Source organism: Duffyella gerundensis (assembly GCF_001517405.1).
GTDB classification, from domain to species: domain Bacteria; phylum Pseudomonadota; class Gammaproteobacteria; order Enterobacterales; family Enterobacteriaceae; genus Duffyella; species Duffyella gerundensis.
This window is the reverse complement of the sequence record NZ_LN907828.1, coordinates 173,015-229,792: the sequence shown is the minus strand read 5'-3', so window position 1 is coordinate 229,792 and position 56,778 is coordinate 173,015. Positions and strand designations below refer to the sequence as shown.

Annotated in this window: 57 protein-coding genes (2 of these 57 only partly in view); 34 read left to right on the top strand and 23 right to left on the bottom strand. The window is 53.3% G+C overall.

Annotated elements, in window-relative coordinates; all coding sequences use genetic code 11:
• The 14 genes from EM595_RS21195 to EM595_RS18205 form a co-directional block, all read left to right on the top strand.
• Positions 1–2,968, top strand: the 3' end of a protein-coding gene (locus tag EM595_RS21195; RefSeq protein WP_067436161.1) for a hemagglutinin repeat-containing protein. Its footprint begins 7,349 nt before the window's first position; 2,968 of the gene's 10,317 nt are visible here — the last part of the coding sequence; the start codon falls outside the window, past its left edge; it ends in the stop codon at positions 2,966–2,968.
• On the top strand, positions 2,965–3,279 hold the full coding sequence (locus EM595_RS18265) for a hypothetical protein (protein ID WP_067436159.1): 315 nt from the start codon (positions 2,965–2,967) through the stop codon (positions 3,277–3,279). Before EM595_RS21195 ends, EM595_RS18265 begins: the two co-directional genes overlap by 4 nt.
• Positions 3,280–3,662: 383 nt before the next feature.
• Positions 3,663–3,968, top strand: coding sequence for a hypothetical protein (locus tag EM595_RS18260; RefSeq protein ID WP_067436156.1), 306 nt, complete (start codon positions 3,663–3,665; stop codon positions 3,966–3,968).
• A 325-nt stretch (positions 3,969–4,293) separates the two neighbouring features.
• Entirely contained in the window at positions 4,294–4,512 is a 219-nt protein-coding gene (locus EM595_RS18255) for a hypothetical protein (protein ID WP_071852568.1), read from the top strand.
• Between the two features lie 182 nt (positions 4,513–4,694).
• Positions 4,695–4,997, top strand: coding sequence for a hypothetical protein (locus EM595_RS18250; RefSeq protein WP_067437008.1), 303 nt, complete (start codon positions 4,695–4,697; stop codon positions 4,995–4,997).
• Positions 4,998–5,106: 109 nt separating this feature from the next.
• Positions 5,107–5,625 (top strand): hypothetical protein, encoded by a 519-nt coding sequence (locus EM595_RS21395; RefSeq protein WP_231938751.1) that lies wholly within the window; start codon positions 5,107–5,109, stop codon positions 5,623–5,625.
• Entirely contained in the window at positions 5,625–5,960 is a 336-nt protein-coding gene (locus tag EM595_RS18240; RefSeq protein WP_231938754.1) for a hypothetical protein, read from the top strand. Before EM595_RS21395 ends, EM595_RS18240 begins: the two co-directional genes overlap by 1 nt.
• A 135-nt stretch (positions 5,961–6,095) precedes the next feature.
• A complete protein-coding gene (locus tag EM595_RS21390; RefSeq protein ID WP_067436147.1) occupies positions 6,096–6,287 on the top strand; it encodes a hemagglutinin repeat-containing protein in 192 nt (63 codons plus the stop codon).
• A gap of 89 nt (positions 6,288–6,376) precedes the next feature.
• A complete protein-coding gene (locus EM595_RS18230; protein WP_231938750.1) occupies positions 6,377–7,195 on the top strand; it encodes a VENN motif pre-toxin domain-containing protein in 819 nt (272 codons plus the stop codon).
• A 3-nt stretch (positions 7,196–7,198) separates the two neighbouring features.
• Positions 7,199–7,852: a toxin C-terminal domain-containing protein gene (locus tag EM595_RS18225; RefSeq protein WP_067436141.1), complete on the top strand. Its 654-nt coding sequence runs from the start codon at positions 7,199–7,201 to the stop codon at positions 7,850–7,852.
• A gap of 3 nt (positions 7,853–7,855) precedes the next feature.
• Positions 7,856–8,293, top strand: coding sequence for a hypothetical protein (locus EM595_RS18220; protein ID WP_067436139.1), 438 nt, complete (start codon positions 7,856–7,858; stop codon positions 8,291–8,293).
• Positions 8,294–8,697: 404 nt separating this feature from the next.
• The gene (locus EM595_RS18215; RefSeq protein ID WP_067436137.1) at positions 8,698–9,135 is read left to right on the top strand and encodes a VENN motif pre-toxin domain-containing protein; all 438 of its coding nucleotides are present in this window, start codon (positions 8,698–8,700) and stop codon (positions 9,133–9,135) included.
• 155 nt (positions 9,136–9,290) lie between these two features.
• Positions 9,291–9,497, top strand: a complete 207-nt coding sequence (locus tag EM595_RS21250) for a hypothetical protein (RefSeq protein WP_067436134.1) — start codon at positions 9,291–9,293, stop codon at positions 9,495–9,497.
• Positions 9,494–9,814, top strand: a complete 321-nt coding sequence (locus EM595_RS18205) for a hypothetical protein (protein ID WP_067436131.1) — start codon at positions 9,494–9,496, stop codon at positions 9,812–9,814. The genes EM595_RS21250 and EM595_RS18205 overlap by 4 nt, the downstream gene beginning before the upstream one ends.
• Positions 9,815–9,977: 163 nt before the next feature.
• Here the strand turns inward: EM595_RS18205 and EM595_RS20910 are convergent, their stop codons facing one another.
• On the bottom strand, positions 9,978–10,346 hold the full coding sequence (locus EM595_RS20910) for a hypothetical protein (RefSeq protein ID WP_082691700.1): 369 nt from the start codon (positions 10,344–10,346) through the stop codon (positions 9,978–9,980).
• A gap of 113 nt (positions 10,347–10,459) precedes the next feature.
• Here EM595_RS20910 and EM595_RS20775 point away from each other — a divergent pair, with 113 nt between their 5' ends.
• Positions 10,460–10,897, top strand: a complete 438-nt coding sequence (locus tag EM595_RS20775) for an HNH/endonuclease VII fold putative polymorphic toxin (protein ID WP_231938749.1) — start codon at positions 10,460–10,462, stop codon at positions 10,895–10,897.
• Complete coding sequence (locus tag EM595_RS18195) at positions 10,887–11,507, top strand: hypothetical protein (RefSeq protein WP_067436125.1); 621 nt, start codon at positions 10,887–10,889, stop codon at positions 11,505–11,507. Before EM595_RS20775 ends, EM595_RS18195 begins: the two co-directional genes overlap by 11 nt.
• 968 nt (positions 11,508–12,475) lie before the next feature.
• On the opposite strand, the gene EM595_RS18190 is transcribed toward EM595_RS18195, so the two are convergent.
• Entirely contained in the window at positions 12,476–13,096 is a 621-nt protein-coding gene (locus EM595_RS18190) for a LysE family translocator (protein ID WP_067436123.1), read from the bottom strand.
• Positions 13,097–13,604: 508 nt separating this feature from the next.
• On the opposite strand from EM595_RS18190, the gene EM595_RS18185 reads away from it, so the two are divergent.
• Positions 13,605–14,588 (top strand): DUF1852 domain-containing protein, encoded by a 984-nt coding sequence (locus EM595_RS18185; RefSeq protein ID WP_067436120.1) that lies wholly within the window; start codon positions 13,605–13,607, stop codon positions 14,586–14,588.
• A gap of 26 nt (positions 14,589–14,614) precedes the next feature.
• The gene (locus EM595_RS18180; RefSeq protein WP_067436118.1) at positions 14,615–15,646 is read left to right on the top strand and encodes a methionine synthase; all 1,032 of its coding nucleotides are present in this window, start codon (positions 14,615–14,617) and stop codon (positions 15,644–15,646) included.
• Positions 15,647–15,861: 215 nt separating this feature from the next.
• Here the strand turns inward: EM595_RS18180 and EM595_RS18175 are convergent, their stop codons facing one another.
• The 5 genes from EM595_RS18175 to EM595_RS18155 all read right to left on the bottom strand — a co-directional run bounded on the left by EM595_RS18175 (position 15,862) and on the right by EM595_RS18155 (position 19,747).
• Positions 15,862–16,596 (bottom strand): anti-sigma factor family protein, encoded by a 735-nt coding sequence (locus EM595_RS18175; RefSeq protein ID WP_067436115.1) that lies wholly within the window; start codon positions 16,594–16,596, stop codon positions 15,862–15,864.
• The gene (locus tag EM595_RS18170; protein WP_067437001.1) at positions 16,593–17,066 is read right to left on the bottom strand and encodes an RNA polymerase sigma factor; all 474 of its coding nucleotides are present in this window, start codon (positions 17,064–17,066) and stop codon (positions 16,593–16,595) included. Before EM595_RS18170 ends, EM595_RS18175 begins: the two co-directional genes overlap by 4 nt.
• Before the next feature lie 45 nt (positions 17,067–17,111).
• The gene (locus EM595_RS18165; protein WP_067436112.1) at positions 17,112–17,651 is read right to left on the bottom strand and encodes a cytochrome b; all 540 of its coding nucleotides are present in this window, start codon (positions 17,649–17,651) and stop codon (positions 17,112–17,114) included.
• Complete coding sequence (locus tag EM595_RS18160; protein WP_067436109.1) at positions 17,648–18,694, bottom strand: catalase family peroxidase; 1,047 nt, start codon at positions 18,692–18,694, stop codon at positions 17,648–17,650. The genes EM595_RS18165 and EM595_RS18160 overlap by 4 nt, the downstream gene beginning before the upstream one ends.
• A gap of 129 nt (positions 18,695–18,823) precedes the next feature.
• Complete coding sequence (locus EM595_RS18155) at positions 18,824–19,747, bottom strand: DMT family transporter (protein WP_067436106.1); 924 nt, start codon at positions 19,745–19,747, stop codon at positions 18,824–18,826.
• Positions 19,748–19,821: 74 nt separating this feature from the next.
• Between EM595_RS18155 and EM595_RS18150 the strand changes: the two genes are divergently transcribed.
• On the top strand, positions 19,822–20,676 hold the full coding sequence (locus tag EM595_RS18150) for a LysR family transcriptional regulator (protein ID WP_067436103.1): 855 nt from the start codon (positions 19,822–19,824) through the stop codon (positions 20,674–20,676).
• Positions 20,677–20,736: 60 nt separating this feature from the next.
• Here the strand turns inward: EM595_RS18150 and EM595_RS18145 are convergent, their stop codons facing one another.
• The gene (locus EM595_RS18145; protein WP_067436101.1) at positions 20,737–21,648 is read right to left on the bottom strand and encodes a LysR substrate-binding domain-containing protein; all 912 of its coding nucleotides are present in this window, start codon (positions 21,646–21,648) and stop codon (positions 20,737–20,739) included.
• Positions 21,649–21,762: 114 nt separating this feature from the next.
• On the opposite strand from EM595_RS18145, the gene EM595_RS18140 reads away from it, so the two are divergent.
• On the top strand, positions 21,763–22,488 hold the full coding sequence (locus EM595_RS18140) for an SDR family oxidoreductase (RefSeq protein ID WP_067436098.1): 726 nt from the start codon (positions 21,763–21,765) through the stop codon (positions 22,486–22,488).
• A 63-nt stretch (positions 22,489–22,551) separates the two neighbouring features.
• Here EM595_RS18140 and EM595_RS18135 read toward each other — a convergent pair whose 3' ends face one another.
• The 3 genes from EM595_RS18135 to EM595_RS18125 form a co-directional block, all read right to left on the bottom strand.
• Positions 22,552–23,868: a methyl-accepting chemotaxis protein gene (locus EM595_RS18135; protein ID WP_067436999.1), complete on the bottom strand. Its 1,317-nt coding sequence runs from the start codon at positions 23,866–23,868 to the stop codon at positions 22,552–22,554.
• Positions 23,869–24,356: 488 nt separating this feature from the next.
• The gene (locus tag EM595_RS18130) at positions 24,357–25,037 is read right to left on the bottom strand and encodes a cupin domain-containing protein (protein ID WP_067436094.1); all 681 of its coding nucleotides are present in this window, start codon (positions 25,035–25,037) and stop codon (positions 24,357–24,359) included.
• Between the two features lie 87 nt (positions 25,038–25,124).
• A complete protein-coding gene (locus tag EM595_RS18125) occupies positions 25,125–25,406 on the bottom strand; it encodes a hypothetical protein (protein WP_067436091.1) in 282 nt (93 codons plus the stop codon).
• A gap of 257 nt (positions 25,407–25,663) precedes the next feature.
• Between EM595_RS18125 and yajD the strand changes: the two genes are divergently transcribed.
• Positions 25,664–26,011, top strand: coding sequence for an HNH nuclease YajD (yajD, locus tag EM595_RS18120; protein WP_067436088.1), 348 nt, complete (start codon positions 25,664–25,666; stop codon positions 26,009–26,011).
• 692 nt (positions 26,012–26,703) lie between these two features.
• A complete protein-coding gene (locus tag EM595_RS21380) occupies positions 26,704–32,286 on the top strand; it encodes an Ig-like domain-containing protein (RefSeq protein WP_067436086.1) in 5,583 nt (1,860 codons plus the stop codon).
• Between the two features lie 107 nt (positions 32,287–32,393).
• Here EM595_RS21380 and arsC read toward each other — a convergent pair whose 3' ends face one another.
• Positions 32,394–32,822 (bottom strand): glutaredoxin-dependent arsenate reductase, encoded by a 429-nt coding sequence (arsC, locus tag EM595_RS18110; RefSeq protein ID WP_067436084.1) that lies wholly within the window; start codon positions 32,820–32,822, stop codon positions 32,394–32,396.
• A 514-nt stretch (positions 32,823–33,336) separates the two neighbouring features.
• Between arsC and EM595_RS18105 the strand changes: the two genes are divergently transcribed.
• Positions 33,337–34,815, top strand: coding sequence for a SulP family inorganic anion transporter (locus tag EM595_RS18105; RefSeq protein WP_067436082.1), 1,479 nt, complete (start codon positions 33,337–33,339; stop codon positions 34,813–34,815).
• A gap of 36 nt (positions 34,816–34,851) precedes the next feature.
• Here EM595_RS18105 and EM595_RS18100 read toward each other — a convergent pair whose 3' ends face one another.
• The 4 genes from EM595_RS18100 to EM595_RS18085 form a co-directional block, all read right to left on the bottom strand.
• The gene (locus EM595_RS18100) at positions 34,852–35,439 is read right to left on the bottom strand and encodes a hypothetical protein (RefSeq protein WP_067436079.1); all 588 of its coding nucleotides are present in this window, start codon (positions 35,437–35,439) and stop codon (positions 34,852–34,854) included.
• Between the two features lie 56 nt (positions 35,440–35,495).
• Positions 35,496–36,371, bottom strand: a complete 876-nt coding sequence (locus tag EM595_RS18095) for a hypothetical protein (protein ID WP_067436076.1) — start codon at positions 36,369–36,371, stop codon at positions 35,496–35,498.
• Between the two features lie 100 nt (positions 36,372–36,471).
• Positions 36,472–38,322 (bottom strand): M48 family metallopeptidase, encoded by a 1,851-nt coding sequence (locus EM595_RS18090; protein ID WP_067436073.1) that lies wholly within the window; start codon positions 38,320–38,322, stop codon positions 36,472–36,474.
• Positions 38,323–38,693: 371 nt separating this feature from the next.
• Positions 38,694–39,131 carry a DUF2628 domain-containing protein gene (locus EM595_RS18085; protein WP_157883935.1) on the bottom strand — a complete coding sequence of 146 codons (438 nt, stop codon included), beginning with the start codon at positions 39,129–39,131 and terminating at the stop codon, positions 38,694–38,696.
• Between the two features lie 377 nt (positions 39,132–39,508).
• Here EM595_RS18085 and EM595_RS18080 point away from each other — a divergent pair, with 377 nt between their 5' ends.
• Both EM595_RS18080 and EM595_RS18075 read left to right on the top strand, forming a co-directional pair.
• Positions 39,509–39,850 carry a hypothetical protein gene (locus tag EM595_RS18080; RefSeq protein ID WP_067436070.1) on the top strand — a complete coding sequence of 114 codons (342 nt, stop codon included), beginning with the start codon at positions 39,509–39,511 and terminating at the stop codon, positions 39,848–39,850.
• A 72-nt stretch (positions 39,851–39,922) separates the two neighbouring features.
• Positions 39,923–40,480, top strand: a complete 558-nt coding sequence (locus EM595_RS18075; RefSeq protein ID WP_067436067.1) for a DcrB/PsbP domain-containing protein — start codon at positions 39,923–39,925, stop codon at positions 40,478–40,480.
• Positions 40,481–40,599: 119 nt separating this feature from the next.
• Here the strand turns inward: EM595_RS18075 and EM595_RS18070 are convergent, their stop codons facing one another.
• The 4 genes from EM595_RS18070 to EM595_RS18055 form a co-directional block, all read right to left on the bottom strand.
• Entirely contained in the window at positions 40,600–41,766 is a 1,167-nt protein-coding gene (locus EM595_RS18070) for an MFS transporter (protein WP_067436064.1), read from the bottom strand.
• A gap of 110 nt (positions 41,767–41,876) precedes the next feature.
• Positions 41,877–42,875 (bottom strand): ROK family transcriptional regulator, encoded by a 999-nt coding sequence (locus EM595_RS18065; protein WP_067436061.1) that lies wholly within the window; start codon positions 42,873–42,875, stop codon positions 41,877–41,879.
• A 96-nt stretch (positions 42,876–42,971) separates the two neighbouring features.
• Positions 42,972–44,036 carry an alpha/beta hydrolase gene (locus EM595_RS18060; protein ID WP_231938748.1) on the bottom strand — a complete coding sequence of 355 codons (1,065 nt, stop codon included), beginning with the start codon at positions 44,034–44,036 and terminating at the stop codon, positions 42,972–42,974.
• 147 nt (positions 44,037–44,183) lie between these two features.
• Positions 44,184–45,077, bottom strand: a complete 894-nt coding sequence (locus EM595_RS18055; protein ID WP_067436058.1) for a LysR family transcriptional regulator — start codon at positions 45,075–45,077, stop codon at positions 44,184–44,186.
• Between the two features lie 418 nt (positions 45,078–45,495).
• Here EM595_RS18055 and EM595_RS18050 point away from each other — a divergent pair, with 418 nt between their 5' ends.
• From EM595_RS18050 to EM595_RS18035, 4 genes are all read left to right on the top strand, one after another.
• Positions 45,496–45,999 (top strand): cytochrome b, encoded by a 504-nt coding sequence (locus EM595_RS18050; RefSeq protein WP_067436055.1) that lies wholly within the window; start codon positions 45,496–45,498, stop codon positions 45,997–45,999.
• A 471-nt stretch (positions 46,000–46,470) separates the two neighbouring features.
• A complete protein-coding gene (locus EM595_RS18045) occupies positions 46,471–46,959 on the top strand; it encodes an isochorismatase family protein (protein ID WP_067436052.1) in 489 nt (162 codons plus the stop codon).
• 269 nt (positions 46,960–47,228) lie between these two features.
• On the top strand, positions 47,229–48,008 hold the full coding sequence (locus EM595_RS18040; protein ID WP_067436049.1) for an MBL fold metallo-hydrolase: 780 nt from the start codon (positions 47,229–47,231) through the stop codon (positions 48,006–48,008).
• Between the two features lie 71 nt (positions 48,009–48,079).
• Positions 48,080–49,054, top strand: coding sequence for a GlxA family transcriptional regulator (locus EM595_RS18035; protein ID WP_067436046.1), 975 nt, complete (start codon positions 48,080–48,082; stop codon positions 49,052–49,054).
• A gap of 156 nt (positions 49,055–49,210) precedes the next feature.
• On the opposite strand, the gene EM595_RS18030 is transcribed toward EM595_RS18035, so the two are convergent.
• Complete coding sequence (locus tag EM595_RS18030; RefSeq protein WP_067436043.1) at positions 49,211–49,438, bottom strand: hypothetical protein; 228 nt, start codon at positions 49,436–49,438, stop codon at positions 49,211–49,213.
• Positions 49,439–49,801: 363 nt separating this feature from the next.
• Positions 49,802–50,341: a cysteine hydrolase family protein gene (locus EM595_RS18025; RefSeq protein ID WP_067436040.1), complete on the bottom strand. Its 540-nt coding sequence runs from the start codon at positions 50,339–50,341 to the stop codon at positions 49,802–49,804.
• 303 nt (positions 50,342–50,644) lie between these two features.
• Here EM595_RS18025 and EM595_RS18020 point away from each other — a divergent pair, with 303 nt between their 5' ends.
• Complete coding sequence (locus tag EM595_RS18020) at positions 50,645–51,022, top strand: RidA family protein (RefSeq protein WP_067436037.1); 378 nt, start codon at positions 50,645–50,647, stop codon at positions 51,020–51,022.
• A 39-nt stretch (positions 51,023–51,061) separates the two neighbouring features.
• Here the strand turns inward: EM595_RS18020 and EM595_RS18015 are convergent, their stop codons facing one another.
• Positions 51,062–52,306, bottom strand: coding sequence for an aromatic amino acid transporter (locus EM595_RS18015; RefSeq protein ID WP_067436034.1), 1,245 nt, complete (start codon positions 52,304–52,306; stop codon positions 51,062–51,064).
• Between the two features lie 657 nt (positions 52,307–52,963).
• Between EM595_RS18015 and EM595_RS18005 the strand changes: the two genes are divergently transcribed.
• The 4 genes from EM595_RS18005 to EM595_RS17990 all read left to right on the top strand — a co-directional run.
• Positions 52,964–53,161: a hypothetical protein gene (locus EM595_RS18005; protein ID WP_067436030.1), complete on the top strand. Its 198-nt coding sequence runs from the start codon at positions 52,964–52,966 to the stop codon at positions 53,159–53,161.
• A gap of 17 nt (positions 53,162–53,178) precedes the next feature.
• Positions 53,179–53,529, top strand: coding sequence for a hypothetical protein (locus tag EM595_RS18000; RefSeq protein WP_071852566.1), 351 nt, complete (start codon positions 53,179–53,181; stop codon positions 53,527–53,529).
• Positions 53,530–53,602: 73 nt separating this feature from the next.
• Positions 53,603–54,883: an HlyD family secretion protein gene (locus EM595_RS17995; RefSeq protein ID WP_336470222.1), complete on the top strand. Its 1,281-nt coding sequence runs from the start codon at positions 53,603–53,605 to the stop codon at positions 54,881–54,883.
• Positions 54,873–56,778 carry the 5' portion of a peptidase domain-containing ABC transporter gene (locus tag EM595_RS17990; RefSeq protein ID WP_067436027.1) on the top strand. 197 nt of this gene lie beyond the right edge of the window, so 1,906 of the gene's 2,103 nt are visible here — the first part of the coding sequence; it begins with the start codon at positions 54,873–54,875; the stop codon falls past the right edge of the window. The genes EM595_RS17995 and EM595_RS17990 overlap by 11 nt, the downstream gene beginning before the upstream one ends.

Below are 56,778 nucleotides of genomic sequence, written 5' to 3'. Positions count from 1 at the left end.
TCAGCGTGAAGAGAAAAAGTCGGGCCTGATGGGCACCGGCGACATTGGCTTTACCGTTGGCCAGGCGATGCAAAAAAGCAGCACCGATGCCAGCGGGGCGAGCAGCAAGGGCAGCACCGTCGGCAGCAGCGACGGCAACGTTATCCTTAGCGCGGGCGACCAGCTGAACGTCCACGGCAGCGATCTGATTGCCCGGAAAGACCTGACGCTGAGCGGCAGCGACGTGACCCTCAGCGCGGCAGAGAACAGCCATACCGCACTCACCAAAACCGAGCAGAAGCAGAGCGGCTTTACGCTGGCGCTCTCCGGCACCGTGGGCGCAGCCATTAACACGGCGGTTCAGACCGCGAAGACGGCAGATGCGTCCGGCGACAGCCGCATGAAAGCGCTGCAGGGCACCAAAGCGGCGCTGAGTGCGTCCCAGGCCGCTCAGGCCGCGGAGATGGACGGCGTACAGACCGACGCAGCCAACGCCAGGAACGCCGCGGCCGGACTGAAGCCGGGTGACGACGGCTATGAGAAAGGCTCAACCGGCTCCATCGGCGTCAGCCTTTCTTACGGCAGTCAGTCCTCCAAAAGCGAGACGCGCAGCGAAAGCCGCCAGGCGCAGGGCAACACGTTGAGCGCGGGCGGTGATCTGAGCATCACCGCCACCGGTGCGCAGCCGGGCAGCCGCGGCGACATCCGCGTGCAGGGCAGCCAGCTGCAGGCAGGCGGTGACATGGCACTGGCGGCAAAAAATGATATCAGCCTGCTGTCCGCACAGAATAGCGAGCGCACCGACAGCAAAAACAGCAGCAAAGGCGGCAGCGTCGGCGTCGGCCTGACGGCTGGCTCGGGCGGCACCGGCATCAGCGTGTCGGCCAGCGTCAACGCCGCCAAAGGCAGCGAAAACGGCAACGGCCTGACCCATACTGAAACCACCCTTGAGGCGGGGCATGGGCTGAGCCTGAGCGCCGGACGCGACACCACGCTGCAGGGCGCGCAGGTCCGGGGCGAGAGCGTAACGGTCGATACCGGCCGCAACCTGACCCTGACCTCCGAGCAGGACAGCGACCGCTACGACAGCAAACAGCAGAGCGCCAGCGCCGGCGGCAGCTTTACCTTCGGCTCCATGACCGGTTCAGCAAGCGTCAACCTGAGCCGCGACAAGATCCACAGCAACTGGCAGAGCGTGAATGAACAGACCGGCATCTTCGCGGGCAGGGGCGGGTTTGACGTCACTGTGGGCGAACACACGCAGCTCAACGGCGCAGTGATCGGCTCCACGGGCGCGGCGGATAAAAACCGACTTGAGACCGGCACGCTGGGCTTCAGCAACATTGAGAACCACGCGGATTACAAGGCAGAACACCAGAGCGTGGGCATGAGCACCGGCGGTAGCATCGGCAGCCAGTTCGCCGGCAACATGGCCAACGGGCTGCTGGCGGGGATGAACAGCAGCGGCAGCGCATCGTCCACCACGAAGGCGGCGGTCAGTGAAGGTACCCTTGTTATCCGCGACGGGGCGAACCAGACGCAAAACGTGGCGGACCTGAGCCGCGACGCGGCAGGTGCGAATCCGGGGCTGGATAAAATCTTCGACAGGGAGAAAGAGCAGCGGCGAATGGAAACGGTGCAGCAGCTGGCGGAAATCGGCTCGCAGGTGGCGGATATTGCCCGGACGCAGGGGGAGATTGCGGCGACGAAAGCCGCCACGGGTAAGATGAAGGAGATCTCGCCGAAGCAGAAGCAGGTCGCAGAGGCCGAGTGGCGCAAGGCGAATCCGGGCAGGGAGCCAACGCAGGCCGACATCACCGGTCAGGTTTATCAGACGCTGTACAATCGGGCGATGCTGGACAGCAAAATGGGCACCGGCGGCCCGGTTCAGCAGGGCATTCAGGCGGCGACGGCGGCGGTGCAGGGGCTGGCGGGGGGCAACATGGCCCAGGCGCTGACCGGCGCGGCGGCACCGTACCTGGCAGAAATCATCCATCAGCAGACCATAACCTACGGCCCGGACGGCAAAGAGGTGGTCAACGTTGAGGCTAACCTGATCGCGCACGCGGTGGTGGGCGCGGTGACGTCATACGCGGCGGGCAACCCCGCGCTGGCCGGTGCATCCGGCGCGGCGATGGGCGAGTTCATTGCGCAGCAGATGTATCCGGGAGTTAAGCGCGAAGACCTGAGCGAAGAGCAGCGGCAGACCATCAGCGCACTGGGCACGCTGGCAGCGGGCCTTGCGGGCGGCGTGGCCGGAGACAGCGCGGGCAGCGCGGTGGCGGGCGCGCAGGCAGGGAAAAATGCGGTTGAGAATAATGCGCTGGGCGATGGGTGGAACAATATACTGCCATCAGGCGCAATAGACTATGGCCAGTCGGTGCAGTCTTACGCGCAATATGCACAGGATAAAAACCTGCCGCCAGAACAGGTACAGGCCGATCTGGCGCGGATGGTGAAAGGCGATCTGCCGGAAAGTGCCAACATTATTAAAGCGATCCTGGAAAATAACCCCGGTTCAGATACGGTAATGGCGGTACTGACAGCGAAAGAAGCGAAGGATTATGCGCTTGCGTTGCTGACTTCTATTCCGGCAGAAAAAGCGCTTTCACTTGTCGGAAAAGCTGCGAAGGTTATTGATAACAAAATTCTGATTAGTGCGGCAGAGAAAATATCGACGGCCAAGCCGGGTAAACAATCAGCAGTACCAAGGGATTTGAATGAACAAATAGTTTTGAAGCAGGTGCAGGAAAATCCGGCAGCAGGTGAAAAGCTGATTGGTATGAATAATGACCCTCGTTTTCCTGCAAGTGCAGGATTTCAAAAAATGCAGGTAGTCCAGAAAAATGCTAAGGGAGAATCAATCACCGTTCATTATCAGTATAACTTTACTACTGGCAAAGCCTATGATATGAAAATTGATACTCCCCAAAGGGTTAGCTCTAACCCGGCAGATGTGATCGAGAATATTAAAGGGCAGGTTAAATGAAAATAAAAGAATCAGATGGGACTATCATAAATGTTTTTGCTATTTATTGGTTTGGTGATGAGACCTATTTTTATGGGCTTCCCAAAAACTATGGTGGTTTGCTTGCATATAGAGCAAGCCAGGTATCTATAGTTGATCCAGAAATAAGCTTCAGTGCAATATATTTTGAAAATAATGCGAAGAGCATCCAGCACTGGGCTTTGATGAAAGAAAAATTACTGGATGATATATTAGAGCGGGATGATGTTGCCTATAACCGCTTCCTTCATATCATAAAGTCGGAAGGGTTAGTCGAATCAGATTTTTATTGATCTTGCCTCTGCCCTCAACAGGCGGTTTTTTTTGCTCCGCAATACTATTCGGCAATATCTGAATCCATCCCAGCAGGCTATTTAACGATAGCCTGTTTCTCACCTCAAAATCCCCACACCCCACGCAAAACGAACTTTTTGCTGATTGGTATTTAAAATCAGTGCATTAGCTTTTTTGTTGAGAATAACTGGCTGAGCGTTCAGGAAGCGGAAAGAAAAGCGGTACTGGAATGTAAGGACAAAGCCGGAATCATAACGCCGGACGAAACGAATGAGCTGGCGACCATCAGCCAGACAGACAAGGTCCGGGCAGGGAAAATGCGCTGGAAAATAATAATATTATACAGCTAAGGCCTGTGCAGGTACCGGTTCCGGGATTACCAATGAGTCCGGGTGATAAGGTAGTTCAGAATGCGAATAACAAAATTGCATCGGAACTGGATACGGCCCTGAAAGGGTCAGGAACGGAGGCGGATACCCTGCCGATTACTGATGGTCGTGCAATCGTTGAAGCGCGTGATGAGGCTGCCAAATCGCGCGACCCGAATGTGGCGAAGGATCTGACGGATGCTCAGAAAGAAGAGCTGGGGGCGCAGGATCTGGATCTCCGGGTGGCTGGGAACCTCAGGATGAGGAGAAAGCACGGAATAGTGAGGCAGGTCAAAAAACAAATACGAGAGAGCAAATAAGTAAATGGTCTATTGATGAACTCTCTGATGGTGCGAAGCATACAGACCCGGCGTCTAAAAAAGGTGATTTAACTCTTGCCGGACGAGCTCTTCAGAAACACGGGAGTCGTGAGGGTAGTGTTTTTCCGTCAGCTAAAGGCAATCCATCAGCAATAAATTAACAGGGTCAGACAATTGTAGATAGAATTTTGAATGATCCTAATAAATCAGTCATTAAAAGTAATACAGGTCGTTATGGACAAGTTACTGACGTAATCTCTTCAAGTGGACGTGGATTGCGTTATGATGCACAAGGTAAACTAATAGGGTTTCTGGAGCCACCAAAATGACAAGTAAATTAACAGCAAATGTTGCCAGCCTTCCGGATAGAGAAAATGTCGTGTATGAGATTTTCTGTGGAAGTAATCAGGTTGCAGAAATTTCAAATGAACCTGAAGTTGGTTTGCGAATTGAGATTTTCAACTGCCCTGAGAAAATATCCTGGAATTTTAGCTTTTATGAATTTAATTCTCTTATTGAGCAAGCAGTGAAAAATATTACATAAAGTATCGATCTTATCCTATCCCCGGCATCTTTTCAGAAGCTCATATAAAAAACGGCCTCTGCTACGCTTCAAATTTGGTCTATTTCAAGTGAATGATATCATGTTGAAGTAAGACGAGATCGTGCTGACGACTATGGCCGGGGCGAAGCTAACAACGGATGGAGTTAAAGATATCGGTAGATATGGGCAAGGAAACCGTTGCAATTACCAACGAGCAACTTGCTAATATGTCACCAGCTCTATGGCAGCTCTTAAGGCTTTTGTTCTTAAGTGTGATTTATTTGGTTTCCTGTTGTTTTTTCTTTATAGCTAGTGCTGTCATTGACTTCATTTTTGACGGTAAAGTCAGTTTAACGAGAGAAGATATTATAGATATAAGCGTTATAAGCACTATCGCAGGGGTTGCGGGAGGATTAGGTTCCTGGGTTTTGGCTAAAATAGACGAACGCAAAGCCAATATATCCTCGCCCTCAGATCCTGATTAACAGAAGACTTGGACGCGGCCTGACGGGCGAATAAAAGCGGTGTAATGATAAAGTGTTAGCAACCCAGTAACATAACAGCGGCGCAGGCATTAAAACGTAAACTGTGTCGGTGAATGATGATCTGACCGGCGGAAAGCGGATTAATCCTTTTCATGATGAAAATAAAGGAATGTCACTGGTTACGCCGGATCGATCTGGTGAGCAGGCATTAGACAATACCGGTAATACGGATGGTCTGCCGGACACGGGAGGCAATACCACGGTTACGCCAATTCCCGCTCAGAATAAGGATGATTTTGCTTATCTGGCTGAGGATTTTGGGCCAAATAAAAATTCTGCAGGTAAAATGGGTGAACTCCTAAAACAACATGGTTTTGGTAATACCGTTAAGGGTAATACTCAAAAAACTGATCAGCAGTGTCAGGGACAAAGCATCTGTAAGGCTACGGACAATATTGGGGATTATATTAAAAAAGAAGATCAGTTCTATCTGGGGGGGGGGTTACACAAGGATCATATCGAAATTTTTGATAAACGAGGAAACTTCAGGGCTGTTCTGAATTTGGATGGTTCTGTAAATGAAAGAAAAACTCAACAAGCTGAAGCTGAAGGTCGAAAAATAAAATGATGTCATCTTTGAATAAACTTAAATACAGCCTACTCAATCTTGTTGCTGATCAAAAAATAGAATCCGAAATCAATATTGAATCGGAGGTTGTTGAAAACTACGAAGACTATGCTGCCGATTTTCTTAATGCAACGGAATTGCTTGAAAAAACAATAAAAGCTAAAGATAAAATAGCTATTAGATGCGCATTAACGCGAGTGAGAATGGCATCGTTAAACATGTCAAATCTTTATCAAGATATCGTAGATGACGTGATAATGATAAATCAGCAGGACACCTGGCCTGAAATACCTGAAGGATACAAATTACCAGATTATTACAATAAGCCTCAATGAAATAAGTAACAAAAACAGCCCGCCGGCCGGGATTTTTACTTTATAGCTAGTCAGTTACCTGATAAACGCAGTAACTCAATTAACCTTATCATCACCGCCACCGGCGCACAGCCGGGCAGCGCGGGCGACATCCTCATGCAGGGCAGCCAGCTTCAGGCGGGCGGCGACCTCGGGCTGACGGCGAAAAACGACATCAGCCTGCTTTCAGCGCAGAACACCGAGCGCACCGACAGCACTAACAGCAGCAAGGGCGGCAGCTTGGGTATCGGCCTGACCGCCGGGTCGGGTGGCTACGGCATCAGCGTTTCAGCCTGCTGGCGGGGATGAACAGCAGCGGCAGCGCATCGTCCACCACGAAGGCGGCGGTCAGTGAAGGCACCCTTGTTATCCGCGACGGGGCGAACCAGACACAAAACGTGGCGGACCTGAGCCGCGACGCTGCAGGTGCGAATCCGGGGCTTGATAAAATCTTCGACAGGGAGAAAGAGCAGCGGCGAATGGAAACGGCGCAGCAGCTGGCGGAAATCGGCTCGCAGGTGGCGGATATTGCCCGGACGCAGGGGGAGATTGCGGCGACGAAAGCCGCCACGGGTAAGATGAAAGAGATCTCGCCGAAGCAGAAGCGGGACGCTGAGGCGGAGTGGCGCAAGGCGAATCCAGGTCTGGAGCCGACCGTCGCCGACATCACCGGTCAGGTTTATCAGACGCTGTACAACCGGGCGATGCTGGACAGCAAAATGGGCACCGGCGGCCCGGTTCAGCAGGGTATTCAGGCGGCGACGGCGGCGGTTCAGGGCCTGGCGGGCAGTAACCTGGCCCAGGCGCTGACCGCCGTGGCGGCACCGTACCTGGCAGAAATCATCCATCAGCAGACCATAACCAACGGCCCGGACGGCAAAGAGGTGGTCAACGTTGAGGCCAACCTGATCGCACACGCGGTGGTGGGCGCGGTGACGGCATACGCGGCGGGCAACCCCGCGCTGGCCGGTGCATCCGGGGCGGCGATGGGCGAGTTCATTGCGCAGCAGATGTATCCGGGAGTTAAGCGCGAAGACCTGAGCGAAGAGCAGCGGCAGACCATCAGCACGCTGGGCACGCTGGCGGCGGGCCTTGCGGGCGGCGTGGCCGGAGACAGCACGGGCGGTGCGGTAGCGGGCGCGCAGGCAGGGAAAAATGCATTGGAAAATAATAATCTTCTCTTGCCAAGGCCTGTGCTGGTACCCGTTCCAGGATGACCAATGAGTCCGGGTGACAAGGTAGTTCAGAATGCGAATAACAAAATTGCATCGGAGCTGGATAAGACTCTGAAAGGGTCAGGAACGGAGGCGGATACGCCGCCGATCACTGACGGTCGTGCAATCGTTGAAGCGCATGATGAGGCTGCAAAATCGCGCGACACGAATGTGGCACAGAATCAGCAGCATCAGGATGGCGCTGGTAACAGAACTGAAACGGTGCCTGTTAATGATGACCTGACGGGTGGTAAGTTGGTCAATCCAGTGCAGGATGAGAATAAAGGAACTTCGCTGATCACGCCGGATCAGTCTGGTGAGCAGGGATCCAGCAATACCGGAAGTACGGATGGTATGCCGGATACGGGCGGGAATACCACGGTTACACCGATTCCTGAGCAGAATAAAGATGATTTGGCTTATCTGGCCCTTAAAGGAAAAGAGGCTCAAGAAGCTGCTGGGCATTTAGGTTTTGACCGAAGAATTCCGGCACCTAAGGCTCCATTCAATTCTCATGGTCAACCTGTATTTTTTGATGGTAAAGCATATATTACGCCTGATGTCGACAGCCATAATGTTACCAATGGTTGGAAAATGTTTGACCGTAGAGGGAAACGTATGGGCACTTATGATAGCGATCTAAACAGGATTAAGGATTGACATATGTTTGGTATCTTCCCAGAAGATAAACCAGTGGATATTGAGGGCGAATGCGTCTTACCAGCATTGATAATTGTTGATGAATTTTCAGAAATGATGAATATACCTCTATCTTACTGGAATATAAATGACTACAAAGATAACTGGCGAGGTTCTCTTGAAGAAGGCTTGGCAAATAAAAAGCATGCTACTTTAGCTGTTTCTATGTATGAGCCTGCCAATACAAATTTTATATTTACTTGGGTATTGTATTTTTCTGGTGATGTTGTTTTCGTTCAAAATAGCATTTTATTTTTAGATGAATGTCCAGGGTTCACTCCTGAAACTATAAATAGTTTTACTGAACCGCGAACAACGTATAATGAAGATGGCATGAAAATATCGGAATGGAATACCGATTTAAAAAGTGTTATTAGTTTTTATCATAGCCTTAAAGACTAAAAAAGATCCTGGCCACCAGGCCTAATGCTGGTCAGTTAAGGAAATGAGGCCCGATAATTCGGGCCTTCAATGAAGTCAAGTAGGGTTGAAACCCTGATTCTTTCGTTTTCCTTCTAAGCAAGACTGTTGAGAATAATGCACTGGGTGATGGGTGGAATAATATACTGCCATCAGAAGCGATTGATTACGGTCAGTCGGTCACCTCTTATGTGCAATATGCCCAAGATAAGAAACTGCCACCGGAACAGGTCCAGGCCGATCTGGCGCTGATGGTGAAAGGTGACTTACCGGAAAGTGCCAATATTATTTAAGCGATCCTGGAAAATAACCCCGGTTCAGATACGGTAATCCTGGCGGAGCAGATACATACGCTGACGACAACGAAAGGCCCGGACGGCAAAGAGGTGGTGAACGTTGAGGCCAACCTGATCGCGCACGCGGTGGCGGGCGCGCAGGCAGGGAAAAATGTGGTTGAGAATAACTGGCTGAGTGATAGTGACATCACGTCATTCGTTGAGAAATATGCAAATGCAAAGACTGATGAGGAGAGAGACCAGTATGTAACAGATCTGAAAAAGCTGGATGCAGAGAAGCAAGATAAGGCGCTTGCAACAGCAATTTCGATTAGAGACCAGAAAACAGAGCTTAAGAAGCTGAAAGTACTACAAGCATTTCTGGACTGTAATAAAAAATGTCAACAACTGATTGCCTACTCAATCTCCGAGCTTGAACCGGTGGCTAACAATACGGAACTGCATAGAAACAACATTGGTAAGGCAGTATTGGCAGGTGTCATATTTGGATTAACTGTTGAAAAACCGGCAGCAAATAATCCAATCTAGCGGCTTACTAAGGAACAGCAGGAGTTAATTAACAGAGCTGAATTCACAACGACAGCCAAAGGGATACAGAATCCTTTTCCACGTGATCTTAATGAAAAATTAGTTGGAATCAGATTCGGGCTAATCCAAGCTCTGCTGGAGTACCGCTTAAAGGAATGAATAAGGATCCACGCTTTCCAAAATATGCAGGCTTTCAGAAAATAGAAGTAAAGAAAAAACTCTCTAATGATTCAACAATAACAGTACATTACCAATATAATTCCATGACAAACAAAGCTTATGATATGAAGATTACCACGCCTCAAAGGGATGTTAGTGACCCTGCTAAAGTGATTGATTCAATTAAGGACACCATTAAATGAGGATAAAAGAAAAGGATGGGGCATTAATAGATGTCTATGCAGTTTACTGGATAAATGGGAAACTCTATTTTTATGGGTTAATTAAAGATTATGGTTTGTCTGCTTTTGATGTAGATGAAGTTAAAGTAGTTGATTCATCCATGTCAGGTGAATTTATTTTTTTTGAAGATGGTGTGTTTTTTAAACCACTGATAGCAGAAGGATTACTGGATGATTTAATTGAGGAGGACTTGGAAAGTTACAGGCGCTTTATTGAGATTCTGAAAGAGAAAGAGAAAGAGAAAGAGAAAGAGAAGATAGATCCAGATTTCTACTAAGCCTCAAAATCCCTGCATGAATGGCCGGGATTGTTTTACCCTATCTTATCCAAAAGCGGTGCAGTGCTTAAATTTCGACGCAGGCTCCGGCGCTAAATAATGCGGAAATCATAAGAAATGTGCAATTACATTGGGTAAATATTACTAGCGGTAGTTTCGGATGCTAGGTTGAAGGTAATCGTACGGGCAGAATTATCGCCTGAGCACAACAATTATGACGAAGAGTAGGACAGTCGGAGCGCGCGCGGGCTGCGCCGTGGCGGGTGCGCAGGCGTGGTAAAATGAGGTAGAGAATAACCTTGCCGTGTTGAGTCAAGGAATAAGGCTTGTCGCACAAGGATGCACTCAAGTCGCAGCCTGTCATAATGTGCTGATAAAAGAAGGTTTGGGAAATCTGCTGGGAATTGGTACCGCAGTCACCGAGCTTGATAAGCTTTCTGATACTGATAAAGAGTATGTATTGGGCGTTGCCGCAACGGGCCGTGCCGATTTGATAGAAAAACTGACTCCAGAACAGCGTGAAGTTTACCATTACATGGTAGCTCAGGATCCAAAAGGGCTAATCCTGTCTTTCCTCAGCCAGATAGGGATGAGACAAGTGGCAGGCTGGTTAATCCGGCGCAGGGTGAAAACAAGGGAACGTCGTTGGTCACGCCGGACCGGTCTGGTGAGCAGGAAGCCCGCAATACGGGAAATAATGATGGTGTGCCTGATACGGGCGAAAACACCACGGTAACGCCGATCGCGCAGCAGAATAAGGATGATCTGGTTTATCTGGCTAAAGGAGATAAAGCTGCAAGTCTTTCACCTGTGGGAGCTGGTCGCTCAGGGGCCTTTAAAGAGGCGAAGAGGCAGTCTGGTATACCAGTGTCAAAACACCCGGATAGAGTGACCCCTAATTATGATCGCCGTGGTAAGTTACAACCTGGTAAAAATTATGAGTTTGATATAAGAGATGCGAATGGAAAAATCAAAACTCTAATTATTAGGGATGATGCAAAAGGTCATTTTTTTGGTGAGAATGACCCGCAAAATAGAGGCCCACATTTCAATGACGAGTTAGATAATCATTATGAATATTAGATACAAGATAAGAAGTACAGAAACCATTAAGAAGGATAATGATGTCATCTGTTTTGATTACATCAATGAATTAACGTCTGACTACAAAGCTACGAGTTTTGAATTATATAGCAATAACAGGAATGAAGGCTACTTTCTGATATTCAATGACATGTTGAAATGGCTGGGTTATCCAGCAGAGAATAAATCACTATTTTTCTATGGTGAATTAGCACCATGGTTGGATGATACCAAAATAAATCGTCATAAAGGATTTTGGGGTTTAAAACCTTATAGTTGTAAAGATTACAGTTTTCTTAAGGAAAAAAATTGCGTTTTTTCGATAAAAGATAAAAAAATAAAGCTGCACGGGTTTGCTAAGTTGGGGCTTGAAAATTTACATGACATGATTATGACAACATCATACAAAGATAAAAGCTTTTATTTTTTTATGGATAATTGTTGCTTTGATAAGGATGGTTTTATTTCGGTCATACAAAAAAACTCCTTTGGAAAAGTTTTGGACTATATCTTGTTGCAAGGTGCTGTGGTATTTGTTTTATTAGGTGATGAGGATTTTAAGTCTTCCGAGATTGTTATGATTGGTAACTTTAATGAAATTAGAAAATAAAATACGAGGAGGTGCGATCTTATTTTTATTAAATTCATGACTTGTTATTTCATTTCTAGTAAAATAAAAATGCAGGGATGAATTTCCTTTTAGAAATGCCATTGGTACAAAAAAGGACGGCAGCGAAAAATAAAACCCCTTAAGTAAGATGCTTTAAAAGCAGGATTGCAGCATATTGTTAAGCAATATGTAATGCAATTTTAAAAAATAGAACCATCAAAAGTTCGTATTGCTGAAATGGTAATTTAATCTGTCAGTGTTGGTGGAATGGTTGACTATAAAATGCTGGGCTTGGTATGCCAATCTATTCAGCCATGATAAATTGTAAGACATGTAATATCGACATACCCATAGTAAAAACGGATGTTTGTGGGAGAGAAATTGCGATGTTCCGTAAAAATGAAACTATATCTCTGGAATTGAAAAATTAGCCACTGATGAATGAGCTAAACGATATAATGACATACTCAGTGCAAATGAAATTTCCTCATCTTATTTTAAAAACCGAAAAGACGAAAAGCTGTTTGTTGATGATGTATATAAGTTGGCTTATCGCCTTCAAGCAGAACTTTGAATGATATATTAAATTACATATCATTCTGATTTCTAAGTAATAAGATACCAGCCAGACGTTTTACCAACAAGCCCTAAATCCATTGGCTTACGGGAGCAAAAACCAGAGAAGTAATGTCCGGCTATTCATCACTTTTAATACAGAATAATAACGAAACCGGTCAGCCTATCGTCACCGATAATCACTTTACTGTTATCCGCTGCTCAGTCCGCGCCCACACCCTGCTACTGTTACCTGCCTCGCTCAACGGACATGTTAACTAGACGCTGTATAACCGGGCGATGATCGCCAGCAAAATGGGCACCGGCGGCCCGGTTCAGCAGGGTATTCAGGCGGCGGCGACGGCGGCGGTTCAGGGCCTGGCGGGCATTAACCTGGCCCGGACGCTGAGAAATTAACGCCTGCTGATTGCCAGCCGTGCTGCAAATAAAAGAAAAACCAGACCGGTGGTGCGATCCAGCCAGCGAATCACTTTCTCTTTTCGTAACAGAGAGGCCAGCGGGCGCGTCGCGCCAATGAGCATCAACGACCAGACAATACCCATTGTTATATGAATAGTCACCAGCCCAAAAGTCCAGATAACGGGAGAGTGCCCCTGAGGAATAAACTGGGGCAAAAAAGAGACATAAAAGATGCCTACTTTAGGGTTGAGGGCATTGCCGAGAACGCCTTTCAGAAACCAGTTTGAAGCCGTCTTGTTGGAAGCATCAGCCACGATTAATTGCTTCCTGGGGCGCACCAGCATACAAATGCCCAGCCAACCCAGATAGGCTGCGCCACAATATTTCAGGATGTCATAAGCAAGCTCTGAAACTGCTACAACGCTTCCTAACCCAAAAGCAACCGCCACGCCCCACAGTAAACAGCCGGTATTAATGCCCAGCGCCGCCTGAATAGCCTGGTTTTTTCCTTCTGTTGTGGCCGTTCTCAATATCAGTGCAGTATCCAGCCCCGGTGTTAAGGTCAACAGCACAGCGGCCAAACTAAATGTCAGAAGTGAATCCATGATGGACATAGCGTTCTCTCCAAAGCCATTTAAGTAATCAACTCAGGCTGGATAACGATCCCAGCAGCCTCAGGTTCAGGGTAATCGCATAAAGCCCCTCTCATCCGCTTGCGCCTTATCCTCCAATAAACCCGAAGATAGAGCATCCGTAATAGACAAAAACGGAATGCCTACACAACATGATGTGTCAGCATGTTGGCGCGCGCAACACAGGCCGTGCCTGCCATCCTCATTATTCTTCATCATCCGCTCATCACCTTAATCCGCGCTAACCCCCTGATCTCGGAAGTGAATCCCTGTGTAAGCGTGCGACTCTATCCTTGCTGGCACTGATACTCTGCTTGAACATGAATAAAGTTCATGTTGAATGAAATTAAATCACTTTTTTTCACGCGAGGAGTCAGGCATAAAATATGCACAGTTATTAAATATTTATCGCGAACACATTGAATAAGAAAGCCTGAAAAATGTGTTATTCAATCAGGCTTTTTATCAGAAATCAGGATGCCAGATAACAATGAATAAAAACTTTGCATTTACTCTCAAGCGCATTCGTTTCGACGAAAATTATAATCCTTCTGATAAAACGCGCATCACCACCAACTTTGCGAATTTAGCCCGGGGTGAAAAGCGTCAGGAAAACCTGCACAACGCATTGGTAATGATCGACAACCGTTTCAATTCGCTGGCGCAATGGGATAACCCGAAAAGCGATCGTTATGCGGTTGAGCTGGAGATTATTACTGCCGAGCTTAACGTTGATCTCGAAGGCAAGGGCGGCGCTTTTCCGGTCATTGAAATCTTAAAAACTACCGTCGTCGATAAACAGAGCGGTCAGCGCATTGAAGGTATCGTGGGCAATAACTTCTCCTCCTACGTGCGGGATTACGATTTCAGCGTGGTGCTGCCAGCACACAATAAAAATCGCAATGAATTCAGCATGCCTGCTAACTTCGGTGATTTGCATGGCAACATTTTCAAAAACTTCATTAACTCGGACGCATATAACACGCACTTCAGTAAGCCGCCGGTGATCTGCCTGAGCGTATCGAGCAAAAACACTTATTACCGCACGGGCAATGTGCATCCTGTTCTGGGCATTGAATATCAGCAGGACGAGGCATCGCTGACCGATTACTATTTCGCCAAAATGGGATTAACCGCGCGCTATTTCATGCCAGCAGGCAGCGTTGCGCCTTTGGCCTTTTATTTCCAGGGTGATTTGGTTAACGACTACACCAACCTGGAATTGATCAGCACTATCAGCACGATGGAAACCTTCCAGAAGATTTATCGGCCTGAAATTTACAACGCGAATTCTGCGGCAGGGAACGTCTATCAGCCAAGCCTGAGTCATCAGGATTATTCGTTCACGCGGATTGTTTATGATCGAGAAGAACGTAGCCAGCTGGCTGTTGAGCAGGGCAAGTTTACTGAAGAGACATTCATTAAACCTTACCAGGCTGTTCTTGAGCAGTGGTCTGCTAATTCCGTTCTTTGATTAATCGAACTACAAGGTTATCCATTATGAAAAAGTTATTACCTACCTCAACGTCGGGCAGCTTACCAAAACCTTCATGGCTTGCTCAGCCTGAAACGCTGTGGTCGCCGTGGAAGCTGCAAGGCGAAGAGCTGGCTGAGGGCAAACTCGATGCGCTGCGTGTTTGCTTGCAGGATCAGATTGAAGCAGGCATTGATATCGTCAGTGATGGTGAGCAAACCCGCCAGCACTTCGTGACCACCTTCATTGAACACCTCAGCGGCGTTGATTTTGAAAAGCGTGAAATTGTTCGCATCCGCAATCGTTATGACGCGAGTGTACCGACCGTTATCGGTGAAGTGGTTCGTCAGAAGCCAGTTTTTGTTGAAGACGCTAAAATTTTACGTCAGCACACCACGCAACCGATCAAATGGGCGCTGCCGGGCCCGATGACCATGATCGACACGCTGTATGATGGCCACTATAAAAGCCGCGAAAAGCTTGCCTGGGAATTTGCCAAAATCCTTAACCAGGAAGCGCGGGAATTAGAGGCTGCAGGCGTGGATATTATTCAGTTTGATGAGCCAGCGTTTAACGTCTTCTTCGACGAAGTGAACGACTGGGGAATTGCGGCGCTGGAAAGAGCGGTCGAAGGGCTGAAATGCGAAACCGCGGTGCATATTTGCTACGGCTATGGCATCAAAGCGAATACCGAATGGAAAAAAACGCTGGGAACAGAGTGGCGTCAGTATGAGGAAATTTTTCCTAAGCTGCAGAAATCCAATATCGATATCATCTCACTGGAATGCCAGAACTCGCGGGTGCCAATGGAGCTGATTGAACTGATTCGCGGTAAGAAAGTGATGGTCGGCGCCATCGATGTGGCGACCAACACCATCGAGACGCCGGAGCAGGTTGCCGATACGCTGCGTAAAGCGCTGCAGTTTGTTGATGCTGACAAACTCTATCCATGCACCAACTGCGGCATGACACCGTTATCGCGTCACGTCGCACAAGGTAAACTGCATGCGCTGAGCGCCGGTGCTGAGATCGTGCGTCGGGAACTGCTGGCGAAATAATCGCGGCCACTCCTCAGGAAAACGATGTGAAGGTGCCGCCATCTTCACATCGTTCCCGGATGGCGCCGCGGCGCTGCGAGCACCATCAATTCATGGCGTTCTGATTAGAACGGCAACCGGCAGGGCGTTAACGTTAAGCCGGTTGCGCGTGGTTTCTTCAACCAACCTCTCCCCACCATAAACCCATCAGCTTTTTTTTCCTCTGCCGTGTAACTTCAACTTATTGTGGGTGACAACGCTTTGCGCACGACGCCCGCCTGTGGCGCACCCAGCGGCGTAACCAGCGCATAGTTGTAATGCGCATCACTCCAGTATTGCGCCATGACATCTTCTGCCTGACGTTCTCCGTGGGACATCTTGATCGGGCTGAGTGGGCGAATATACCAGGCGAGGCGCGTACCGTGCGGATCTTCATACATCACCAGCGCAGCGGGCCCTTGCGCCGTTGCCATCAGACGGGCGCCAAGCGGTTTAAAGCCATACTGCTCAAGGTTGGGCGGCAAATCGCCATGAATAAAATAGCGGGTTACCCAGCGCGTCAGATCCGCTTGTTGAGCGGCGCTGACATCAAGCGGCAACTGGCTTTCATCGCCGAACAGCCGGAACGCCTGAACAGCATCTTCCATGGGCAGATGCGCATTCATCTGTGCGTTGATTTGCCAGCCGGTAATGCCGCCGATACCGACTGACAACACCAGCACGCAGGCCAGCGCCAGTTTCCTGAACCTCTGCTGGCGTAAACGTCGATGAAAATAGTGCGCATCAACGTTGGTGGCATACGGCGGTTGCCGATGCATCGCCTGCCGTAAAAGCTGCTTATCCTGACGCAACGCCGCCATTTCGGCGGCGATCTGCGGGTTCTCCGCCAGATAACGTTCTATCTTTTCGGCGCGGGCATCGTCAACTTCGCCATCCATCCACGCATGCAGTTCCTGTTCACCGGGCGTCATTTTAGCCTCCTCAATGGCAGTGGTGCGGCCTGACCTTCCAGTTTTTCATGCAGCAGTTTACGCGCCCGTGAGAGGCGAGACATCACCGTGCCCAGCGGGATATTTAATGCCATAGCAGCCTCTTTGTAACTCAACTCTTCCACGCTCACCAGCAACAGTATCGCCCGATAATCGGTGGGCAGCGTGGCGAAGAGCGCCAGCGTGTCGTCGGCAATCGCCATTGATTCCACCGACGGGCCTGAGCGCTCTTCACCAGTAAAAAATGCCAGGATAGCCCGATAACGCTTACCTCGCCGTTCGCCATCAATAAACTGTCGATAAAGAATAGAGAACAACCATGCCCGCAGGCTGTGTTCAGGTTTACGCTGTGCGCTGTGCGTCAGCGCTTTAAACAGACAGCTCTGCACCAGATCCTCAGCGCTGTGTGGATTTCGAGTCAGCCACAGGGCAAAACGTTGCAAATGCGGCATAACATCGCGAATTTCTTCATCAGTAAGATGTGACACAGAGGACCCTCAGCGTTTGCGCTTTCCCGCCATACTGGCAAACACGCCGTCCCGCAGGATCAAGACATGCAGCAGTGCCGCCGCCAGATGCACCATAATGGTCAGGAACAGCAGCAACGCAACGATCGAATGCAGAGAACGCAACAGCGCATAACTGCCGTTATTGATTGGCACAATCGGCGGTAATACCAGGCCACCTCCCAGCGTCACCGGATAGCCCGCTGCTGAAAGCATAGCCCAGCCAATTAGCGGCTGCGCCAGCATCATGGCATACAGCGCCCAGTGTGAAAGATGCGCCATGGCACGTTGCCAGCCCGGAATCGAGTGAGGCAACGCCGGAACAGCGGTACAGAACCGTAACCACAGGCGTGCCAGCACCAGCACCAGGATCATCAGGCCCAGCGGCTTGTGAATTGATACCAGCAAAGCATGTAACGAAGAAACGGTAGAGACCATGGCCACGCCGATCAACAGCATGAACAGAATCAGCGCGGCCATTAGCCAGTGCACCACGCGTAGCGCAGGGTGAAAATGGGTAACCTGTTTCATAGTGAATGCCCTGACTGCTCGCGGGTGCGAAGGTTATAGGATTTGGCGTAGGCCGCGGAACGCGCATTTAGCAAAGGATCGTCAGATGCGGCGATGCCATCGGGCAGAATCAGCGGGTCATAATTAATGTCATTACATTTCCCTTCCCGCTGAGGCACTGCACGGTTGATCACCAGCGTGCCGGCATTAACGGTCTGACGATCGGCGGGCCACGCGCGCGACGCATCGTTTCCTGCATCGCCCGCGCCCGCCAGGGTAATGATCAAATCCCACTTTAGTGGCCCCGTCGCCAGGCGCTGCTGTAGATCCTTTTGCAGAAAATCGTTGTCGCCTTGTTCTGTTGTGGTCATCGGTTGCCGTGGCGTATGGGGCACCATGCTCCAGCGAACCAGATGTTGATGATGGGAAGCGTCGTCAAACAGAAAGGCGTTCAGGCTGTTGTATCGCTCGCTGCTCCAGCTTGAAGCGGGAACGGCCTGTTTTACCCAGCGGATAAAATGGGCGATTTCCGGATGTTTATGCACCAGCGCTTGCATGCTGGCCGGGTTGGGCTTGCCGGTTGCGGGATCGGGCCGTGACGCCTCTTGCTGATCGTAAAACCCCTGAACGGTCGCGACCGGAAAAAACGGTATCGCATTCATGCCGGTACGCCACTGTTCCCCGTTCGCCTGCTGGAATAACAGCGCCATACTGCGAACCGGAACGGCGTAATCGGGTGCCGCGGGATTACCGCCCGCAATCGCTAAGCGTCCTGTTACCGGCGTGCTGCCCGGTGCAAACAGCGCCGCACGGGAAAGGCTGCTGGCCTGGCCGTTGGCGATAAAATCACCCAGGATACAGATGCCTTTTGCATGATTGCGGCGATAACCGGGGTGTTTTCCGCCGGTTTGCTCGAGCGCGACAATCATTTTATCGGCGGACAGCCGTTGAGGCGTCAGCCAACCGCCTGCCCATAAAAACAGTAAAATCAACGCCAGCGGAACAGCGGCTACCAGCAAAAGCCGGGTCAGCTTTTGGCGATTGGAAAGTGAAGGTTGTGTCATATCATGCGCTCGTCGGTTATCTGAGAGCAGATAAGACGAACCACCGGAAAGCTTATTCCCGCGAAAAGAAAATTTTCTTGCTGGCGGCGGCCGGGATCTGAACAGCAATAAATCAGATGCCCGGTTGGCTCAGCGGCGCTCGGCGCGCATCACCAGCGCGATGCCGATGGCGGAAATCATCATTCCCAACGCCATCTGCCAGGAGAGCGGCTCACCGAACATCATCCACGCCCAGAGCAGCGTAATGGGCGGACTGAGATAGAGCACGCTGGCCACGCGGGTTGCCGAACTGCGGCGCAGGCAAATCCAGTACAGCCCGTAGCCGCCGAAGGTTGACAGCCCCACCGTCCATAACACGCTCAGCGCGAAGCCCGTTGAGGGAATCGGTGCCAGACTGCCCTGGCTACCCTGAATGAGGGCGAAGGCGAAACTCGACACAAAACACTGTAACCAGAGGTTAGGCAGCAGGCCCATTGTCGAGGCGTCGCTGGCGCGCTTTTGCCACAGGGTGGCGACCGCCAGCGATAACATGCCTGCCAGCGGCAAACCGTAGGCCCACAGCGGCGCGTCGCCCAGCCCGAGCACGCTGTGAGTAACGGTAAGCACGCCAACCAGCCCGAGGATCAGCCCCAGCCAGATTTTCGGTGCCAGTCGCTCGCCAAGACAGGCCGCCGCCAACAGCGCCATGCCCAGCGGCAGCAGATCGGCGCAGAGCGCGGCCAGACCCGCCGGTACGCCGAGCGCAATGCCTTGTGTGACGCCGGTCATGTAGCCCGCCATCGCCAGCAAGCCGATGGCGGCGTTTTTCAGCAGTACGCGAAACGAGGTTTGCCGCAACGGCCGCAGCACAAAGGGCAGCAGTAACAGAGAAACCACCACGCAGCGCCAGAAGACCACCAGCAACGCCGGGGCGTAATCGATAGAAAAACGGGTGCCGATAAACCCTGAACTCCAGGCGATTACCAGCCCGGCTTCCAGCAGTGGCAGCGGCAGAGTGTGCAGCCAGTGGCCACGTAGTGCAGGGTTAAGTTGGAGCGGGAATGTTTTGTTCATTCCTCAAGGCTAGGCAACTGGGGTAATCTGGTAAATCAAAATATTGTGCATCAGTCGTTCACAAAGGTTAAATCATGAATGCGACTCTCGACATCGATCTATTACGCACCTTTCATGCCGTGGTGCGCATCGGGAAATTCAGCGCGGCCGCTGAACAGCTGCACAAAAGTCCGGCGGCGGTGAGCGTGCACATTCAGCGTCTTGAGGCGGTGGCAGGCGGACGGCTATTGAATCGCGATAACCAATCCGTTTCCCTGACCGCGCTCGGCAAGCGTTTGTTGGCCTCCACCGCCGAACTGTTACACGCGCACGATCGGGTGCTGGCCGATCTGCACGGCACCGATCTGGTCGGGCGTATTACCCTGGGCGTGCCCGATGAATATGCGCTGCACGTTATTCGCGACATCCTGCCGATTTTTACCGCCGCCTGGCCCAATGTGGTGTTGGAGCTGAAGACCGGGCCAAGTTATCTGCTCAGAGAATGGGTGCAGCGTGACAACGTGCAAACGGCGGTGGTAACGCAGCTGAAAGGGTATGCTGGCTCGCACAGCCAGTTATTGACGTCGACCACGCCGGTTTGGGTCGGGCCTATTGGCAGCGATCTGCTGCGCCGCGATCCTTTGCCTTTGGCGGTGCACGCCGTGCAATGCCCTTACCGCGAGGCGATGATCGAAGCGTTAAACGCATCTGGTCACCGTGTACGCATTGTGCTCGAAAGCCACTCCAATCAGGCGGTTAAAGCCTGTGTGGAAGCGGGCCTGGCTCTCAGCCTGATTGACCGCGGCAAAGTCACCGAACGCATGCAGATACTCGATGGCATGCCGCCGATTGCTGACCATGACATCGTGTTTATGCGCAGCGCCGCCTCTGTGGGCGATGAGGCCGTCACGTTACTGGCAGAGGCGATGCAGCAGCGGTTTCGGTTATAGAGGTCGCACCGTGGCATAATCCGCAACCGGCCTGGCGAATCACCGGCTGAGCATCGCGCGTTATGCCTCTTGTTCGCGCAGAAAATCGACAAACGCCCGCAGTGGAGCAGTCATAAAGCGGCTGGAGAAATAGAGCCACGGCCCCTCAAACGACGACCACCATTCCGGTAAAACCGGCAAGAGATCGCCCGCGTCGAAATGCGGCTGTAGCCAGTTTTCAAACGTCGCGATGATGCCGTTGCCGTTGCGCGCAAAGTCGATGGCTGCCGATGCGCCATCGACCCCAATGATCAGCCGTCCTGGCGGATCCACGCGCAGCATCTGTCCGTTACGACTGAAATCCCACGGCACCAGCGCGCCGCTGGAAAATTTCAGCCGTATGCAGTTATGTTCAGGTAAATCAGTTGGATGAGTAATGCGGTCGCGCGACGCGAGATAGGCGGGCGAGGCGGCCAGCGCCAGGCGCTGGATACGCGGCCCAATGGGCACCGCGATGGCATCCTTCGCCAGATGTTCGCCGTAACGAATGCCCGCATCGCAGCCCGCCAGCGTGGCGTCCACCAGCCGATCATCGACCATCAGCTCCACACGAATCTGCGCATGCTGTGAGAGAAAGCGATCCAGCAGCGGCGGTAAGATGTCCACCATGACGGCGCCGGTTACGTTCAGTTTGAGCGTACCGCGCAAATCCTGCTGCAGCGTAGTCACATCATTGAGCGCGGCGCGCACCTCCGTAAGCAGCGGAGCGATGCGCTCGGCCAGCGCCTGACCCGCTTCGGTCGCCCTGACGCTGCGTGTGGTGCGGGTAAACAGGCGTGCGCCAAGGCTGCGCTCAAGCGCCGAAACTTTCTCGCTGACCGTGGAGGGCGACAGGCCAAGCTGGATCGCCGCCGTGCGAAAGCTCTTCTCGTTAAACACCGTCAGAAAAACCGCCAGGTTCTCCATTCCGCTCGCATCGCTATTGTTCGCCATACCGATCAGCCTGTTCTTATTGTGCCCGTTTATCAAAACTATCAGGCGGGCTATAAATTCAGAACACAAAAAACGCCTGTTAAGCAGAAAGGCATTTATCTTCAGGAAACCCACATGAACAGCAAGAGCGTACTTATCACGGGCGGCAACAAAAGCATCGGTTTTGAGACGGCCAGGCAATTAGGTCAGCGGGGCTATACGATTTGGCTGGGTTGCCGCGACGAACAACGTGGCGAGGTGGCCGTTGCCAGGCTGGCTGCGGAAGGCATCAACGTGCGGTTAATCATCATGGATGTCACCAGCCTGCCGGGCATTCAGGCCGCGGCGCAGCGGGTACAGGAAGAAGAGGGCAAGCTGGATCTGCTGATCAATAATGCCGGGATTTCAGGGGCGCAGCCGGTTGCTCCCAGCGCACAAAGCCTCAGTGACATCATGGCCGTTTATGAAACCAACGTGTTTGGCGTCATCAGGGTGACTCAAGCGTTTCTTCCGCTGCTTAAATCCGCGCCGCATGCCCGCATTATCATGGTCAGCAGCGGGCTGGGTTCGCTGGAATGGGTCGCCGATCTGAGCCATCCCTATTCTCAGGTTGAGGCGATGGGCTACACCAGTTCGAAGTCAGCGCTTAATGCCGTTACGGTGGCGTTCGCCAAAGAGCTGATCAAAGACAACATCAGCGTCAATGCGGTTGATCCGGGTTATACCGCCACCGATTTTAACGGCCACACCGGCTACCGAACGGTTGAGCAGGCGGCGGCCGGTATCGTCTGGCTGGCGGAACAGGAGAGGGCGGAGATGACGGCGGGCTTCTGGTTTGATCAACAGCGGGCGCCCTGGTAATCGCCGCACCCCGTCGGCACCGGCGCCGACGATTCAATGCCGATCGTTCTTCGCGGTGTGCTGTTATTCCGCTTCAACCGAACGAGCAACTTCTCTGACGGCGCTCTCCACGCGTTCAGAATTGCGCTGAATGCTGGCGATCACCTCGCTGGCTTCGCGCATCAGCGTGACGCCTTGCCCGGTATTGTCCAGGCTGATTTCGATGCCTTTCAGCACGTCTCTGGTCAGCTGATTGTTGCCGGATACCACCTTTTCAATCGCTTCGGTAGCGCCGCTGACGTTGGCGGCCAGGCTACGCACTTCGGCGGCGACAACGGCAAAGCTGCGGCCCGAGGCGCCTGCTTTGGCAGCCTCGATCGCCGCGTTAAGCGCAATCAGTCGCGTTTGCAGGGCAAAGCCACGTATGGTTTCCACCATGCCATCAATGCTGTCAGACTGCTTGTTAAGACGGACGATATCGGTCGAGACCGCGTTCATATCCTGGGCGATTTTATCGATCATGCGTATGCTGTTTTCGATCACGTCGGCTCCGGCTTGCGCGCTGCCGCGTGTCTGTATCGCCATTTCCCACGCATGCACCGCCGCATTTTGCTCTTTCTGATTGCGCAAAACCTGTTCCGTCACGTCAGACGCAAACTTCACGATTTTGTACAGCTGGCCTTTGCTGTTAAACACCGGATTATAGGTTGCCCGCAGCCACAGCGGCTCACCGCGACGGTTAAGGCGGGGAAACTGACCGGAGAAAAACTCACCCTGATTAAGCCTTTCCCAGAACTGCCGGTATTCATCGCTGCGGCAGAGCTTTTCTGAGCAGAACAGACGGTGATGCTGACCCAGCACCTGATCCCGCGTGTAACCAGTGGCCTGCAGAAAGTTTTCGTTTACATCAAGCACGATACCGGCGGGACTGAAGGCGATCACCGCCATTGAGCGGCCGATCGCATTAATCACCGATTCCTGTTCCAGCGCGGATTCCATGCGTGCCGAGATGTCAGCGGCGATTTTAATGATTTTAAACACCTTGCCGCGACGGTCGGCGATCGGGATATAGCTGGCTTCCAGCCAGACCGGGCGGTTGCCGCTGGCCAGACGCAGATATTTATTGCTGAAGTTTTCTCCCGCCGCGAGACGCTGCCAGAAGCGGCTATATTCAGGTGAATTAACCAGCTCCGGCGGGCAGAACATGCTGTGATGGCGACCAATGATTTCATCAGCCCGGTATCCCATCGCCGTCAGAAACAGCGGGCTGGCTTTCTGAATGATGCCAGCAGGGCTGAATTCGATCACCGGCATCGCCTGGCTTAAAGCGTTAAATGACGCGGATGAACGCTGGCCGCGGCGAGGGTTCAGCAGGGCAATAAGATTTTTCACTACATTCAGTTGCATCAGAGATACCGGATGAAATGGGGACTAGCTGGGTTATCGGCACATCCGGCGTTCACATCACACATCGCTGTGATAGTTTCTGCTGATTATTATGTAAAAGCGTTACAGAAGTCATGAGGATGACACAACCTCGGGTCTTCAGGCTGCGGGCAGCGCAATGTTATGGGGTAAGAGGGCGGTTTAGCTGGCTGAAGGTCAACGTTATTCCCCCTGATTGTCAGGCTAACGCAGGTACTGTTTTAAACCCTCATAAACGCTGGCTGGCTGGCTGGCGCCGCGCAACGCGCGTTTGTCTGGGTATTGCCTTAGCCAATGACCTGTTTATTACCGCCGCTTTTAGTGGAATAACGCTTTTCCGTGCCGGCAGCCTGAGCTTTATCGCTATTCAGCTCACCGGCTGTGCTTATTTACTCTATATCGGCCAACTTTTTATGCGCCCCGCGTGCTGTTGCGATTCACCGCTGCCGCGCTACGAATTGCCTTCAGGATGATGCGCCGACCAGAGTGATGGGGTGGAGATGACCGGTTTTCATATAGACCAGCGTGTCTGCGGCGGAGGCGTGCAGGGCGGGATAAGCGTCCGGTGCAAAGCGCAGCCAGCTCCCGGTTGGATAAAGGGTTGCCGCCGAGGTTAATTCACCGGACAGGATCAACACTTCTGCTCCGCTCGCGGCGTGGTCCTGCACCAGCGGCTCGCCGTCCGCCAGCTTTTGCAGCAGCACCGTTTCACTCTGGCTACTGTACAGTGGGCAGAACTGCCTGCGCGGCTCGCCCTGCCAGAGCGTGCGATCGTGGGTATTGGTGCGCACCCAGGCGCGGTCATCGGCAGACATCTGACGAAGCTTAACAAACAGCGTAGCGCCTTCGCGACTTGATGGCTGATGGGACGATCCATCCGGGCTGCGCAGATAGCAGCCTGCGGGATAGTCGATACCGTTTTCGCTGAAGACGCCACTCAGCACCAGGATCTCTTCGCCACTCGGATGACTGTGTTCAGGAAAATCAGAGCCAGGCGCATATCTGACCAGGCTGGTGGCCCGCGCCTTTTCAGCGCCGATACGATCGAGCATGACGCGCTCGACGCCTGCCTGTGGCGAACTGATCCAGTGATGATCGTCAGGCGCCACCACAACGTTTTGTGAAAAATCAGCATTAATTAACATGGTTCTCTCTTTTTACGCGCTATCCGCAGATAGTTGCTGCCTTACAGCGCCAGAACAGGGCGGGTGTATCACGGGTACCGCTGGCGTTTACTTTCGTCCTGCTTTTTTCTTTAGCAGAAACATTGCAAAGGCGGTCAACACCCCGATCAATGGAAAAGTGGCGGCACCTGCGAGGAAATTGTGCTGATCGGTGCGCTTATCACGGCGAATATCGGCAAAACGGCGCAGCGCACGTTCTGCATTCAGGGCGTTCACTTCTTCAAACTGCTTTTCATATCCCTGTTGCAACAGGGGTTCCGCACCCGTCGCGTCCGAGCTCGCCAGCACAACCACGTGCCTGGCTTTTTTATAGAAACAGTAGTGGGGCATGGCTGGATTCCTGTTGAGAGAAGCGAGTAAATAGCCCGTTTGCCTGCATACGGGTTGTTGGCCGTTGACTGAAGGCTGTAACGCATCACTTACGATAACAACATTGGCGACCCACGCGATAGCAGTGTGTGCTCATCCTCGTCTGCGGTCAGACGAAAACAGGGCGCACCGCCTTTAGCCTGTCTTCTTCTGTGTCGATATGGGATATATTGATAACACTTCTCTAAATCCGCCTTTTATCACAGGTAATATCGGCAATGGCTCTGATACCAAAAAACTATACGCGTCTGGAAAGCGGCTATCGTGAGAAAGCCCTGAAACTGTTTCCCTGGGTATGTGGTCGCTGCTCGCGGGAGTTTGTTTACTCTAATTTGCGTGAGTTAACCGTTCACCATATCGATCACGATCACACCAACAATCCGCCAGATGGCAGCAACTGGGAGCTGTTGTGCCTTTACTGTCATGATCACGAGCACTCGAAATATACCGAAGCAGACCAGTACGGTACCTCAGTAGTGGCGGGCGAGGATGCGCAAAACGATGTTGAGGCAGCAACCTATAATCCCTTTGCTGATTTGCAGGCGATGCTCAACAAGAAGAAATAACCCGACTCTCCCTGCTGACGGCTTCAACAGATGAGCAGGCGCAATCTCACGGCGGCTGTTCGAAGCCGTCAGCGCCTGTCTTACGCCCTTTCCCCTGACTTTTAGCCCCTCATGAGAGACTGCCGCCTTTTTTAGAGCGGCCCGCCGCTGCCGTAAAAACCGCTTTTCTCACCGTGCCTGAATTGCATTAGCCTGCAACACTTAAATTTAAATAATAACTTCCCGGCGTGGAATAAATTGGGCCTGGCCTCGCTGGCACTATCATCGGGTTTGGTGATGTAAGCGACATTAATAAAAATCATTTGGCTTAGGGCTGATTTTCCAGATTTTGGCCAGTAGTAAAGCGGGTTGGCGCAGACTAATTTATGGCTATCCAGCGTCGACCGTTAACCTCTTTAAAGGCGATAAGTCTTTGAGGTTAAGGGAAGTAAATTGAGCTGACGCGCGGGCTCTCACAAAAAATGGTACTGTTTTATCTTGCCGACAGACAATATCTGCGTTCTGCATTGAACATTTTATTTGGCTGTAATGTTAACCATTTCCCTTGTTGTGGATTGCCTTTCATCCCTGGAGCACCGGTTCAGGCTCAGCGCCTTTTTGGCCGTTGGCCGCTGTATGCCTGCGAAAAGTAAAGATTTTCTTTACCTTTCTGGCGTCGCTTAAATCATTAACCGGTGTATAAGAGGAAAATCATGGCGTATTCAGGCACAGGCCGCGTTACTGTCGTATCGCTGGCCAGCGGTCAACCACTGCCGCCGTTCAGTGAAGGTGATTCCCGATCCATTCTTAACGAGCCTGCAATTATCACGCTGCAAGGCCCGCCTGCCCAGGTTGCGGCTTATCAGCAGCAGGGCGACGATCTGATCCTGCGTTTTAAGGACAGTGATACCGTTCGCTATCAGCAGTTTTTTAGCCAAATCGACGGCAGGCACAGCGAGCTACGTTTTCAGCATGACAATGCTGTTCATCAGGTGCAGTTTGCAGACACCGCCGCGGGCGACTCTGCAACCCTTACCACGCTGCTGCCGGTGTTGAGTGCGCCTGACCTCAGCAACTCAGCGTCACCGGAAACCCACAGCACTGCGGCCGCCTCTATCGCCCCTAACCATAACGATGCAGCTGTCACGGCTTTGAACAGCGACGCGCCGCCCGTTTCAACCCTGACCGCCGCACCATCAACCATGCCATCAACGCTGGCTGCTGCCGCGAATGAACCCGGGGCGGATGCGTTACCGGTGCTGCATCTCGATCCGATCGCTGATGATAATGCGGTGAACTATCAGGAAGGTGTCTACGGCGTTCTGTTTGCCGGCACCACAGAAAATCTGCCCACCGGTTCCATTGTCACGGTCACACTGAATGGCAAACGCTGGGAAAGCGGCGTCAATGAAAATCAGTGGCACATACAGATTAACGACAGCGAGCTCAGGGATATTAAAGATGGCAACTACCGTGCCACGGTGAGCGTTGTTGATAAACAGGGAAACAGCACCAGCCTCAGCCGGGATCTGCTGCTGATTACTCACTACAACAGCGGTAAACCTACCGTCACCGTTAACGACGTCACGCTGGCGGATGCGGTAGAGCACGACGGTCAAACCTGGTACCGGCTCAGCGGCACCCTGGAGGCGCCGCTGCCGATAAAATCGTTCGCCGTACAGAGCGATTACCTGATGAACTGGCACGATGGCGTGCTCCACGCCGACGGCAGCTGGAGCGTGGAAGTCAGCGCCAGTGACCTCAGCGAAGGCAACAATAGCCTGACATTCGGCGTGCAGGACGGCGCCGGAAACTGGCTTGAGCAGGGGCTCTATGTGTCGGCCGATCTGACCACGCCCGCTGAACCGCACGATCCGGGCGAGGTGCCGCTGCCGGGCGACAATCCTGGCGATACGCCGCCGGTGGATGGCGGTGAAACCACGCCGCCGCCGGTCAGCGGCCCGCCGTCATTAACCATCCACAGTTTTACCGGCGATGCGGTGCTGAGCGCCGATGAAAAATTCACGGCGCAAACGCTGAGCGGCACCACGCAGAATCTGGCGCCGGGAAGTACGCTGACCGTTCAACTGAATGGTGAGAGCTACACCACCACGCTGGCCGCCGACGGCAGCTGGAGCCTGGCTATTCCGGCGGCCGATCTGCAAACGCTGCCGGTGGGTAGCAGCCGCATCAGCGTCAGTTTTGACAACAGCGTTGGCGGTACCACCACGTTGAGCAAAGCGATCACCGTGGAAGCCTCCGTGCCGCCGGATGGCGCACCGGTGCCACAGCCCACCATTGAAACGCCGTTTGGCGACGGGTTGATGAGCTCCACTGAGAGTTATCACGCCCAGATGATCACCGGCACCACCGGCGTGACCGGCGCCGGACAGAAAATCGCGCTGACCATTGACGGCATCAGCTATGCGGGCACCGTGGATGCCGAAGGTCGCTGGAGCGTGCCGGTGGGCTCTGATCCTAATTACGGTGCGCCTTCATCCAACGGCAAGCATGAGATTGTGTTGACCGCTACCGACGTGTGGGGGCAAACCGGCACTGCCGTGACCCACTACATTGCTGATATTGAAGCACCTCGCGTCAGTGTTGATGTGCTGGCAGGGGACGGCCTGATCGACCTCACCGAAATTAACTCGCCGCTGCTGATCTCGGGCAGCGGTGAAAGCGGCTGCGCCATTGAGGTGACATTTGGTAGCACGGTCTGGAAAGGCACTATCGATTCATACGGTGAGTGGCAGTTTACGGTACCGGCGGAAACGCTGCAGAGCATGGGTGAAGGCCGCTTTGGTGCGGTGGCCCGTGTTACGGATGCGGCAGGTAACAGCAGCTTTGATGTTGGCGGCGTAGATATTTATGCCTCTGAGGTGCTGCCGCAGCTGACCCTCGATCCGGTCACCGGCGACAATGCGGTCAGCTATCAGGAAGGCATCTACGGCATTATGTTCACCGGCAGCGCAGCGCATCTGCCGAGCGGCACGCTGATTGATCTGACGCTGAACGGCAAAACCTTTTACGGCAGCGTAAACGAGAATGAGTGGCGGGTGCAGATTTCTGACAATGACGTGAAGTCGATAAAAGATGGCAACTATGCCATCACGGTCAGCGCCACGGATCCAAATGGCAATAGCACCAGCCTCAGTCAGGATCTGCTACTGATTACCCATTACAAAAGCAGTAATCCGACATTTACCGTTAACACGCTGACGTTGGCAGATGCGGTAGAGCACGACGGACAGACCTGGTACCGGCTCAGCGGCACCATGGAAACGCCGCTACCCATTAAGTCGTTCGCAGTACAGAGTGATTATTTGCTGAACTGGCACGATGGCGTGATGCACGCTGACGGTAGCTGGAGCGTGGAAATTAGCGCGGATGATCTCAGCCAATACACCACCACGCTGACGTTTGGCGTGCTGGACGGCGCCAGCAACTGGTTCGAGCAGAGCGTCACCATTCCGGTCGACTTCACGACGCCCGCTGACCCGCACGATCCCGGCGAGGTACCGGTGCCGGGTGATAATCCTGGCGATACACCGCCGGTGGATGGCGGTGACACCACGCCGCCACCGGTCAGCGGCCCGCCAGCGCTGACTATTCACAGTTTCACCGGCGATGCGGTGCTCAGCGCTGAAGAGAAGCAGTCGGCACAAACCCTGAGCGGTATGACTATGAACCTGGCGCCGGAAAGCACGCTGACCGTGAAGCTGAACGGCGAAAGCTACACCACCACGCTGGCCGCCGACGGCAGCTGGAGCGTCACTATTCCGGCGGCCGATTTGCAAGTGCTGCCGGTGGGCGCAAACCGCATCAGCGTCAGCTTTGACAACAGCGTAGGCGGCGTCACCACGGCGGTCAAAAATATCACCGTAGAAGCCTCGGTGCCGCCTGATGATGCGCCAACGCCACAGCCCACCATTGAAACGCCGTTCGGCGACGGGCTTATGAATTTAGAGGAGAGTTCGCATCCCGTTACGCTCACCGGCACCACCGGCGTGATCGGTGCCGGACAGAAAATCGCGCTGACTATCGACGGCATCAATTATGCAGGGACCGTGGACAGCGAAGGTCGCTGGAGCGTGCCGCTCTCGTCGGATCAGATGCGCGAAGCCAATTTCCGTAATGGCGAGCACCAGATTGAGCTAATCGCTACCGATGTCTGGGGGCAGACCGGCACGGCGACGACCCGCTTCACGATCGATACTGTTGGTCCGGCGATTGACATAAACTGGCTGTCAGATGACGGCATAATCGACTTCACGGAAATCACTTCGCCGCTGCTGATTTCAGGTAGCGGTGAGGCGGGCAGCACCATTGAGGTGACCTTTGGCAGCATCGTCTGGAACAGCACTATCGATTCAAGCGGCCACTGGCAGTTCACCGTGCCAGCAGAAACGTTGCAGAGCATGGGCGAGGGCCGCTTTATGGCGGAGGTTCATGCCACCGACGCAGCGGGAAATAGCCAAGTCAGATCAACGGAAGTGGAGATATATCCCACAGAGAAACTGCCGCAGCTGACCCTTGATCCGGTCACCGGTGACAACGCGGTCAACTATCAGGAAGGCCTTTACGGCATTATGTTCACCGGCAGTGCGGCTTACCTGCCGTACTATACGCGGGTTGAACTGACACTGGACGGCAAAACCTTTGTGGGTAACGTGGCCGGGGATGAGTGGCGGGTGGAGATCTCTGACGCTGATGTGAGATCGATTAAAGACGGCAACTACACCATCACGGTCAGCGCCACGGATGCAAAAGGCAACAGCGCCAGCCTTAGCCAGGATCTGCTGCTGATCACCCATTACAACAGCAGCTTCCCAACACTCACCTTTAATACCATCACGCTGGCGGATGCGGTAGAGCACAACGGACAGACCTGGTATCGGCTGACCGGCACCATAGAGGCACCGCTGCCGATAAAATCGTTCTCGGTGCAGAGTAGTTACCTGGAGAACCATGAACAGGCTGTCATTCAGGCGGACGGCAGCTGGAGCGTGGAGATCCCCGCGCAGGACATCAGCCACTACACCAATACCATGACGTTTGGGGTGTTTGATGGTGCTGGCAACTGGTACGAGAAGGATATGGTTGTGCCGGTTGACCTGACCCCGCCGGTTGATGGCGGCGGCCCGATCCTGCTGCCAGCGCCCACCATCGATACGCCATTCGACGATGGCTGGTTGAACCGCAGCGAGAAACAGCATAGCGAGACACTGACCGGTACCACCGGTATCAGCGGTAGCGGCCAGGCGGTTAAGGTGATCATCGGCGGTAAAACGTACGCGGCCACGGTCACCGACGACGGTAAATGGAGCCTGACCCTGACGCCAGAGATGATGAAAACCGGTTTTGGTAACGGTAAGCACGGCATTATTGTGACCGCAACCGATGCGTCAGCGCATTCAGCAACCATCAATGCCAGTTACACCGTCGATGCCTGTCCGCCAAAAATCAGCTTTTCGCATCTGGCGGACGGTCAGAAGATCAATCTCAATGAAGGGCTGCTGATCGCAGGCAAAGGTGAAGCGGGCGATGCGGTTATCGTGACGCTTGGCGAACACCACTGGCAAACCAACGTGACCAATGCGGGAAGCTGGAGCGTGCAGCTGGATGCCGCCGAGGCGCATACCCTGGCGTCGGGCGACTATGCGCTTACCGCCAGTATTCAGGATGCCGCAGGCAATATCGGGCACGCGGCGCTAAACGTTGCGCTCTATAACGAGGTAGCACAGCCGCAGTTGGCCGTCGCGCCGAACGACGTGTTGGCGGCGGCCACCGATGAGAAGCCGATCGAGGTAGCGGATCACAGCGCGGTGGAAAATCCGGGCGTTAATCCGGATGTGCTCAGCGCGGCGGGCCTGGGAAGTCACGACGCCTTCTCGCTGCTGTTTTTGCACACGCTCACCAGCCCGGACGGCAGTGCCGATCATGACATGCTGCGGATGACGGGCTCACACGAGGTGCTGGATTTCGCCACGCTGGGCCTGAAAATCAGCGGCGTTGAGGCGATCGATTTGGGAAGCGCGGGCAGCAACAGCGTGACGCTGGGGCAGAAGGATCTGTTGCAGCTTTCCGATAACGCCAGCGACTCGCTGACCATTAAAGGTGCAGAGGGCAATGCGGTCACGTTGAGTACGAAAGAGGGCGGCGTCTGGCAGGAGGATGGCCAGCGGCTGGTTGACGGCCAGCAGTACGATCTCTATCACACCACGGCTGTCGGCCACGAAGGCTCTCTGGCGGATGTGCTGATCCAGCATAATTTGCAGGTTCAAATCGTCTGATCGCGTTGGCCGGAGCGGGATCGATTCTCCGGCCATTTTTCAATATAAACAGCGCGCTGTGTTTATTGGTGACAGATAAACGCGCGCGCTGTTTTGCGTAGTGTCACTCAGCGGTTGATGCGCCTGCCGTTTTCATCAATCACCGCTTCACCATCCTCTTTTGTCAACGCGCCCCGCTGCGGATCCGGCAAAATATCCAGCACTTGTTCCGACGGTCGACACAATCTGGTGCCGAGCGGTGTCACCACAATCGGCCGATTGATCAGGATCGGATGAGCCAGCATCGCATCAAGCAGTTCGTCATCGCTGAAGCGATCGTCTTCCAGGCCCAATTGCGCATACGGCTCCGTATTTTTACGCAGCAGGCCCCGCACGCCAGTCGCCATATCAGCAATCAGCTTCTTCAGATCATCGCGCGTCGGCGGCGTCTCCAGATAATGAATCACGGTGGGCTCAACGCCGCTGTTGCGAATCAGCGCCAGCGTATTGCGGGACGTCCCGCAGGCCGGATTGTGGTAAATAGTGATGTCAGTCATACACGATTCTCCATGAGGGTATTGCAGGTCATCAGGCCACGCATCGCGCTGAATTCAGGCGGCAATGATAGCCGATAATAGTGATGTCCATTCTGTTTACGCAGGCGTCAATCCGCCGCGCAGCAGCAGTAAATGACCTCTTCTTCTCCGTTGCGTTTGCGCCATTCTATCGACGCTGAGCGTTTTTCATCAAGGGTATCTGTGGTGGGCTGCGCGTTGATCCAACAAAAAAATCGTGTAAAGTAAAAGCGCTTTTTGCCGTAGCCGATGGCTGACCAGGCAAAGGCTATGACCGGTCCACACCGGTTTTCTGCTGACCCGCGCTGCTTAAGCCAGCCGTGAAGGAGTAATAAACATCGCTATGCGTCTTACGCCACCCTGAGTTGTTCCCCTCTCTGTCGCACTGAATAAACTTCAGCGCGCACGCAAAAACATCCCGTCTGCGGATGTGCTTTTTCGTCTGTAAATTTTTTGCCCCTACGGGCTCATTCACACCAAAAACTGAGAAATAACTATGTTGCTGTCCTCGACACGAAAGGACTGGCTGGGTAACGTCCGTGGTGACGTGCTCGCCGGTATTGTGGTCGCGCTCGCGCTGATTCCTGAAGCGATCGCTTTTTCCATCATCGCCGGGGTGGATCCGCAGGTTGGGCTCTATTCCGCGTTCTGTATTCCGCTGGTGATGGCGTTTTTAGGCGGGCGTCCGGCGATGATTTCGTCGGCTACCGGCGCCATGGCTCTGCTGATGATCACGCTGGTGAAAGAGCACGGTCTGCACTATTTGTTGGCTGCGTCGGTGCTGACTGGCGTGCTGCAACTGGCGGCGGGTTATCTGAAGCTCGGTGGGCTGATGCGCTACGTCTCGCGATCGGTCGTCACCGGCTTTGTGAACGCGCTGGCCATTCTGATTTTCATGGCGCAGCTGCCGGAACTTACCGATGTAACCTGGCAAGTCTATGCCCTGACCGCTGCGGGTCTGGCCATTATTTATCTGTTTCCTTATCTCAATAAAACGCTTCCCTCGCCGCTGGTCTGCATTGTTGTGCTGACCGCTGTTTCCCTGTGGTTGCATCTGGACGTGCGCACCGTCGGCGACATGGGCAAGCTGCCGGACAGCCTGCCGGTATTCCTGATTCCCGACATTCCCTTTAATCTCGCTACGCTAATGATTATTCTGCCCTATTCAGCGGGCCTGGCCGTGGTTGGGCTACTGGAAACCATGATGACCGCCACCATTGTCGATGACCTGACCGAGACGCCGAGCGATAAAAATCGCGAGTGCAAGGCGCAAGGCGTAGCCAATATATGCACCGCGTTTATCGGCGGTATGGCGGGTTGCGCGATGATTGGGCAATCGGTGATTAACGTGAAGTCAGGCGGTCGCGGGCGTCTCTCTACGCTCACCGCGGGTGTAGTGCTGCTGTTGATGGTGGTGTTCCTGCGCGACTGGGTCTCGCGTATTCCGATGGCGGCGCTGGTGGCCGTAATGATCATGGTGTCCATCGGCACCTTCTCCTGGCGCTCGATCGTTAATCTGCGGCGCCATCCACTCTCCAGCAGCATGGTCATGCTGGCGACCGTCGCGGTAGTGGTCACCACCCACAATCTGGCGTTTGGCGTGCTGACCGGCGTGTTGATCGCCTCGCTAAACTTCGCCACTAAAGTTGCCCGTTTTATGGCGATCGCCTCGACGCTGAACGAGGGTGTGCGCACCTATCAGATCAGTGGACAGCTCTTTTTTGCCTCCGCCGATCGCTTTATGCGCTATTTCGATTTTCAGGAGAGGGTTGAACGCGTGGTGATTGACGTGACGCACGCGCATTTCTGGGACATTACCGCAGTCAGTGCCCTCGACAAGGCGGTGATCGCGTTTCGTCGTGAAGGCGTCGATGTGGACGTACGCGGCATGAATGAAGCCACCCGCACTCTGGTCGATCGATTTGGCGTACACGACAAACCGGAAGAAGTGAAAAAACTGATGAGCGGACACTGAGGCACAGGCGACAGTGCAGGCCGCTGCTTCAGCGCTTCACCAGCCAAGGCTTTTGCAGGCGCTGAATTTTTTCTTCGGCACCACTTGCTGCATGTGGTTCTGAGTCATGCATTGAGCGAAAGTGTCCTGTTGAAAGCCGTTGATCTTCAGGCCGAGCAGGGTGTTGGCGCGGTCCTGAGGCGTTCGTTTAACGAACGCCGCACAGTCTTCTTTAAATCCTTCCATGCTGTCATCGTTGGTCACTGACCAGCGCATTTGGGCTTCGATGTTGTCCGCGGGCGCTTTCGCAGCGCCTGGGCTGGCTGTCAGCAGGTTGGCGTAGAGCGGATTGTGCCGCAACTTTTCGGCAAACAGGCGATTGGCACCGGTGATCTGTCCGGTGGTGCAGAGCTGAAGATAGGTATCGGTGAGCCGCTGTTGGGCGACGGCTGCCTGCTGCGTGCAGTTAGCGACAATCTGCTTGCTGGCTTTTTCAGACAGCGGTTCGGTGGGTTGCCAGTAGCTGTTTTTGTAGTCCGATATCTCGCCTTCCGTGCTGCCAAACAGGCAGAGCGCATGGGCGGCGGGAAGAGAAAAGCAGGTGATGGCCGCGATAAGCAGCACGGCAATATTGTCAGACTTCATTTTTTCGCTCCGATCATGATCATCTCTTCTTCGGTGAGTGCGGCCTGCAAGGCGGGTTATTCCGCCTGTGTCGCGGGTTTATCCAGCGCGCCAATCGTCGGATCACGGTAATGTTCATCAATAGTCACGCCGATGTCCCTCATCCTCGCCTCATTCTCAGTGCGGGTCTGCGCCATTTGCTTCAGCAGCGCGGGCAGCAGCGACTTCCAGCGCGGCCGATCGTCAGCAGCAAAGTAGGACTGATACTGCTGCGCTTCGGTTTTGAAGGTCAGCATAAAGAGATAGGTTCCGCGTTCGTTGGGCGCACTGTCGCTGTTTTCACGCTGCACGATGATCGACAGATATTCATCGTCACGGTAGAAATACCACTGGGAAATTAACGGCAGACTGCGCCACTGCGCCAGGTTCAGCGGCACTGCCGGATCGTTAAAAGGAAGATTAAGTGACGCCTGCGGCAGCGCCTGTTCGATGCGGGCAGTGTGGTTAAATTCAGCACCGGGCAGGCGTGCGCTGTCCTGCATAATAAAGCGCTGCCAACCCGCCGCGCCGAGTTGCGCTAACAGCTGATAAAACGCCGTTCTGGCTTCGCTATGCAGGCTGTTGGTGGGCGGGCTGGCGGGCATGAGGGTGATTTCCGCAATTCGATAGCGATCCTCTTCATAGCCCACCGCCGTGAGTGAAAACACACCGTTAAGGCGAAAAGGCTTAGCGCCGCCCAACTGCACCCGCAACACGTTGCCGCTGGCCGAGGGCTGAGTGAAATTCAGCGTGCAGGTGCCCTGAAAACAGTCCTTGTCCACGTCATCACCCAGCGGCGTCTGCAAGTGAGCAAGGGGATCCTGCAGCCAAATTGTGACGTCGCGGACCCGCGGGCCGTCGCTGTTGTCACAGCCTGCCAGTAGCAGCGTCAGAGCCAGCACCAGCTGCTTCACTCTCTTGCATTCCTGCAGATGGCATCGCCTTTATCGCGCCTTTTCGACAGCAGAAACTGCCGGTCGGACAGCCGACGACGGCAGGCAAAGGCGTTAGCTATCATGCGTTCTGCACCGCTGGCTCCGCTAACTGGGCGCGTACCGTTTGATGACGATGGCGGTAATAGCCGAGCGTATTTTTGAAGGCGTCGATCTCTTTTTTCAGGCCTGGCAGACGGATTTCACTGCGTTTTTTGCCCTGAGCGTTCGGCTGTACGTGCTGCACATAAAGAATATCGCGGCCGAAGTTGCGAATAACGTTGATGTTTTTCACATTGTCCCACTCCAGCAATTCACCGGTTTTGGGGTGAATGATACCTCGCCAGCTGATTTCAATTTTTGAGCCATCTTTGAGCGTGAAGGGCGCGTTGGGAAAATACTTCTCCACCAGCGCGGTCTCTTCTTCGCCAACCGGCTGATAGCGCCAGGCCAGGCTCTGCTCATGTTCAGACGCGAAAGCGAGCTCATATTTTTGCCACAGCTGCTGTTCAATCTCATCGGCCACCGGCATCAGATCGACCCAGCTGTCAGCGGGGGATTCGCTGGCAACGCCCGCATAGTGCGCTTCCTCTACGTTGTAGCCCACGTTGCGCATTCTCTCGGCCAGCGGTGGGTGCGAATCAAACGGATGCGGTACATTCTGTTCGCGCATGATGCAGATAAAGTCGGGTGAACTCACGTGCTGCGGCAGTCCGGCGGCGATCGCCCTGGCAATGCCCAACTCACTATCATGTAACGTGCTGTTTTCAAACAGGGTGCGTTCCACGTCATTACGGTAGCTGGCGTAGGCGGAAACCTTAATTAGCGATTCAATGATGGCCGCCGGTGAGACCAGCGTTGAGGCGTTGCGATCGGCAACAAATTCACGTTCACGACTGTTGCGCTGCCACGCCAGCTCAAACAGCATGCGATAGAGATAGAGCGGGTAGAACACGATCAGCGTGGCGAGATTCTGTCCCATCAGGTGCAGATAGAGATCGAAGCGGTGCAGTTTCGGCCCCAGTAACGCGCCGGAGGCGGTGTCGCCTTCATGCAGATGCGTCAGCTCATGCACCATCACGCCATCCGCCTGCGCGGTGGTTAACTGGCGCAGAAGCGGAATGCTGACATAGAGCTTACGACCAGTCAGCGCCTGCTCATTAACGCTGAGCGGCGCTTCGGTGACGTAGAAGTTAGTATCAATACCGGCAACGATGTGGTCTGGCGGCGTAGTGCCGACTTTCGCTGCCAACGCATCAATACGCGACCACAGCGCAGGTGCCGCTTCACGCGTGACCACTTCACCTTCAATACTCTCTTCCGGCGGCAGCTTTCTGAAGATGCCTTTGATCATGTAGTACATGCCAGCCAGCACCAGCAGGCCCACCGCCATCACCAGTTTGGGATAGTAGGTTTGGGTGAAAAACGCGGTGCTCCAGAATGAGAGCCAGACCAGCATGCCACCCTGAACCAGCACTTCGAGTGAACAGGCGAGCATCAGAAAACGACGTGCCAGCGTCAGGCTGAGCAGCTGTCCCTGGCGGCTTTTGAAGGCCAGCGCACTGCACAACAACACCAAAAGCAGTATCACGCCGCTGGCGATCAGCGTCCAGAAGGCGACCTTGTCCATCATGTAGAACTGCCACAGTTCAGACTGCGGGGCGCAAACGGCATTTTTGTAGTCGATCAGGTCATCAGCAACCGGGCCGCAGACGCTGGAAGGCGGGTGCTGTTGCAGAAAATCAGTGAGTTCACCAACATCCTGCTGTTGCCCGCGGGCATCATCAATAAACAGCTGGGTATATTGCTGATTGAGTTGGTTATTGCCGTATTCAGCAAATACCAGCGTGATGGCAGGAATCAGGAATAGCGTGATCAGCAGCCAGAAGAAAACTTTTGCATAGCTTTTTTTCAATGCCGTTAAGGTGCCCATAATAATAAACTCGCTAACTGTCGATGATGGGGACAAGCTGTTTTTATCAGGCAATACCGAAAGCGATTTCCCGGCGTAAGGTCATGGCGCGAGATCCGTCTCTGCATGCTTCAGCTATACATTTTAAATCGTAAAGAAAGCGCATTATAAGAGCGCTTTCAGGCAATTCCGACAAGTGAAAAAATAGGTTTTAGGATTAATTACCTGGCGAAAAGCATTATATCGGCATTTTTTGGATTCTTCAGGCCAATTAATTTGAGTTAATACTTCTTGTACAAGTTTATGGTGCCAATAAATTTGTGCATACACCCTTTCTTATTAAGGTGAATCAACTAAAGGGCGATGCTCCATTAGCTAGTTTAATCATCTTGTTACCAGCGCATGCCTTTAAATGGGTTCCATCCCTGTTCGCCTTTTTTCTCTTTCAGGTAATAACCGTAGTTGGTGGAAACGCCATAAAGCGCATTAAAGCCAAATCCTACACCGGCATCAAGATGACGTGGATAGTCGATGCCCATCATAGCGAAAGCCAGTTCCAGCGCGGTGAATACAACGATCATCAACAAAATAAGGATGATATTTCTTTTCCACAATCCGAGGACAAACAGGTAAATCGGACCAAAAAAGAAAGCGATAATATTGACGTTGAATTTCACCTTTTGCTGAAACGGCAGCTGCTTCAATGCGGTTTTAAAGCCCGGTGAATTCGGCGCGCCATGTAGATCAAAAAAGTCAAAACGCGCCTGCCATTTGGCGCTGTACACCTTGCCAGACTGGCCGCTGTGCGGCAGGTTATGCTGTTCCATCATACTGGCCTCAATAGATAAGTGATTAATAGAGAAAGTGTAAAGCCCATGTAGATCTAAAATGTTTGGCTTATAACGCAGTCATCATGTTGTCAGCAAAAAGCGTGATTAAAAGCCAGCCGGTGCAGGCACGTCCGTTGCTTAGGGGCGCTAATAATCCCGCAACGATATTACCCACTGGAAGGATAAACATGTTCACCGTGGCATTTATGCCTGTTTTTCATTTTTAAACAGTGCAGCAGTAATAGCGGAATAGGTAAAATCTTAATGCTGCTATTTCAGGCTATCAGTATTAAAGAAATTCTCGCCTTATAGAAATAAATACGTTAATTTTGCTGAAAAGTCTGCCTGGCAGGACATAAATTTCAAGGATAACGAAAATGCTGGTCTGGAGCGGAGTCGGTTTTTTTATCGCCGTGTTAATTTCTTTGGCTTATGTTTTTTGCAAATGGCTGATCGATACACTTTGGCTGGACGGTTATTTTGCCGCCCATCTGTGGCCGACCGGCGCAACTTTTATCCTTTCTGCTATCCTTTGTGCGGTTTTTGTTTTTGTCCTCAGGCAGGAAAAACTGCTGGATTATCTGGCAAAGACCACCCAGAGCCAACCGATGATGGCACCGGAAAAAACCCACAAGTTCTTTTTTATCCCTGTGCTTTATTGGCCGATCATTCTGTTTCTGAGTGGCGCAGGAATATGTATTTACGATCTGACGAAGTAATCTCTCCCTCTGTTATGGACAGTGCCGCTGCGCCAGCGCAAAAGGGAAATCAATAACATGAAGGAGCTAACAATGAAGTTAAGAAAATCATTAACCATGATGGGTGCATTATGTCTGGCAACGGCGCTTAGCGGCACGGCGATGATGGCATCTGCAGCCGAAGTGCAAACCAAAACTGAAGCAGCCGCGCCTGCGCAGAAGCTGGATCTGATCGGTGGCAAGCTGGCCTTTACTCTGAAAGGTTATGAAGCTCAGCCGGTTCCGGGCGGCGCACCGGGCACCATGTACGTGAATAAGCAGGAAAAACGCGTAATGATCGTCGGCGAAGAGCCGATCCCGGCGATAGCACGCGCCAGCAGCGATGCTGATTTCCTCAACGGCATGAAGACGATCAAGGATAAGCAGAAACAGGCATCGCCGGACTATACCGTGACAAGTGAAAAAACCGAGAAGGTTAACGGCCTCGACGTTTATCACATCGAAGCCACCGATAGCATGGGCGGCAAGAATGTTCAGCAGGCCACACTTCTGGCCGTCGCCAACAAGAAATTCACCGTAATTCAGGTGATTTCAGGCAGCAAGGACAAAGCAGGACATGAAAAAGCGGTCAATAACATTCTGGGTAAATAAAACCTGAGATCGCGCGTTACCTTGTTGAAATCATCACGAGCCTGAAGCGGGCTCGTGATTTTTTTTTGCAGCTGTTATGACCGTCAGCTGATGCAGTAACAGCAATCATAGCAAACAGGTTAGTAACGTAATCGCGCAGCGCCGAGCGCTATCAGTAGAAAGCCCGCCGCCAGCAGAGAGAAGGCGAAAAACAGCGTGGAATAATGCGCTATCCAGCCCAACAGCGCCGGGCCACCGAGAATACCCAGATAGCCCAACGAAGTGACGAACGCCACCGACATGCTCACCGGCATCGCCTTTGACTGCCCGGCCAGCGTAATCAGCACCGGCACGATATTGGCAGCACCAATGCCGACCAGGGCGAAGCCGATGAGGCTGGCCGTCCAGCCCGGTACAAGTATCACCACCAGATAACCGACCATCGCAAGCAGACTACCGGCTACCAGCATCATCCTGCGGCCCATGCGGTTGACCAGGCGATCGCCGGTCATGCGCATCAACGACATCGCCAGCGAAAACAGGGCAAATCCCCATCCAGCATGCTCCAGCGGCATCCCTCGTTCCAGGTTCAGGAAGGTGCCGCTCCAGTCGATGATTGCGCCTTCCGCCATAAAGCAGAGCATCGTCATGATGGCCATCATCAGCAGATACGCATCTGGCCTCAGGCGACGTGAACGCGGTTGTTCCGTTTTCTTATCATCACTGCCGCCTGGCAACAGTCCGCGAAACACCGCTAGTAACACCCCTGCCGTGATGGCAATGGCACAGAAGGTGCTGGTCAGCGGGGCCGCACCATTGCCAAACAGCAGTGCACCACCGGCTGCGCCCGCGATGCCACCGACGCTCCACAGGCAATGAAAGCCGGACATCAGCGCTCGGCCCGCCGCCTGTTCCACCAGCGTGCCCTGCACATTCATCGCCACATCGGTCAGACCGATGCCCATGCCGAAAACAAACAGCGCCACCCCCAGCAGCTCGAGGCTGTCCAGCGTCGCCAGCAGCGGTAACACCGCACACCACAACGCGGCGGAAAGCACCATCACCGCGCGACAGCCAACGCGTTTAATGAGAATGCCGGAGAATGACATAGAGAGCAGCGAACCGGCACCGAGGCACAACAAAAGCATGCCCAGTTGATTAGCCTCGGCACCGGTTCTGTTCTGTACATAGGGAACCAGCGCCGCCCACAGGCCCATCGCCATGCCGGTAGTGAAGAAGACGGCACGGGTGGCAAAGCGCGTAGCACGATTGTCTGGCGATAACGAGAGCGGGGCGGTGGCCGACATTGAATCATCCTTAAGTGGCGTGATTAAACAGACTTATTAAAAGTGTTTTAATAAGTGCAGGCTATCGCCATTTTTAGAAGGGGTCAACAGGGAGAACAGCGAAAAAACGATCAGTCGTGAAAGATGTCGTGATGCAGATAAGCCTGCGCCAGTTGTTCCGTGATGCCCAGCAGATAATCGGCACGTCGGCTGGTGCGAAAGAGGATTTCAGGCCGGTGCCGCTGTGGGATCCGCCGGGCACAGATCGCCTCCGCTTCAGCAATAAGTGGCGCACTGAGCTGCGGGCCGCACACCGCCACTCTGGCCGGATTCACAATCGCGGTGAGTGAGGTCAACATCAGCGCCACTTCCTCTGCCAGTTTCAGCGCCGGTTGATGCGGATCGATCAGGTGCGAGACTTCTCCGGCAAAATGCGACGCGCCGCGCACCACATCACCATTGATCACCATGCCACAGCCCGCGCAGGCGACCCCGGGAAAATAGAGATAAGCCACCGGCGCGTCGATTTGCGCGGCCTGGCTACGGTAAAATCCCCAGACGGTATAGTTCATGTCGTTATCGGCATGAACAAAAAGGCCGTGCTGGCGATGCAGGTGCGCGATAATATCGATATGTTCAAACAGCGTCACATCGCAGGTCAGCACGGTGCCTTCGGCCACCACGCCAGGCATGCCAATGCCCGCCGCCCTGATCGCCGGATAGGCCGCCAGCAGAGCGGCGATCTGCCGATCGAAGGTCTCCAGCGTCAGCGGCAGAAAATCGCCTTCGCCTTCTGCCAGCTTGCTGCCCACCGCAGAGTTTACCGACCAGACGATGCGGGCCGCCTCATCTGAACCTTCGACGTAGAGCGCAAGCTGGGCGTAATAATCGGGATTACAGGCGTAACGCTGCGCCGGTCTGCCGCCGCTGGACGCATCACGCTGAAGCTCCTGCACCTGATGACGTTCACACAACCTGTTCAACACCGCGCCGCAGGTCGCCACGCTCAGGCCGGTGTGCTGCGCCAGCTGCGCTTTCGTCGCCATGCCCAATGATTTCAGCGCTTCAACAATACGCACGATATTGTTTTTCTTCATTTCATGCGTATTTCGGGTGAAGGGAACCTGCATAGCGACGTCCTGAACAGTAAGGTAGAAGGCTAATTTACCACAGGCGAGCCGATTAGCATGAAATCGCCGTTGTATTGATTGCCTTTTTTCATCGGTTTAGCCGTGCATCAAATGCGTGTGGAAGAACGGCGCGAGCGTGTCGGCTGCCCGCGTTGCTCCTTCGCCATCGTACAGATCCATGTGCGTGGCATCAGGCATGATCACCAGCGTTTTGTCCCTCGACGCGGCGCTGTCGTTCAGCTGCTGACTGTGCCACAACGAACCCGCTTTGCTGCCCGCGATGATCAGCAGTGGTTGGGTCAGGAACGTGTCGGCACCCTCAAAGCCGGTAAACGAGGCGAGCGTGCTGATGCTGGTCATCAACATTTGATTGGTGGAGGCAGGATGACGGCCGCGCGCGGTGAGATAGTAGTCGGCGGCTTGCTGCAAATCGAACGGCGCCGAGCGATCGCTGAGGGCGGGCACATAATTCACCCAGACCGGCGCGCCACCTGCCGCTTCGATGTCACGTTGTTTCGCCACCGCTTCCAGCACCGGAATCAGTTCGGATTGCGGTGTGGTACCTTCCCAGCCTTTGCGAGTAGCGGCACCGACATCCACCGCGCTGACCGTCGCCAGCGCCTTGATGCGGCGCTCGGTCATCGCCGCTTTCACCGTAATACCGCTGCCGGCACAGACGCCGAGCGCACCCATCCGCCCGCTATCAACATAAGGCAAGGCGCTGAGGTAATCGACCGCGCTGTAAACATCACCGACGCGCTTCATTGGGTCATCCACGAAACGCGGCATCCCGCCGCTGGCGCCTTGATGGGAAGCATCGAACGCCAGCGTGATAAAGCCTTCTGCTGCCAGTTTTAACACATAGAGGCCCGCCGTCTGCTCTTTAACACCGCCGCCGGGATGCACCACGACGATGGCCGCATACTGGCGGCTTTTGCTGAAGCCCCGCGGCAGATAAAGATTCCCGGACATCAGGATATCGTGATTTTTAAACGTGATGCCCTGAATCGTGACATCCCCGACACGCACAATTTTTCCTGCGGCTTGTGGCGCAGGCGGCAGCGCAGCGGTGGCACGGGTGGCCATCAACAGCCCTGCGGAGGCGAATGAACCGGCGAGAAGTAACTGTCGGCGACTAAGTCCGCCTGTAAGGGTCGTCATGATAAAACTCCTGCAAAAGCTGATGAGTGAGCGGCTGCTGATGGCGTGCCGTTGTTGTGAATCATCATACGTTCTGCAGGATTGGGTGATTAGACGCTTAATCACGCATGTACTTAGAAGGCTGGTTTCTTAATGGTTCGCCATCGTCTATCGGCGGTAACGCAGCGCCTCAAGTACCAGCATAAAGGCCGGGGAATGCTGGCGACGGCTGGGATAGTAAAGATGGTAAGCGGGGCGGGGCGGGCACCAGTCAGCCAGCACCTGAACCAGATGGCCGTCATTCAGCATGGGCTCCACCTCGTTTAACGGTAAATAGGCCAGTCCCAACCCGTCGAGTGCCGCCTGACGCATCATACGCAGAGTGTTAAACGTGGCCCGACCTTCCACGCGCACGCTGATTTCGTTGCCATGCTGATAAAATTGCCAGGAATAGACGCCGCCGTGCGTTGGCAGTCGCAAACGAATGCAGCTGTGCGCGCTCAGATCATGAGGCGTTAGCGGCCGGTTTTTATCAGTAAAGTAGGCAGGCGCGCCGACAACTGCAAAGTGCGAATCCGCCGCCAGCGGCATCGATATCATGTCTTTATCAACCTGTTCACCCAGCCTGACGCCCGCATCAAAACGCTCGGCCACAATATCTTTTCGCCCGTAATCGCTGAGGATTTCAATGTTGATATCGGGATAGTTGCGCAGCAGCGGTGCCAGCTTTGGCCAGAGCAGCGTTTCAGCCGCGTGTTCAACCGCAGTAATACGCACCAGGCCCGCCGGTTTATCGCGCAGGCCGCTAATGGCGGCGATTTCCTGTTCGATGCCATCAAAATGCGGGCCAATGCGCATCAGCAGCCGCTCTCCGGCTTCGGTTACCGCGACGCTGCGCGTGGTACGTGTCAGCAGCCGCAGCCCCAGGTGCGCCTCCAGCGTACGAACGGTATAGCTCAGCGCGGACTGTGATACCCCAAGCTGTGCCGCCGCTTTGGTAAAGCTTTGTTCGCGCGCCACGGCAATAAACGCCTGATAATCGCTGATATTCTTGCGACGCATGTCAGATCCCTCTCGATTTACTGCGACTAAAGATAGTACTTGAACATTTCATGTCAGCAAGCTGATTGCTTTCAAAATAAAAATGATGGCCAGGAGAGGTTGCTGCTGCTTTCGCTGTTTTATCAGGCGGTACGCCCTATCAGGCCAACGGGTTGAGCTGCATGTTTCATCATGCTCATCACTTATTTTTTCTGAAGATTTGAGAACGGTCTCAAAGCGTGAGGTGATTTTTATTCTTATGATTTATCTCTATTTCGATGTAATAGACAACCCTTTTATTTTGACGTGGTGCCGTTAAGGTTTTACTGAAAAAATAAAATTTAACTTAATGTGGCTATCACTAATTTTAATTTTAGTGACGCTGATTACTCTATGTTTTTCTAATGCTTCTGGCATGTCATAAATATTGAGATAAAATATGAAATACAGTACGCATCAAATATTCCTTCACTGGCTGTCAGCCGTAATTATTATTTGGGCTACGGTGAGTGGTTTTTATGTGGCGATGTTCCAGCCATCTCCCGAGACAAAGCAGTGGGTCTCTTTTTTTAATGTGTCGTTAACCACAGTCTTCATTCCATTTTTTATTGCAAGGATTGGGTATGCCTTTGCTCATGGCAAACCTGAAGACACGACATTGACAGCCAGGCAGGAGAAAATGGCGCACCTCGGCCATCTGGCGCTGTATGCCAATATTTGTGTGGTATTGATCACCGGCGTGCTGATGATGGATAAAAACATTAACGTGTTTAACCTGTTTTTTATTCCTCATCCCCTTGAAGACGTGCAGTTGTTGGCGTTTTTTAAACGCGTGCATGTATTTTTTTGTCTGTCTTTATCTTTACTGGTTACAGGCCATGTTTTGGCAATAGTTAAACACAGACTTGCAGGACATAATGTATTAAAAAGAATGCTGACATGAAATTAACCTTTCGGAGTGTAGCAGAGTGGTGATGGCTGAAAAATCTCTGAAGGCTATCAGTGTCGCGCGCGGATGAATCTTGAAAAAAGTGATTTCTTTATTTTTCTCTGATCGGTGAGTGCCAGCAATACATTAATGCGTCTTTAATCGTCCCAATTAAAAGTGCATCTGCGCCAGGAGATATAGCCGATTTCCGACTCTGCGCACCCTGGCAACGTTGGTGCAGTCGTCTTGCGGCAGACTGGCCCGTTTACATCGAAAAAGTGCCTTGGGCTGTCTCACCGCTATACCATGCATTGCTTATCATGGGCTGCCATCATCTGATTGATGGCGGCAGATAGCTCTCGCAGCGCCGTGAATGCTGCTAAGGTTAGCCTGACATTCGTGACGACGCGATGAACCTAAGTTTGCCTACCTCAGGTTGGACGCAGCCACTTTCGTCCAACCCCTGGCGCCAAAAAAGGACGCAGTATGAAAAATGCACTGATTGTGATCGACATACAGAATGACTATTTTCCTGGCGGCGCATTCCCGCTTGAGGGCGCTGAAGCCGCCTGTGAAGCAGCAGTAGAAGCGATTGCCCGTGCCCGCGAAAACGGCTGGCTAGTGGTCGGCGTTCAGCACATTGCCACCGCCGATGCGCCGTTTTTCCGTCCCGACACCGAGGGCGCTGCGTTTCACCCGCATATCGCCGCCGCGCTGGAAAATGCACCCGTTGTGGTCAAAGCCCAGGCGGACAGCTTCTTTGAGACCAACCTCGAATCACTGCTGAGCGAGCATGGCATCACGGAGATCTATCTGATCGGTATGATGACCCAGCATTGTGTCACCCATACCGCGCTGTCGCCGCAAAATCCTGGCATGAAAGTACACATTATTGCCGCAGGCTGCGCGGCACCGACCCACGCGCTGAGCGATCTTGCGCTCTCCGGCCTTGGCGCTCGCTGCACCATCGAATAACATCGTCATGTGGGCAGGATGTCTACCGGGATCCTGCCTCCTCTTATCCGTTTATTTTCAACCGTTTTGCCTCTTCTGTCTCCATCTTCACGTCCGCCTAACTTCATTGTCTGACAGGGTAAATCAGAGTTGACCCGATTTCATCGATCATTGTCCTTTGAGCCTGTCACCACTTTCTCGTTCCTGTCGTAAAGTCAGTCATCGCACGGCGACGGCGGCCTTATGCGCTGCGCTGAACCTGAAAATGAACATGTTAGAAGGAGCACCTGATGAAACTGACTCAAATTCGTAATGCCACACTGTTACTGGAATACGCAGGCAAAAAATTTCTTATCGACCCAATGCTGGCTGACAAAGAGGCCTGGGACGGCTTTGCCGGTAATGCGCGTCCGCACTTGCGTAACCCGATGGTTGATTTGCCGGTGAGCGTGGAAAGCCTGCTGGCGGTTGATGCCGTGATTCTGACCCACACACATACCGATCACTGGGACGAGGCGGCGCAACAGGCGATTCCAAAAGAGATGCTGATCTATACGCAAGACAGCAACGATGCGGCGCTGGTGCGTTCCCAGGGCTTTCAGCATGTTCGTGTCTTGCAGGAAGAAAACGCCTTTGTTGATGGCCTGACCATTTTCAAAACCGACGGGCAGCACGGCAGCAATGCACTTTATGCCGATCCGGTGTTGGCCGAGCTGCTCGGTGACGCCTGTGGCCTGGTGTTTACTCATCCGCATGAAAAAACGCTCTATATCGCCGGTGATACCGTTTGGGTGAAACCTTATGTCAGAAGCCTGCAGCGCTTTCGTCCTGATGTGGTTGTGCTCAACACCGGTAACGCTACAAACGATCTCTACGGCCCGATTATCATGAGCAAAGAAGACACGCTGCGCACGCTGCAGCTGTTGCCTGAGACCACGGTGGTGGCTTCGCACATGGAATCGATCAACCATTGTCTGCTCACTCGCGCCGAACTGCGTGAGTACACGCGTGAAAAGGGCATCGCGGACAAGGTGCTTATTCCGGCAGATGGTGAAACAATGGTGTTTTAAGCCGCTGCGGCGAAGACCAGAACGCGGCGTCCGACAGGGCGCCGCGTACCGCGAATGAGGAGGAGAAATCGATGTCAGCATTGACGGTTGCCGTGGTGATCACGCCGGGATTCAGCCCGTTTCATTTTTCGGTGCCCTGCATCCTGTTTGGCAACGCGATGCCGGATCCGCAGCTGTTCAACGTGGAAATCTGCGCGGAACAGGCGGGCACGGTGCTATCAGATATTGGCCTGTCGATGAACGTGGAGCACGGTCTTGAACGGCTCGCGGTTGCTGACATTGTTATCGTGCCTTTCTGGCACAATCCTGACGAGCGGCCCGCCCAAGCACTGCTGGATGCGCTGACCCACGCCTGGCAACGCGGTGCGGAGGTGGTGGGTTTATGCCTCGGCACCTACGTGCTGGCGTACGCGGGCCTGCTCGATCATCATCGTGCCGCCACGCACTGGGAATATGAACGTGACTTTAGCGCGCGGTTTCCTGCCGTTCATCTCGACAGTAACTCCCTCTACACCTGCGACGAGCGCCTGATCACCTCCGCTGGTACCGCAGCCGGCATCGACTGCTGCCTGAACATCATTCGCCAGCATTACGGTGCGGCGGTAGCTAATCGGGTGGCGCGCAGAATGGTGGTTCCGCCTTATCGCGAAGGTGGGCAGGCGCAGTTTATTGAGCGTCCGCTGCCGGAGAATACCCGCGATGCCAAAATCAATGCGCTGATGGATTATCTGCGGCGCAATCTTGACCAGCCCCACGATCTCGATTCGCTGGCGCGCTTCGTCAACATGAGCCGCCGGACGCTAACGCGGCATTTTCTCAAGGCCACCGGCACCTCGCTGGGTGAATGGCTGAATGCCGAGCGGTTGCAGCGCAGTCAGGAGCTGCTGGAAACCACCGATAACAGCATTGAAAGCGTGGCAGCAATGGCAGGGTTCCAGTCGCCGATCTCATTTCGTCAGAGTTTTAAAGCCCGCTTTGGCGTCAGTCCCAGCGAATGGCGCCGCACGTTTCGCGGGCCTGCGCAGGTGGCGCTGGAGCACGCCTGACACCTTTTCGAGGCAGAGTCGTGCCTGAATCGTCAACATGGCTGCCACCGCGTTTTCAGCGCAGACAAGCAGCGTAAGGCTTGGGTTTCGGGGATGATTTTCGGCGGGCGAATGCAAACGGATGAAGGGCCAGCGTTTGTGGCCCTTCAGTAACCATTACTTGCCTTGATTCTGCTGTTGCTGCTTATCGGCTTCTTTCTGCTTTTTGTTCGCCATGTGATGACCGACGACACAGCCTGCCGCCGCGCCAGCGACGCCATGATGTGCCATGTGGCCGCCAACACCGCCGACCGCGGCGCCTTTAAGACAGCCTTTCGCCTGTACCTGAACCGATGCCGACATCAGCAACGCCAGCGTGGCCACTAACAATGAAATCTTACGCATGTAACAAGTATCCTTAAAAGAGAGTAAACAGCGCTATGCCTGACAAACTGGTCAGAACTGCGGGCAAAAGTCTGCCAGACACAGCGCTGTGTATAATTAACGGGTCGAATCAGGTTATGTATAGCCGATGCCTGAAGGTTGCGCCGGAGCTTAAAGAAACAGGGTGTGTCCGCTGAAACAGATAGTGTCAGCGCCGATGATGTCGAAAACCTGTGGCAGGGCCAGGGAAAAACAGCGGCGAGCAGAAGAAAGATGCCCGCTGCGCTCTGCGCAGCCTGACGGCACGCGGCCCGGCGAGCATTGGCTGCGTTGCAGATAACATCAGACGGAACGAAAAGAGCGCCCTCAGGCGCCCGCAACTCGCTAAAAACTATACGCTTGCGCAGTTGAAAGTGTAACAAACGCAGCCGACAGCGTGGCGTTATGGTGCGCCACGATCGCGTCAGCGGAGAGCGCGGCGGTATCCATGGTGGTATGCGCATCCGCAATTAACGTAACTTTCCAGCCACCATCGGCCGCCGCACGGCAGGTGCTGTCGATGCAGAACTCGGTTTTCATTCCCACCACCACCAGTTCGTCGATTGCACGCTGGCGCAAAAGCGGGGCCAGTTCGGTTTCATGAAAACAGTTTGGCCGGGTCTTGCTGAACAGGATGTCGCGTTCGGATTGAACATCCAGCTGAGGGATTAGCTGGGTTAGCGGGCCGTCCGGCGCCAGGGGCGAGCCCTGCGGTCCGGTGTGGCGCACGGCGAGGATCGGCGCGCCCGCGCATCGGGCATTGGCGATCAGCTGGTTGATGTTTGCCAGCACGCGGTCGCCGGCAAAGGGCGGCACGGCGCCGTGAAAAAGCCCGACCTGCATATCAATAATCAACAGGGCCTTGCGGCAGGATGGTTGTGGCATTGTCACTCTCCATTGGTGTCATGCACAACGGATCGCGATCGCCCCGTCGTTACATGACGGGGTTAAGAAGGATAGGTTAACTGACCATTGCACCCACGCTCACGCCGCCGCCAAATGCGGTGGTGCGGGTTGTGGTGGTGATACGTCCAGCGGCGATAAACATAGCGGCTCGCTATCCTGCAATGATAAGAAAGCTAACGTATCACACAATTTTCTGTCGGCCGTAGCAAATTCTCTGCTGATCGCCTGCGCGATGAAAAGCGGCATGAGACGGCCTTATTTTTCTGCTAACTGGAGTGCGTTATGGCTACCCTTGAAAGAAAAAACTATCCGGCGCTCGGCAATGTCAGCGCGCCCTATGTTCATGCGGTAAAACACGGCGATACGCTGTATGTTTCCGGGCTGACTGCGTTTGGTAGCGCAGCACAAGGTGCCGGAATGGCTGCGCAGGCAGAGGAGATTTTTCGGCAGATGACGATCGTCGCGCAAGCAGAAGGTACGGATGTCGCCTCGCTGATTAAGGTGACGATTTTTATCACCACATTTGCGGAGATTGCGGCGCTGCGCGAGGTCCTGTTTCGCCATTACGGCGATCACCTGCCCGCCAGCTCACTGGTCGAAGTGAGCCGTCTGTTTTCACCCGATTTGCAGGTTGAGATTGAGGGGATATTTGCACTCTGACGCATTGCCCGCAGGCACGTGCGTCAGCGTGCCAACCTTTTAGCGATATAACGGCAGCAGGTTAGCTTTACCCAATGTCCACGCCGCGATGTTGATCACGCCAAAGGCGATAACGGCGATCACCATCAGCTTCTGTGGTAACGGCATCGGCCGATCCGCGGCGAACCGCTGCCTGGCCTTTACCGCTAACAGGGCCGGTACAATCACCGCCCAGATAGTGGCCAACAAACCGGCGTAACCGATGGCGGTGACAAAGCCATTCGGCATCCAGATCGAGGCCAGCAGCGGCGGCAGAAAGGTCAGCGCGCCAATTTTCAGCCGCTTACGCAACGCGTCGCGCTCTCCTGACCAGTCGGCGATAAAATCGAACAGGCCAGAGGTCACGCCGAGAAACGAGCAGAGCACGGCGAAATGGGAAAACACCGTCATCAGCAGCGTCAGGTAGCCTGTCTGAAGATGGCTGTGCAGCGCTTCCAGCAGCGCTTCAATATCACCGCCCCGCGTGATGATGGCCGGAAATTCGCTGCGGGGGATATTGCCCATGGTGGCGGTCAGCCAGAACAGGTAAATCACCAGCGCCAGAAAAGTCCCGATCTTCAGCGCTTTTCTGACCCGCTGCTGTTCGCCGCCATAGTAGCGATCGAGGCCGGAGATATTACCGTGATAGCCAAACGACGCCAGGCAAAATGGCACCACACCCGCGATATAAGGCCAGTACATGCCCGCGCTTTCCTGACTGTCTAACAGCACGGGAAGTTTTACCTGCATCAGCAAGCCGCCAAACAGCGCTACCAGCAGCACAATCTTGGCTATCAGGCAGACCGTCATCAGTCGGCTTACCTCTTTTGTGCCGAGGCAGACCACCGCCGCGACACAGCCGGTCAGCAGAATCTTCGTTTCAACCAGCGTGACCGGCAGTCCCGCCGCGGTGATGGAGTGCTGGTAAACCGGGCCGCTGGCCGAAATATAGGCGTAGGTCAGAATGCCAAGCACAAATAAAATGCTGACTGAATTGATGATCTCCCAGCCGCGACCCAACAGATCGCGGGTTAAGGTGCTATATCCGGCGCCAGCCTGATAATGCCGGGCGGCGTGCAAAAACAGTAATCCTGACATCAGCATGCTCGCCCAACTGCCGATCAGGATCAGTACTGACCAGCCAAACCACGCGCCCGCCATCACCACCGGTAACGTAAACATACCGGCACCGACTACCGTACCGCATATCACCATAGCACCCCACCATACGGATGGTCGGTGCTGCGAAATGGCCAACTCTGTCATTGATTTTTCCTGGTAAACGGGGCGTCCGGCATCCGTATCTGCATGCCGCTGCCTTTGTATTGCGCATTATCCTGCGATCATGACCAGAAAAGCCAGAAATAGGAAGGATGGCAGGATGTTACACCAACAAAACGCCTAAAGTCCGTGCATCATTGCCATTAACTGATGAAAAATGGCATGGCAGCGTGCTGTCTTGTGCTGATACCCGCAGCATACTCTGCAAGCCCGCACACAGTTTCACCCTGGTTCAGGATACCCGCGATGGTATGCTGCAGGCGCGCTGCATAAATAAATATACGTGTAACCGTTGCTGAATATAAAAACAGTATTGGCTCAGATCCAAAGCGCTTTATTTGCAGCGAACAGCAGTTAATTACCTGAACGGGCGCTGCCATCACAGAACGCAATAAGGTAAAAAATGAAATATAAAATTGATTAATTTATTGATGATGCTTATCACCAGTGAAACAGTAACAACAGAATTTCATTTAATTATAAATTATTGAATTTTAAGTGATTGATTCTTGTATTCATAATTTAACTCACCTTGCTTACAAAAAATTACATTTAAAGTATTTATTTTGCTTATCAGAAATTGAATGCTGAAACCCTATTCAGGTTAACCGACATTTTCTTTTGCTTCAGGAGAAAATAATTATGATCAGAAATTTCTTATTGCGGGCGCTGTTTGCGCTTCTGGCTGGTGGGCTATTAGCGCTGGTCGCAGGAAAAGTGATTGATTATTTTCATCTGCCCCTGTCTTTCGATGCGATCGTTATTGGCATTGCGATGTTTGTGGTGATTATCGATCGGATTTTTATATCCCGTATCTTATTACGTCAGAGCAAGCAGTAATTAACGGAGAGAGAAAAATGAGAGAACTTACAGTAACAGAACTGATGTCAGTGGCTGGTGGTAACGCCAATTCTGGTTATGAAGGCGGCTGTGCGGCGGCAGTTACGGATGGCGCGACCAGCGGTGCGGTAGCGGGTGCGGTAGGCGGTATGGTCGCCGGTGCGCTGGGCACCGCAGCATCCGGGCCGGGTTCACTGGCGGGTGCGGCAGTCTCCGGCGCCGTCGCTGGCATTGGGGGCGCAGCAGCAGGCGGGGTAAGAGCCTACACCACTTCACCAGCCTGTAATGACAACGGTGGCAATAATGGTGGCGGATCGCTGGGCGGCGATGCCAGCAACAACAGTGTTAATGGCCAGTGCCATTGGTAAGCCTGTAAACCGGGAAAGGGTGGCCTGACCCGGTTTTATCATGCACGTCCCTTCACAAACAGAATATTTCGCCATGATGTACAGAAAGGAAGCGATTGCATCAAGAAACCAGCACTGGTCAGGTAAAGCCATACTGTTAGCGGAGGTACGGCCTTATCGCGTAGTGCTATTTACCGTGATTTTTTTTGGTCTGTTCTTCGCCTTTATTATTTTCGGTAGCTATACCCGCCGGATCAATGTCTCAGGTGAAATTATCTCTTCACCCCGCGCTATTACGGTGTTTTCCGGGCAACAAGGTTTTGTGGTTAGTCAGAAAGTGCATCCAGGACAGGCGGTAAAACGTGGCCAGCCGATCTATCAGATTGACGTCAGCCGCACCACGACGTCAGGCGTGGTCAGTAACAAACGCCGCATCAATATCCAAAAGCAAATAGCGGCGATCGATCAAATGGCGAATAAAATTCGCCAAAATAAACAAACCACACTCGACACGATCAACCGTGAAAAAGCCAGCTACGAAGCGGCGCTGCAACACTCATCTGATGTGCTGGACACAGCGCAACAGGGACTGCGTATGATGAAAAAAAACATGGAAAACTATCGCAGCTACCAGAGGAAAGGATTGATTAACAACGATCAGTTAGTTAATCAGTCAACTATCTACTATCAACAACAGAACGATCTGCTGGGGCTGCGCAGCCAGAATGAACAGAATGCTCTGCAAATTTTGGCGTTACAAAGCCGTCTACAAACTCAGGCTGTGGATTTTGATAACCAGCTTTCCCAACTCGATATGCAGAAAAGTGGGCTGGCTGATGAGTTAACGGATGCCGATGCTAACAGCGATCTCATTATCACTTCACCGGTTGATGGCTGGATCGACACGCTTAGCGTTTCGCCTGGTCAAATGGTGAGCAACGGCGATAGTTTGCTGCAAATCATTCCCGGTGAAAGCCACCACTTTGAACTCATTTTATGGGTGCCTGACTCTTCTGTTCCTTACCTCAGCGTCAATCAGTCAATCAACATTCGTTATGACGCTTTTCCTGCGGAAAAATTTGGTCAGTTTCCCGGAAAGATCGTGGCTATTGCCCGTACTCCTGCTTCCCCGCAGGAGATGGCAACCTATCCCGGAGCGCCGCTTAAATCAGCGGATAAACCGCAAACCTGGTACAAAGTGGTGGTCGCACCGGGCAATCAGCATTTTCATTACAAAGGGCGGCAAATACAGCCAGAAAACGGCATGAAAGCCACCAGCACGCTGTATTTAGAAGAGCGAAAACTCTATCAGTGGATACTTTCTCCACTCTACGATATTCGTAACAGCGCAGGAGGGCTGGTGGATGAAAAGTGAAGCTGCAGTGTGGTTAAAGGAGCGCATTCATTTTGGCCCGCAACGTCGTATCCCTGTCCAGCTGCAAACAGAGGCTGCTGAGTGTGGGCTTGCCTGCCTGATGATGATCGCCGCCAATTATGGCAAACATACCGATCTGCTCACTTTGCGTCAGAAGGCGGGATTATCCTCACGGGGTAGCACGCTCAGCGCGCTGATAACGCTTGCTGAAGGAATGGGAATGGCAAGCCGGGCTTTATCTCTGGATATTGAACATCTCCACCAGGTACGTAAACCCTGCATTCTGCACTGGGATTTCAATCATTTTGTGGTACTGGTCAGCGCACGAGCCGATCGCTATGTTATCCACGATCCCGCTGCTGGCCGCAGAATCATCGATCAAAAAACGCTGTCGACACATTTTACCGGCGTAGCACTGGAACTCTGGCCGGGTACAGAATTTACACCGGAAAAGCGCGTCAACAAGCTCAGGCTTGGCACGTTATTGCACAACATTACCGGCTTTAAAAGTGCGATGTTAACGCTCTTCTGCGTATCGATGATTATTGAGTTTATTAGCCTGTTAATGCCCGTAGGCACCCAGCTGGTCATGGATAATGCGGTGCCTGCTGCAGATAAGAGCTTATTAACGCTGGTCTGCATGAGTTTGATGATTCTTATTTTATTGCAGGCCGGCATCAGTGTTTTCCGTGCCTGGACATCGATGGTAATGAGCACCTATATCGATATTCAGTGGAAAGAGGGTTTATTCAGGCATTTACTGCGACTGCCATTACCGTGGTTTGAAAAACGCAGAATGGGCGATATTCAGTCACGCTTTGTTTCACTGGATACGCTGCGTACGACTTTTACTCAAAGCCTTACCGGTGCGCTGATAGACAGCATTATCGCAGCAGGCGCTTTTATTCTGTTGCTGCTTTATGGCGGGTTACTGACGTGGGTGGTTGTCGCCTTCACGCTGTTATTCGTGGTGTTGAGGGTCGCTACCTATAATCGCTATCGTCACTCATCTGAAGAGTTACTGATCAAAAATGCCCGTGCCGCTTCCTCCTTTACTGAAACGCTTTATGCCGTGGCGACGATTCGGGCACAGGGGCTGGCTGAGCAGCGGAGACAAAACTGGCTGAGCATGATTTCTGATGCCACCAATGCGTCGGTCAGCCTGATGCGTTTTGATATGCTGTTTCGTATTATCAGCACTTTTGTTGGCGCCTGTGACAGCGTCATTATTTTATGGCTTGGCATCTCAGCAGTGATCGACCATACGCTCACCCTCGGGGCTTTCGTGGCGTTCAGCGCGTTTCGCTCGATGTTTTCCGATCGTATCCTGTCGTTAACCGGTTTGCTTTTACAGCTGAAAATGCTGTCGCTACACAACGAGCGCATTGCCGATATTGCGTTATCGACGCCTGAAGAAGATAAACCGACGCTGGCACTTTTTCAGCCTGGCGAGGCGCTATCGTTAACGGCGGAGCGCATCACGTTTCGCTATGACAGCCATTCTGCGCCGGTATTCAGCGATCTCTCTGTCACCATAGAAGCAGGTGAGAGCGTGGCGATTACCGGGCCTTCCGGCACCGGCAAAACCACGCTGATGAAAGTGCTGTGCGGTCTGGCCTCAGCCGATGAAGGACATATTGCTGTTAATGGCCGCGATATCAGTGCGATCGGGCTTAACAACTATCGCCATGCGATCGCCTGCATACTTCAGGACGATCGCCTGTTAGCCGGTTCACTGCGGGACAACATTACCGGCTTTAGTCGGGAAATCGATGAAGCGCATATGGAAGCCTGCGCAAAACTCAGCCACATCCATGACGATATTATGGCCTTGCCGATGGGTTACGAGACGTTGACCGGAGAGTTAGGCGAGGGTTTGTCTGGCGGACAGCGGC

What these genes read in the sequence shown, in the direction of transcription:
- EM595_RS18265 (WP_067436159.1), top strand. Translation starts at nt 2,965, where the DNA reads ATGAAAATAAAAGAATCAGATGGGACTATCATAAATGTTTTTGCTATT.
- EM595_RS18260 (WP_067436156.1), top strand. Translation starts at nt 3,663, where the DNA reads ATGAGTCCGGGTGATAAGGTAGTTCAGAATGCGAATAACAAAATTGCA.
- EM595_RS18255 (WP_071852568.1), top strand. Translation starts at nt 4,294, where the DNA reads ATGACAAGTAAATTAACAGCAAATGTTGCCAGCCTTCCGGATAGAGAA.
- EM595_RS18250 (WP_067437008.1), top strand. Translation starts at nt 4,695, where the DNA reads ATGGGCAAGGAAACCGTTGCAATTACCAACGAGCAACTTGCTAATATG.
- EM595_RS18240 (WP_231938754.1), top strand. Translation starts at nt 5,625, where the DNA reads ATGTCATCTTTGAATAAACTTAAATACAGCCTACTCAATCTTGTTGCT.
- EM595_RS21390 (WP_067436147.1), top strand. Translation starts at nt 6,096, where the DNA reads ATGCAGGGCAGCCAGCTTCAGGCGGGCGGCGACCTCGGGCTGACGGCG.
- EM595_RS18225 (WP_067436141.1), top strand. Translation starts at nt 7,199, where the DNA reads ATGAGTCCGGGTGACAAGGTAGTTCAGAATGCGAATAACAAAATTGCA.
- EM595_RS18220 (WP_067436139.1), top strand. Translation starts at nt 7,856, where the DNA reads ATGTTTGGTATCTTCCCAGAAGATAAACCAGTGGATATTGAGGGCGAA.
- EM595_RS21250 (WP_067436134.1), top strand. Translation starts at nt 9,291, where the DNA reads ATGAATAAGGATCCACGCTTTCCAAAATATGCAGGCTTTCAGAAAATA.
- EM595_RS18205 (WP_067436131.1), top strand. Translation starts at nt 9,494, where the DNA reads ATGAGGATAAAAGAAAAGGATGGGGCATTAATAGATGTCTATGCAGTT.
- EM595_RS20910 (WP_082691700.1), bottom strand. Translation starts at nt 10,346, where the DNA reads ATGGTAAACTTCACGCTGTTCTGGAGTCAGTTTTTCTATCAAATCGGC.
- EM595_RS18195 (WP_067436125.1), top strand. Translation starts at nt 10,887, where the DNA reads ATGAATATTAGATACAAGATAAGAAGTACAGAAACCATTAAGAAGGAT.
- EM595_RS18190 (WP_067436123.1), bottom strand. Translation starts at nt 13,096, where the DNA reads ATGTCCATCATGGATTCACTTCTGACATTTAGTTTGGCCGCTGTGCTG.
- EM595_RS18185 (WP_067436120.1), top strand. Translation starts at nt 13,605, where the DNA reads ATGAATAAAAACTTTGCATTTACTCTCAAGCGCATTCGTTTCGACGAA.
- EM595_RS18180 (WP_067436118.1), top strand. Translation starts at nt 14,615, where the DNA reads ATGAAAAAGTTATTACCTACCTCAACGTCGGGCAGCTTACCAAAACCT.
- EM595_RS18175 (WP_067436115.1), bottom strand. Translation starts at nt 16,596, where the DNA reads ATGACGCCCGGTGAACAGGAACTGCATGCGTGGATGGATGGCGAAGTT.
- EM595_RS18170 (WP_067437001.1), bottom strand. Translation starts at nt 17,066, where the DNA reads ATGCCGCATTTGCAACGTTTTGCCCTGTGGCTGACTCGAAATCCACAC.
- EM595_RS18165 (WP_067436112.1), bottom strand. Translation starts at nt 17,651, where the DNA reads ATGAAACAGGTTACCCATTTTCACCCTGCGCTACGCGTGGTGCACTGG.
- EM595_RS18160 (WP_067436109.1), bottom strand. Translation starts at nt 18,694, where the DNA reads ATGACACAACCTTCACTTTCCAATCGCCAAAAGCTGACCCGGCTTTTG.
- EM595_RS18155 (WP_067436106.1), bottom strand. Translation starts at nt 19,747, where the DNA reads ATGAACAAAACATTCCCGCTCCAACTTAACCCTGCACTACGTGGCCAC.
- EM595_RS18150 (WP_067436103.1), top strand. Translation starts at nt 19,822, where the DNA reads ATGAATGCGACTCTCGACATCGATCTATTACGCACCTTTCATGCCGTG.
- EM595_RS18145 (WP_067436101.1), bottom strand. Translation starts at nt 21,648, where the DNA reads ATGGCGAACAATAGCGATGCGAGCGGAATGGAGAACCTGGCGGTTTTT.
- EM595_RS18140 (WP_067436098.1), top strand. Translation starts at nt 21,763, where the DNA reads ATGAACAGCAAGAGCGTACTTATCACGGGCGGCAACAAAAGCATCGGT.
- EM595_RS18130 (WP_067436094.1), bottom strand. Translation starts at nt 25,037, where the DNA reads ATGTTAATTAATGCTGATTTTTCACAAAACGTTGTGGTGGCGCCTGAC.
- EM595_RS18125 (WP_067436091.1), bottom strand. Translation starts at nt 25,406, where the DNA reads ATGCCCCACTACTGTTTCTATAAAAAAGCCAGGCACGTGGTTGTGCTG.
- yajD (WP_067436088.1), top strand. Translation starts at nt 25,664, where the DNA reads ATGGCTCTGATACCAAAAAACTATACGCGTCTGGAAAGCGGCTATCGT.
- EM595_RS21380 (WP_067436086.1), top strand. Translation starts at nt 26,704, where the DNA reads ATGGCGTATTCAGGCACAGGCCGCGTTACTGTCGTATCGCTGGCCAGC.
- arsC (WP_067436084.1), bottom strand. Translation starts at nt 32,822, where the DNA reads ATGACTGACATCACTATTTACCACAATCCGGCCTGCGGGACGTCCCGC.
- EM595_RS18105 (WP_067436082.1), top strand. Translation starts at nt 33,337, where the DNA reads ATGTTGCTGTCCTCGACACGAAAGGACTGGCTGGGTAACGTCCGTGGT.
- EM595_RS18100 (WP_067436079.1), bottom strand. Translation starts at nt 35,439, where the DNA reads ATGAAGTCTGACAATATTGCCGTGCTGCTTATCGCGGCCATCACCTGC.
- EM595_RS18090 (WP_067436073.1), bottom strand. Translation starts at nt 38,322, where the DNA reads ATGGGCACCTTAACGGCATTGAAAAAAAGCTATGCAAAAGTTTTCTTC.
- EM595_RS18085 (WP_157883935.1), bottom strand. Translation starts at nt 39,131, where the DNA reads ATGATGGAACAGCATAACCTGCCGCACAGCGGCCAGTCTGGCAAGGTG.
- EM595_RS18080 (WP_067436070.1), top strand. Translation starts at nt 39,509, where the DNA reads ATGCTGGTCTGGAGCGGAGTCGGTTTTTTTATCGCCGTGTTAATTTCT.
- EM595_RS18075 (WP_067436067.1), top strand. Translation starts at nt 39,923, where the DNA reads ATGAAGTTAAGAAAATCATTAACCATGATGGGTGCATTATGTCTGGCA.
- EM595_RS18070 (WP_067436064.1), bottom strand. Translation starts at nt 41,766, where the DNA reads ATGTCGGCCACCGCCCCGCTCTCGTTATCGCCAGACAATCGTGCTACG.
- EM595_RS18065 (WP_067436061.1), bottom strand. Translation starts at nt 42,875, where the DNA reads ATGCAGGTTCCCTTCACCCGAAATACGCATGAAATGAAGAAAAACAAT.
- EM595_RS18060 (WP_231938748.1), bottom strand. Translation starts at nt 44,036, where the DNA reads ATGACGACCCTTACAGGCGGACTTAGTCGCCGACAGTTACTTCTCGCC.
- EM595_RS18055 (WP_067436058.1), bottom strand. Translation starts at nt 45,077, where the DNA reads ATGCGTCGCAAGAATATCAGCGATTATCAGGCGTTTATTGCCGTGGCG.
- EM595_RS18050 (WP_067436055.1), top strand. Translation starts at nt 45,496, where the DNA reads ATGAAATACAGTACGCATCAAATATTCCTTCACTGGCTGTCAGCCGTA.
- EM595_RS18045 (WP_067436052.1), top strand. Translation starts at nt 46,471, where the DNA reads ATGAAAAATGCACTGATTGTGATCGACATACAGAATGACTATTTTCCT.
- EM595_RS18040 (WP_067436049.1), top strand. Translation starts at nt 47,229, where the DNA reads ATGAAACTGACTCAAATTCGTAATGCCACACTGTTACTGGAATACGCA.
- EM595_RS18035 (WP_067436046.1), top strand. Translation starts at nt 48,080, where the DNA reads ATGTCAGCATTGACGGTTGCCGTGGTGATCACGCCGGGATTCAGCCCG.
- EM595_RS18030 (WP_067436043.1), bottom strand. Translation starts at nt 49,438, where the DNA reads ATGCGTAAGATTTCATTGTTAGTGGCCACGCTGGCGTTGCTGATGTCG.
- EM595_RS18025 (WP_067436040.1), bottom strand. Translation starts at nt 50,341, where the DNA reads ATGCCACAACCATCCTGCCGCAAGGCCCTGTTGATTATTGATATGCAG.
- EM595_RS18020 (WP_067436037.1), top strand. Translation starts at nt 50,645, where the DNA reads ATGGCTACCCTTGAAAGAAAAAACTATCCGGCGCTCGGCAATGTCAGC.
- EM595_RS18015 (WP_067436034.1), bottom strand. Translation starts at nt 52,306, where the DNA reads ATGACAGAGTTGGCCATTTCGCAGCACCGACCATCCGTATGGTGGGGT.
- EM595_RS18005 (WP_067436030.1), top strand. Translation starts at nt 52,964, where the DNA reads ATGATCAGAAATTTCTTATTGCGGGCGCTGTTTGCGCTTCTGGCTGGT.
- EM595_RS18000 (WP_071852566.1), top strand. Translation starts at nt 53,179, where the DNA reads ATGAGAGAACTTACAGTAACAGAACTGATGTCAGTGGCTGGTGGTAAC.
- EM595_RS17995 (WP_336470222.1), top strand. Translation starts at nt 53,603, where the DNA reads ATGATGTACAGAAAGGAAGCGATTGCATCAAGAAACCAGCACTGGTCA.